At 73.6% G+C, this 54,539-nt stretch carries 37 protein-coding genes, 1 other RNA gene and 1 pseudogene; 17 read left to right on the top strand and 22 right to left on the bottom strand.

What is annotated here, in order from left to right; all coding sequences use genetic code 11:
- The coding region (locus ACZ6RT_RS01785; protein WP_470151859.1) for a transposase at window positions 1-341 on the top strand (341 nt) is incomplete at its 5' end.
- Between the two features lie 142 nt (window positions 342-483).
- On the opposite strand, the gene rnpB is transcribed toward ACZ6RT_RS01785, so the two are convergent.
- The 4 genes from rnpB to ACZ6RT_RS01765 form a co-directional block, all read right to left on the bottom strand.
- Window positions 484-878: RNase P RNA component class A (gene rnpB / locus ACZ6RT_RS01780), an RNA gene on the bottom strand.
- Window positions 879-1,030: 152 nt separating this feature from the next.
- The gene (locus ACZ6RT_RS01775; protein WP_470151873.1) at window positions 1,031-2,344 is read right to left on the bottom strand and encodes a bifunctional RNase H/acid phosphatase; all 1,314 of its coding nucleotides are present in this window, start codon (window positions 2,342-2,344) and stop codon (window positions 1,031-1,033) included.
- Window positions 2,345-2,352: 8 nt separating this feature from the next.
- Window positions 2,353-3,093, bottom strand: coding sequence for a zinc ribbon domain-containing protein (locus ACZ6RT_RS01770; RefSeq protein WP_399186822.1), 741 nt, complete (start codon window positions 3,091-3,093; stop codon window positions 2,353-2,355).
- Entirely contained in the window at window positions 3,090-3,926 is an 837-nt protein-coding gene (locus tag ACZ6RT_RS01765; RefSeq protein ID WP_470151856.1) for a Nif3-like dinuclear metal center hexameric protein, read from the bottom strand. The genes ACZ6RT_RS01770 and ACZ6RT_RS01765 overlap by 4 nt, the downstream gene beginning before the upstream one ends.
- A 78-nt stretch (window positions 3,927-4,004) precedes the next feature.
- On the opposite strand from ACZ6RT_RS01765, the gene ACZ6RT_RS01760 reads away from it, so the two are divergent.
- Entirely contained in the window at window positions 4,005-5,456 is a 1,452-nt protein-coding gene (locus ACZ6RT_RS01760) for a flavin-containing monooxygenase (RefSeq protein WP_470151854.1), read from the top strand.
- A 164-nt stretch (window positions 5,457-5,620) separates the two neighbouring features.
- A complete protein-coding gene (locus ACZ6RT_RS01755; RefSeq protein WP_470151852.1) occupies window positions 5,621-6,685 on the top strand; it encodes a dipeptidase in 1,065 nt (354 codons plus the stop codon).
- A gap of 97 nt (window positions 6,686-6,782) precedes the next feature.
- Here ACZ6RT_RS01755 and ACZ6RT_RS01750 read toward each other — a convergent pair whose 3' ends face one another.
- The 3 genes from ACZ6RT_RS01750 to ACZ6RT_RS01740 are packed head-to-tail and all read right to left on the bottom strand — an operon-like array spanning window position 6,783 to window position 10,472.
- Window positions 6,783-8,273 carry an AMP-binding protein gene (locus tag ACZ6RT_RS01750; RefSeq protein WP_470151851.1) on the bottom strand — a complete coding sequence of 497 codons (1,491 nt, stop codon included), beginning with the start codon at window positions 8,271-8,273 and terminating at the stop codon, window positions 6,783-6,785.
- Between the two features lie 8 nt (window positions 8,274-8,281).
- Window positions 8,282-9,262, bottom strand: a complete 981-nt coding sequence (locus ACZ6RT_RS01745; RefSeq protein ID WP_470151849.1) for an acyl-CoA dehydrogenase family protein — start codon at window positions 9,260-9,262, stop codon at window positions 8,282-8,284.
- Between the two features lie 31 nt (window positions 9,263-9,293).
- Complete coding sequence (locus ACZ6RT_RS01740; protein WP_470151847.1) at window positions 9,294-10,472, bottom strand: acyl-CoA dehydrogenase family protein; 1,179 nt, start codon at window positions 10,470-10,472, stop codon at window positions 9,294-9,296.
- A 408-nt stretch (window positions 10,473-10,880) separates the two neighbouring features.
- Here ACZ6RT_RS01740 and ACZ6RT_RS01735 point away from each other — a divergent pair, with 408 nt between their 5' ends.
- A complete protein-coding gene (locus ACZ6RT_RS01735; RefSeq protein ID WP_399186829.1) occupies window positions 10,881-11,483 on the top strand; it encodes a TetR/AcrR family transcriptional regulator in 603 nt (200 codons plus the stop codon).
- Here the strand turns inward: ACZ6RT_RS01735 and ACZ6RT_RS01730 are convergent.
- The 9 genes from ACZ6RT_RS01730 to ACZ6RT_RS01690 form a co-directional block, all read right to left on the bottom strand.
- Entirely contained in the window at window positions 11,428-12,360 is a 933-nt protein-coding gene (locus ACZ6RT_RS01730; protein ID WP_470151845.1) for a DMT family transporter, read from the bottom strand. The genes ACZ6RT_RS01735 and ACZ6RT_RS01730 overlap by 56 nt on opposite strands.
- A gap of 329 nt (window positions 12,361-12,689) precedes the next feature.
- On the bottom strand, window positions 12,690-15,884 hold the full coding sequence (locus ACZ6RT_RS01725; RefSeq protein ID WP_470151843.1) for an amino acid adenylation domain-containing protein: 3,195 nt from the start codon (window positions 15,882-15,884) through the stop codon (window positions 12,690-12,692).
- Window positions 15,881-17,953 carry a non-ribosomal peptide synthetase gene (locus tag ACZ6RT_RS01720; protein ID WP_470151841.1) on the bottom strand — a complete coding sequence of 691 codons (2,073 nt, stop codon included), beginning with the start codon at window positions 17,951-17,953 and terminating at the stop codon, window positions 15,881-15,883. Before ACZ6RT_RS01720 ends, ACZ6RT_RS01725 begins: the two co-directional genes overlap by 4 nt.
- A complete protein-coding gene (locus tag ACZ6RT_RS01715; RefSeq protein ID WP_470151840.1) occupies window positions 17,947-19,509 on the bottom strand; it encodes a condensation domain-containing protein in 1,563 nt (520 codons plus the stop codon). The genes ACZ6RT_RS01720 and ACZ6RT_RS01715 overlap by 7 nt, the downstream gene beginning before the upstream one ends.
- The gene (locus ACZ6RT_RS01710) at window positions 19,506-21,101 is read right to left on the bottom strand and encodes a condensation domain-containing protein (protein ID WP_470151838.1); all 1,596 of its coding nucleotides are present in this window, start codon (window positions 21,099-21,101) and stop codon (window positions 19,506-19,508) included. Before ACZ6RT_RS01710 ends, ACZ6RT_RS01715 begins: the two co-directional genes overlap by 4 nt.
- Window positions 21,098-22,717, bottom strand: a complete 1,620-nt coding sequence (locus ACZ6RT_RS01705; RefSeq protein ID WP_470151837.1) for a condensation domain-containing protein — start codon at window positions 22,715-22,717, stop codon at window positions 21,098-21,100. The genes ACZ6RT_RS01710 and ACZ6RT_RS01705 overlap by 4 nt, the downstream gene beginning before the upstream one ends.
- Window position 22,718: 1 nt before the next feature.
- Window positions 22,719-24,239: a class I adenylate-forming enzyme family protein gene (locus tag ACZ6RT_RS01700; RefSeq protein WP_470151836.1), complete on the bottom strand. Its 1,521-nt coding sequence runs from the start codon at window positions 24,237-24,239 to the stop codon at window positions 22,719-22,721.
- Between the two features lie 116 nt (window positions 24,240-24,355).
- Window positions 24,356-24,604 (bottom strand): acyl carrier protein, encoded by a 249-nt coding sequence (locus ACZ6RT_RS01695; protein WP_470151834.1) that lies wholly within the window; start codon window positions 24,602-24,604, stop codon window positions 24,356-24,358.
- Window positions 24,601-30,351, bottom strand: coding sequence for an MFS transporter (locus tag ACZ6RT_RS01690; protein WP_470151832.1), 5,751 nt, complete (start codon window positions 30,349-30,351; stop codon window positions 24,601-24,603). Before ACZ6RT_RS01690 ends, ACZ6RT_RS01695 begins: the two co-directional genes overlap by 4 nt.
- A gap of 506 nt (window positions 30,352-30,857) precedes the next feature.
- Here ACZ6RT_RS01690 and ACZ6RT_RS01685 point away from each other — a divergent pair.
- From ACZ6RT_RS01685 to ACZ6RT_RS01665, 5 genes are all read left to right on the top strand, one after another.
- Window positions 30,858-31,787, top strand: coding sequence for a thiamine pyrophosphate-dependent dehydrogenase E1 component subunit alpha (locus tag ACZ6RT_RS01685; protein ID WP_399186839.1), 930 nt, complete (start codon window positions 30,858-30,860; stop codon window positions 31,785-31,787).
- The gene (locus tag ACZ6RT_RS01680; RefSeq protein WP_470151830.1) at window positions 31,784-32,770 is read left to right on the top strand and encodes an alpha-ketoacid dehydrogenase subunit beta; all 987 of its coding nucleotides are present in this window, start codon (window positions 31,784-31,786) and stop codon (window positions 32,768-32,770) included. The genes ACZ6RT_RS01685 and ACZ6RT_RS01680 overlap by 4 nt, the downstream gene beginning before the upstream one ends.
- Window positions 32,767-34,029 carry a 2-oxo acid dehydrogenase subunit E2 gene (locus tag ACZ6RT_RS01675; protein ID WP_470151828.1) on the top strand — a complete coding sequence of 421 codons (1,263 nt, stop codon included), beginning with the start codon at window positions 32,767-32,769 and terminating at the stop codon, window positions 34,027-34,029. The genes ACZ6RT_RS01680 and ACZ6RT_RS01675 overlap by 4 nt, the downstream gene beginning before the upstream one ends.
- 76 nt (window positions 34,030-34,105) lie before the next feature.
- Window positions 34,106-34,678 (top strand): copper resistance CopC family protein, encoded by a 573-nt coding sequence (locus tag ACZ6RT_RS01670; RefSeq protein WP_470151826.1) that lies wholly within the window; start codon window positions 34,106-34,108, stop codon window positions 34,676-34,678.
- Window positions 34,675-35,709 carry a copper resistance D family protein gene (locus ACZ6RT_RS01665; protein ID WP_399186844.1) on the top strand — a complete coding sequence of 345 codons (1,035 nt, stop codon included), beginning with the start codon at window positions 34,675-34,677 and terminating at the stop codon, window positions 35,707-35,709. The genes ACZ6RT_RS01670 and ACZ6RT_RS01665 overlap by 4 nt, the downstream gene beginning before the upstream one ends.
- Here the strand turns inward: ACZ6RT_RS01665 and ACZ6RT_RS01660 are convergent.
- The gene (locus tag ACZ6RT_RS01660) at window positions 35,667-36,827 is read right to left on the bottom strand and encodes a hypothetical protein (RefSeq protein WP_399186845.1); all 1,161 of its coding nucleotides are present in this window, start codon (window positions 36,825-36,827) and stop codon (window positions 35,667-35,669) included. The genes ACZ6RT_RS01665 and ACZ6RT_RS01660 overlap by 43 nt on opposite strands.
- A 216-nt stretch (window positions 36,828-37,043) precedes the next feature.
- On the opposite strand from ACZ6RT_RS01660, the gene ACZ6RT_RS01655 reads away from it, so the two are divergent.
- The 3 genes from ACZ6RT_RS01655 to ACZ6RT_RS01645 all read left to right on the top strand — a co-directional run bounded on the left by ACZ6RT_RS01655 (window position 37,044) and on the right by ACZ6RT_RS01645 (window position 41,180).
- The gene (locus tag ACZ6RT_RS01655; protein ID WP_470151824.1) at window positions 37,044-39,824 is read left to right on the top strand and encodes an alpha/beta fold hydrolase; all 2,781 of its coding nucleotides are present in this window, start codon (window positions 37,044-37,046) and stop codon (window positions 39,822-39,824) included.
- Window positions 39,821-40,771 carry an ABC transporter permease gene (locus ACZ6RT_RS01650; protein WP_470151822.1) on the top strand — a complete coding sequence of 317 codons (951 nt, stop codon included), beginning with the start codon at window positions 39,821-39,823 and terminating at the stop codon, window positions 40,769-40,771. Before ACZ6RT_RS01655 ends, ACZ6RT_RS01650 begins: the two co-directional genes overlap by 4 nt.
- A 280-nt stretch (window positions 40,772-41,051) precedes the next feature.
- Window positions 41,052-41,180: a hypothetical protein gene (locus ACZ6RT_RS01645; protein WP_470151821.1), complete on the top strand. Its 129-nt coding sequence runs from the start codon at window positions 41,052-41,054 to the stop codon at window positions 41,178-41,180.
- A gap of 74 nt (window positions 41,181-41,254) precedes the next feature.
- Here ACZ6RT_RS01645 and ACZ6RT_RS01640 read toward each other — a convergent pair.
- Window positions 41,255-41,395: pseudogene (locus ACZ6RT_RS01640) on the bottom strand (TetR/AcrR family transcriptional regulator); the annotation flags it as partial.
- 231 nt (window positions 41,396-41,626) lie between these two features.
- On the opposite strand from ACZ6RT_RS01640, the gene ACZ6RT_RS01635 reads away from it, so the two are divergent.
- Window positions 41,627-43,690: a glycosyl hydrolase family 28-related protein gene (locus tag ACZ6RT_RS01635; RefSeq protein ID WP_470151819.1), complete on the top strand. Its 2,064-nt coding sequence runs from the start codon at window positions 41,627-41,629 to the stop codon at window positions 43,688-43,690.
- Between the two features lie 105 nt (window positions 43,691-43,795).
- Here ACZ6RT_RS01635 and ACZ6RT_RS01630 read toward each other — a convergent pair whose 3' ends face one another.
- Window positions 43,796-43,960 (bottom strand): hypothetical protein, encoded by a 165-nt coding sequence (locus ACZ6RT_RS01630; protein ID WP_344901816.1) that lies wholly within the window; start codon window positions 43,958-43,960, stop codon window positions 43,796-43,798.
- Between the two features lie 211 nt (window positions 43,961-44,171).
- On the opposite strand from ACZ6RT_RS01630, the gene ACZ6RT_RS01625 reads away from it, so the two are divergent.
- Entirely contained in the window at window positions 44,172-46,280 is a 2,109-nt protein-coding gene (locus ACZ6RT_RS01625; RefSeq protein ID WP_470151817.1) for an ATP-binding protein, read from the top strand.
- 43 nt (window positions 46,281-46,323) lie between these two features.
- Here ACZ6RT_RS01625 and ACZ6RT_RS01620 read toward each other — a convergent pair whose 3' ends face one another.
- Window positions 46,324-47,253: a 4-epi-cubebol synthase gene (locus tag ACZ6RT_RS01620; RefSeq protein ID WP_344901715.1), complete on the bottom strand. Its 930-nt coding sequence runs from the start codon at window positions 47,251-47,253 to the stop codon at window positions 46,324-46,326.
- Window positions 47,254-47,724: 471 nt separating this feature from the next.
- Here ACZ6RT_RS01620 and ACZ6RT_RS01615 point away from each other — a divergent pair, with 471 nt between their 5' ends.
- Window positions 47,725-48,633 (top strand): proteasome assembly chaperone family protein, encoded by a 909-nt coding sequence (locus ACZ6RT_RS01615; RefSeq protein ID WP_399186851.1) that lies wholly within the window; start codon window positions 47,725-47,727, stop codon window positions 48,631-48,633.
- A complete protein-coding gene (locus ACZ6RT_RS01610; RefSeq protein ID WP_470151815.1) occupies window positions 48,626-49,687 on the top strand; it encodes a Gfo/Idh/MocA family oxidoreductase in 1,062 nt (353 codons plus the stop codon). The genes ACZ6RT_RS01615 and ACZ6RT_RS01610 overlap by 8 nt, the downstream gene beginning before the upstream one ends.
- A 113-nt stretch (window positions 49,688-49,800) precedes the next feature.
- On the opposite strand, the gene ACZ6RT_RS01605 is transcribed toward ACZ6RT_RS01610, so the two are convergent.
- The gene (locus ACZ6RT_RS01605) at window positions 49,801-50,598 is read right to left on the bottom strand and encodes a tyrosine-protein phosphatase (protein ID WP_399186853.1); all 798 of its coding nucleotides are present in this window, start codon (window positions 50,596-50,598) and stop codon (window positions 49,801-49,803) included.
- 156 nt (window positions 50,599-50,754) lie between these two features.
- On the opposite strand from ACZ6RT_RS01605, the gene ACZ6RT_RS01600 reads away from it, so the two are divergent.
- The gene (locus ACZ6RT_RS01600; RefSeq protein WP_399186854.1) at window positions 50,755-51,627 is read left to right on the top strand and encodes a hypothetical protein; all 873 of its coding nucleotides are present in this window, start codon (window positions 50,755-50,757) and stop codon (window positions 51,625-51,627) included.
- 93 nt (window positions 51,628-51,720) lie between these two features.
- Here the strand turns inward: ACZ6RT_RS01600 and ACZ6RT_RS01595 are convergent, their stop codons facing one another.
- Complete coding sequence (locus ACZ6RT_RS01595; protein ID WP_399186855.1) at window positions 51,721-54,282, bottom strand: ATP-binding protein; 2,562 nt, start codon at window positions 54,280-54,282, stop codon at window positions 51,721-51,723.
- Between the last annotated feature and the right edge of the window lie 257 nt (window positions 54,283-54,539).

Below are 54,539 nucleotides of genomic sequence, written 5' to 3'. Positions count from 1 at the left end.
ATGAGTTCACCGAGGCTTGGGGCGGCAAGTACCCGGCGATCGTGAAGTTGTGGGAAGACGCCTGGGCCGAGTTCGTGCCCTTCCTCAACTTCGACACCGAGATCCGCCGGGTCATCTGCTCGACCAACGCGATCGAGTCGGTCAACGCCCGGATCCGCCGTGCGGTCAAGGCCCGCGGCCACTTCCCGAACGAGCAGGCCGCGCTCAAGTGCGTCTACATGGCGATCACGAGCCTGGACCCGACCGGCAAGGGCCGCAAACGCTGGATCACCCGCTGGAAGGCCGCCCTAAACGCCTTCGCCATCACCTTCGAAGGCCGCCTCACCCCGACCACCCGATAACCAATCAAAACCGAGATACACCGTTAACTAGACAGACCCCCTGCCGGAGCCGGACAAGACCACGATCCGGCTCCTCTCCTCTACCGAGTGGACCTCTACCTTGATCGATCACGACTTCACCGCAGGCCAGAGCAGGAAAGGGCGGACGAGTCGGCCTGTAGGCCGGGTTCTGTCCTTCACTCGCGTGAAGGGGCGACCATCCATCTAGGGCCGTCGTTGCCGGCGGCCTCAAGCGGTCTACCCGCGCGGCTCGGGCGGGCAGCCCTCGAACGTCGCGCGCGGGACGCTCCGGGGAGCGCCCCTTCTTGACCTTGCTCCGGGTGGGGTTTACCGAGCCGCCCACGTCACCGTGGGCGCTGGTGGTCTCTTACACCACCGTTTCACCCTTACCCCGTCTCGCGACGGGGCGGTCTGTTCTCTGTGGCACTTTCCCGCGGGTCACCCCGGGTCGGCGTTACCGACCACCCTGCCCTGTGGAGCCCGGACCTTCCTCGGCGAGCCTCCGAAGAGGCCCGACGCGGCCGCCCGGCCGGCTCGTCCGCCGTGATCCAAGCCTATCGGCTCCCACGTGGGCTCCAACCGGGCGGCAAGTGCTCTGCCCTGGAATAGGGGTCGAGCGGGACGGAACACGCGAGGACGGCGTGCCGCCCCGCGCCGGGGCCGAGGAAACAGGACCCGGGGCCGCCGGTTCAGCGCAGGTGCGAGGTGTCGTTGAAGGTCTTCACCACCGCCGGGCCGTCGGCGTAGTACTCGATCAGGGACAGGGCCGACAGGTCGAGGTGCATGCGGTACAGCGCGGCGAGGGGGGCCAGCAGCGCGAACCGCACCAGCATCTTGATCGGCGTGACGTGGGAGACGACGAGGACCGTCTTCCCCTCGTAGCGCTCGATCAGCAGGTCCCTGGTCGCCTCGACCCGCCGCGCCGCCACCCCGAAGCTCTCGCCACCCGGCGGCGCGGCGGACGGGTCCGCCAGCCAGGTGGCGAGCTCGTCGGGCCAGCGGCGCTGGATCTCGGTGAAGGTGTGGCCCTCCCAGTCGCCGAAGTCGGTCTCCCTGAGCCCTTCCTCGACGACGACGTCCAGGCCGGTCCTGGTCGCGACGGCCTCCGCGGTGGCGCGGGCCCGCTTGAGCGGGGAGCTGACGATCACTTGGAGGCCGTACGACTCCTTCGCCAGTTTCGCGGCTGCGGCCTCGGCCTGGGCCATGCCGTTGGGGGTGAGCTCGGGGTCGCCGAGCCCGGAGAACCTGCGCTCGACCGAGAACGGCGTCTCGCCGTGCCGGAGCAGGTACAGCGAGGTCGCGACGGAGGTGGGCGGGCGCCAGCCGGTGCCGGGGCTCGTCCCGGTGGCCTTCCGCGCCGCCTTGGCCGGCGGCTCGGCGGCCTCGGCGGCGGACCTGGCGTCGCCCGTCCCCGTACGGCCCGAGGTGTCGGGGTCCGGCGTGACAGTGTCGAAGAGGAGCAGGTCCTCGGCGGGCCCGCCACCGGTGAGGGTGGCGGAGGCGGCCCGGGCGGCGGGCGCGGCCGGGGCGACCGGCGTTCCCGCCACCGCGCCCGAGGCCCCCGAGGAGGCCGACAGCGCCCAGGGGCGTCCCTTGGCGGCGGCGTCCATGGCCTCGTTGGCCAGGCGGTCGGCGTCCTTGTTCTTCTCCCGGGGGATCCAGCGCCAGGTCACCTTGAGGCGCCTGGCCAGGGCCGCGGCCTCCAGGGCGAGCGGGCGCAGGCCCTCGTTCTTGATCTTCCAGCGGCCGGCCATCTGCTCGACGACCAGCTTGGAGTCCATCCGGACCTCGACCCTGGCACCGTCCCCGGCCAGGGAGAGGAGGGAGGCCAGGCCCGCGATGAGCCCCCGGTACTCGGCGACGTTGTTGGTCTGGGTACCGATCGCCTCGGCCGTCTCGACCAGGATCTGGCCGTCGGCGGCGTCCTTGACGACGGCCCCGTACCCCGCCGGTCCCGGGTTGCCCCGGGAGCCGCCGTCGGCCTCGATGACGTACGAGGTCACGGACGAGGTCACAGGCCGGACTCCGCGGTGCGGACCAGGATCCGGCGGCACTCCTCGCAGCGGATGACCTCCTCCTGCGAGGCGGCCCTGATGCGGTTGATCTCGGCGATGGACAGGCTCGTGCGGCAGCCCTGGCAGCGGGCCCCCTGGAGCATGGCGGCACCCACCCCGAACTGCTCGCGGAGCTTGCCGTAGAGGGTGAGCAGGTCGGCCGGGATGTCGCCGGCGACCTCCTCGCGCCTGGCCTGGAGCTCGCCCCTCTCCTTGTCGATCTCGGCGAACGCGGCGTCCCTGCGGTCCTCGGCGGTGCCGCGGGTGCCGGCGAGCTCGTCGCGCTCGGCCACGAGCCTGGCGACCTGCTCGTCGGCCGTCTCGCGGCGCTCCATGATCTCCAGGACGACCTCCTCGAGGTCGCTCTGCCTGCGGCTCAGGGAGGCGATCTCGGACTGGAGGCTGGCCAGGTCCTTGGGAGAGGAGACCTGGCCGGAGTCGAGGCGCTTCTGGTCGCGCGCGGCGCGGCTGCGGACCGAGTCGACGTCGGCCTCGGCCTTGGCCTGCTCGCGGGCGAGGTCCCCGGACTCGGTCTCGGCGGCGATCACCTGTGTCGCGATGCGGGCGATACGGGCGGAGAGCTCGTCGATCTGCGCCAGCTCCGGCAGGGTGCGGCGGCGGTGGGCCAGCCGGTCGAGGGCGGAGTCGAGTTCGGCCAGGTCAAGCAGACGCTTCTGGGCCGCAGGGGCTGCTTTCACGTGAAATCCTCGCACTTTGCTGTTGTGTTCCAGGCGTCCGTGACCGTCTCGGATACGCGCGTCTCAACATTAATCCCCCGGGCGGCCATCGCGGACGTGAGATGGCCCGCCGCGTCGGCGAGCCAGGGCCACTCGGTGGCCCAGTGGGCCGCGTCGATCAGCGCGGGGGCACCGGGGTCCTCGACGAACTCGCTCGCCGGGTGGTGGCGCAGGTCGGCGGTGAGGAACACGTCCACACCGGCGGCGCGGGCCGTGCCGAGCAGCGAGTCCCCGGCTCCCCCGCTGACCGCGACCCGCCGCACGGGGCGGGCGGGGTCCCCGGCGACCCGCAGGCCGCCGGCGGTGGCGGGGAGCCCGCGGGCGGCCTGCCGGGCGAACTCGGCGAGCGGTACGGGGGCGGGCAGCGAGCCGATCCGGCCCAGGCCGCGGCGGGGGTCGTCGTCGGCGGGCCTGAGCGGGACGAGCGGGCCGGTCAGGCCGACGGCGCGGGCCAGCGCGTCGGAGACCCCGGGGTCGGCGACGTCGGCGTTGGTGTGCGCGGCGAAGAGCGCGACGTCGTTCCTGATGAGCGTGTGGACCAGCCGTCCCTTGGGGGTGGTGGCCGCGACGCTGGTGGTGCCGCGCAGGTAGAGCGGGTGGTGGGTGACGATGAGGCCGGCGCCCCAGTCGAGGGCCTCCTCGGCGACGGCGACCGTCGGGTCGACCGCGAACAGGATCCGGCGCACCTCGGCGGCGGGGTCCCCGCAGACGAGCCCGACCGCGTCCCACGACTCCGCCCAGCGCGGGTCGTAGCGGGTCTCGAGCTCCGTGACGATCTCGGCAAGCGTAGGCACCTGCGCAGACTACCGGCCTATTCCCCGATCCCGGCCGAGCGCCTAATGTAAGTGGATGCTGACCCCCGGAGGGCACGCGTGAGCCCGAACATCGCGATCATCGGTGCCGGATTCGGCGGGCTGTGCATGGCCGTCCGGCTGGAGAAGGCCGGCATCCGTTCGTACACGATCTTCGAGAAAGGGCCGGACGTCGGGGGCACCTGGCGGGACAACACCTATCCGGGGGCGGGCTGCGACATCCCGTCGCACCTGTACTCCTTCTCGTTCGAGAAGTACTCCAGCTGGACGCGCCGCTATCCCGGACAGCCGGAGATCCTGGACTACCTGCGACGATGCGCCGACGCCCACGGCCTGCGCCCGCGCATCCGGCTGAACACCGAGGTCGTCTCGGCCACCTTCGACGAGCCGTCGGGCCGGTGGCGGGTGCGCACCACGAGCGGCGCCGGGGCCGGGGAGGAGGTGTTCGACGTGGTGGTGTCGGCCATGGGACAGCTCAACCGGCCCCACCTGCCCGACATCCCGGGAATGTCAGACTTCGCCGGGGCGGCCTTTCACTCGGCCCGCTGGGACCACTCCCAGGACCTGACGGGCCGCCGGGTGGCCGTGATCGGGAACGGCTCCTCGGCCGCGCAGTTCGTCCCGAAGGTGGCCGAGGTCGCCGCTCACCTGGACGTCTTCCAGCGGACCCCGAGCTGGGTCATCCCCAAACCGGACGCCGTCTTCGGTCCCCGTATGCGGACGGCCCTGCACCGCGTGCCGTTCCTGCAGCGTGCCTACCGCGAATGGGTGTACCGCTACGGCGAGCACACCCTGTACCCGGCCCTGGCCGGGGGGTGGAGCGCCGACCTGGTGCGCAGGCGCGCCCTGGATCACCTGCGCGCGCAGGTCCCGGACCCTGAACTGCGCGCCAGGCTGACCCCGGACTACCCGGTCGGCTGCAAACGGGTCGTCATCGACAGCGGGTTCTACCCCGCGCTGACCCGCCCCGACGTGCACGTCGTCACCGACCCGATCGTCCGGATCGTCCCGGAGGGCGTGCGGACCGTCGCCGGGCTCCGCGAGGCCGACGTGATCGTCTACGCGACCGGCTTCCGGACCACCGAGTTCCTGGCCCCGGTCCGGATCACCGGGCGCGGCGGGCGGGTGCTGGCAGAGGAGTGGAGGGAGGGCGCCGAGGCCTACCTCGGCATCGCCGTCCCGCGTTTCCCCAACCTGTTCCTGCTGTACGGGCCCAACACCAACCTGGGGCACAACTCGATCGTCTTCATGATCGAGTGCCAGGTCCGCTACATCATGGGGTGCCTGCCGCACCTGGCCGAGCGCGGGCCCATGGAGGTCAGGCCGGAGGCTATGGCCACCTGGCGGCGGAGCCTGGACCGGGCCATGAGCCGCATGGTCTGGCAGGCGGGCTGCAGGAGCTGGTACAAGAACGAGGCCGGCCGGGTGACCGGTAACTGGCCGGGGACGACGATGCTCTACCGCCGCCTCACCAGGGCCCCGCGCCCGGACGCCTTCCGCTTCGCCCGCTGACCCCCGGCCCCCGGCCCCCGACCCCCGACCCCCGACCCCACGGTCCGCCGGCCACCGGCCACCGGCCCGCCGATCCTCCGCCCCGGCCCGCCGGACGGCCGGGGACGCGGCGATGCCGGTAGCGTCGGGACGGACGAGAGCCGTCCACCCAGAAGGGCCCGCCCGTGTCCGCCGACCTGCACCTCGGCCCCCCGGCCGCCGACCTGCACCGCGACTCCGTGGTCGCCGACGCCCACAACGACCTGCTGATGGCCGTCACCGCCAGGCCGCCGCGGCGGTGGGCGTCGTTCTTCCGGGAGCGGTGGCTGCCCCAGCTCGTCGAGGGCGGGGTGAACCTGCAGGTGCTGCCCGTCTTCATCGACGACGCCTACCGGCCGGAGGGCGCGCTCCGGCAGACCCTGCGCATGATCGAGTGCGCCCACGTGCTGGCCGAGGCGAACGCCGACGCCGTACGGCTCTGCCTGGACGGGGCACAGGTCGACGAGGCGCTCGCCGAGGGCAGGATCGCCCTCGTCCTGGCGATGGAGAGCATGCCGGGGCTGAACTCCGCCGTCGAGCTGGTGCCGACGCTGCACCGGCTGGGCGTGCGCGTCGCCTCGATCGCGCACTGGGGACGCACGGCGTTGGCCGACGGCAGCGGGGAGGACGCCACCGGCAGCAGGCTCACCGCGGCGGGGGTGGAGACGCTGCGGGAGATGGAACGGCTCGGCATCGTCTTCGACGTCTCCCACCTGGGCGCGAGCGGGGTGGAGCACGTGCTGGAGCTGACGGCCCGGCCGGTGATGGCGACCCACTCGTCGGCCCGCGCGCTGCGCGACCACCACCGCAACCTCACCGACGAGCAGTTGCGCGGGGTGGCCGCGACCGGGGGCGTGGTGTGCGTGAACTTCCTGGCCGCCCTGCTGTCCGCCGATCCCGCCGAGTACACCCTGGACCGGCTGGTGGACCACATCGAGCACGTGGCGAGCGTCGCCGGGATCGACCACGTCGGCCTGGGGCCGGACTTCGTCCGCGAGGTCCTGCACGACGTGACCCCGCCGTGCTGCGAGAGCGACTACGACGTCGACCCCTACGCTGCCGTGCCGGGGCTGGCCGGCCCGAGCGGGCTGCCGCTGGTCACCGAGGCGCTGCTCAAGCACGGCTTCGCCGACGAGGAGGTCGTGAAGATCGTCGGCGGGAACGTGCACCGGTTCTTCCGCGCCGAGCTGGGCAGGCCCGGCGACCGGTGACGGGCCGTCACGGCCCGCGTGACCGGCCGGCTCCGGTCCGTTCCGGCCATCGTCGCCCACCCGGACCGAGGACCGCCGGGCCCGGCGGCGGGAGCGCCTAGCGGGCCAGGTACTCCTCCCTGACCCGGGAACGGGAGAGCTTCCCGGTCGGGGTCCGGGGCAGCTCGTCGCGGAACTCCACCACCCTGGGGTGCTTGAAGCGGGCGATGCGCGGGCCGAGGTGGTCGAGCAGGTCCTGCGGGTCGGGGGCGGAGCCGGGCACCGGCTGGACCAGCGCGACCACCCTGTGGCCCCACTCCTCGTCGGGCACGCCGATCACCGCGACGTCGGCGACCGAGGGGTGCTCCAGCAGCGCCGCCTCGATCTCGGCCGGGTAGATGTTGACCCCACCGGAGATGATCAGGTCGGTGCGCCGGTCGCAGAGGAACAGGAAGCCGTCGTCGTCCATGTAGCCGATGTCGCCCGGCGCGTACCAGGCGCCGCGCATGCTGGCGGCGGTCTTCGCCGGGTCCTTGCGGTACTCGAACCCGCCGGTGGCCGACCTGACGTGGATCATGCCCGGTTCCCCCGGGGGGAGCTCCTTCCCGTCGGCGTCGAGGATCCTCGCCTCGACGCCCGGGACGGGGCGGCCGACCGTGCCGGGGCGCTTCAACCAGTCGAGCGGCTTGACCGCGAAGGCGATGGAGGACTCGGTGGAGCCGTAGTACTCGTACAGGACCGGGCCCCACCGGTCCATGACGCCCTTCTTGACCGCGACCGGGCAGGCCGCGCCGGTGTGGACCACCTGCCGGAGCGAGGAGACGTCGTAGCGCTCCCTGATCTCCGCCGGGAGCTGCAGCATCCGGTGGAACATGGTCGGGACCATCAGGGCGTTGCTCACCCGGTGGCGGTCGACGAGCTCCAGGACGGTCTCCGGCTCGAACCTGGCGGCGATCACCACGGTGTGCCCGAGGTGCAGGGCGAACATGGTGTGCGCGCACGGCGCCGAGTGGTACATCGGCGAGGTCACCAGGTGGACCTCGTCTCCGGGCCGCAGGTCGCAGACCTCCCCCATGAACCAGGTGTAGAGCGGGACGGTCTCCTCGGGCTCCTTTCCGGACAGCGGGCGCTGCACGCCCTTGGGGAACCCGGTGGTGCCCGAGGTGTACCACATGACGGTGCCCGAGGTGCGGTCCGCCGGGGCGGTCCCCGGCTGCCCCTCGGCCAGGGCGGCGACGCCGTCCAGGGCGCCGTCGACCGGGAGGGCCGCGCCGCCGGCGGGGCCGGTCACCACGAGGCGGGCGTCGCAGTCGTCCAGGATGTAGCCGATCTCGGCGGGGGTGAGGTGCCAGTTGACCGGTACGTGGTACAGCCCGATCTGCCCGGTGGCCATCAGCAGGACCACCGCGTCGATGCCGTTGGGCAGCACCCCGGCGACCACGTCGCCCGTCGTGAGCCCGCGCGCCCGCAGTCCGTGCGAGACCCGGTTGACCAGGGCGAGCAGCTCGCCGTACGTCGTCACGGTGCCGTCGGTGTCGATCAGGGCGCGGCGTCCCGGGTCGGCCTCGGCGATCCGGTAGAAACCGGGCAGCCCGCTGATGTCGGCCATGCCCCTCCTCAGAGCTCCAGCAGCTCGGCGAGCCGGGCCCGGTGCGCGCGGGGCGGCCCCAGCAGCACCTCGTCGGCCTTGGCCCGCTTGTAGTACAGGTGCGCGTCGTGCTCCCAGGTGAACCCGATGCCGCCGTGCAGCAGCAGGTTGTCGCGGGCCACCTCGAAGCAGGCCCGGCCGGCGTAGGCCTGGGCGAGCGCGGCGGCCGAGGGCAGCTCGCCGGGCGCCTCGTCGGCGGCCCAGGCGGCGTACCGGACGATCGACTCGGCCTGTTCCAGCTTGCAGTGCATGTCGGCGAGCCTGTGCTTGACGCCCTGGTAGGAGCCGATGAGGCGGCCGAACGTCACCCGGAGTTTCGCGTAGCCGACGATGGCGTCCAGGCAGGCGCGCAGCACGCCGAGCTGCTCGGCGGCCACCGCGACCGCGAACAGATCCCTGGCGCGCGCCACGCCCTGCGGGGAGAAGGCGATCTCCTCGGCGCCGGTCAGGTCCACCCGGGCCTGCCTGCGGGTGATGTCCAGGGTGGTCAGCGGGGTACGGGTGCCGTCGCGCGCGGCCAGCACGCGGGGCCCGTCGAGCGCGAGCACCACGTCGGCCTCGGCGCCGTTGAGCGCGCGGTCGCCGTCGAGGACGACGGTCGCGACCGTGGTGCCCGCGGCGATGCCGGGCAGCAGTTCCTTCTCGCCGGTCTCGGTCAGCAGGATCGTGGCCAGTGTGCCCGCCAGGAAGGGGCCGGGCAGCAGCGCCGCGCCGGTCTCGGTCAGCACGACGGCCAGCTCGGCGTACCCGGCCCCGGCTCCGCCGTGCTCCTCGGGGACGACGAGGCCGGACAGGCCCAGCTCGCCGTTGAGCCTGCGGTAGACCTCGGGGTCGTGACCGGTCCCGGATTCGGCGGCCTGCCGGACCGCGGGCAGCGGTGAGGCCGAGGCGAGGAAGGAACGGACCGCGTCGCGCAGCTCCCGCTGCTCCTCGGTGAGCACGAGTCTCATGTGTTTCGCCCTTTCTGCACCGACCGGCGGGTCACCCGTTCACCGTGAGGTCCTTGAACGGCACGTTCTTGTCCAGACGCGGCTCGGGCGGCAGGCCGAGCACCCGGTCCCCGACGATGTTCCGCATGATCTCGTTGGTGCCGCCGCCGAGGGCCATCGCCGGGGCCAGGGAGAGCGCCTCGGCCAGGCCGCCGCCGCCCTCCTCGTAGGCGACGGCCTCGGGCCCGGCCAGCGAGGTGGCCAGGTCGGCCTGGAACATGGTCAGCTCGGCCAGCAGCAGCTTGGCGGCGCTGCCCCGGGCGCCGGGGAAGATCCCGGCCTTGGTCTCCTGGGAGAGCCGCTGGTTGAACAGGACGAGCGCGCGGGAGCGGACGTACAGCTCGACGAGCGCGTCCCTGACCACCGGGTCGGAGGTGTCGGCGGTGCGGCGCAGCGCGTCGAAGGCGACCGGGTTGTCCTTCTGTCCGCCCATGCCGACCCCGCTGGAGATCGACAGGCGCTCGTGCAGCAGGGTGGTGACGGCGCAGCTCCAGCCGTCGTTCACCTCGCCGACCAGGTTCTCCTCGGGGATGTGCACGTCGTCGAAGAAGATCTCGTTGAAGTGCGCGCGGCCCGTCATGTCCCGCAGCGGGCGGACGGTGACCCCGGGGGCGCGCATGTCCACGATGAACATCGTCAGGCCCTTGTGCTTGGGCACGTCCACGTCGGTGCGGGTGAGCAGCAGGCCGTGGGAGGCGTGCTGGGCGACGGAGGTCCACACCTTCTGCCCGGTGACCCGCCAGCCGTCCTCGACGCGGACGGCCCGGGTCTGCAGGGCGGCGACGTCGCTCCCGGCGCCGGGCTCGGAGAAGAGCTGGCACCAGATCTCCTCGCCGCGCAGCAGCGGCCGCAGGTGGCGGGCCTTCTGCTCGGGGGTGCCGAGGTCAACCAGGGTGGGGCCGCACATGCCGAGCCCGATGGAGAAGACGTAGGTCGGCAGCGTGAAGTCCTTGGCCTCCTCGGCGAAGGCCCGCTCCTCCGCCTGGGTCAGCCCCTGCCCGCCCCACTCGCGGGGCCAGGTGATCCCCGAGTAGCCCGCGTCGTACATGCGCGCCATGAAGTCCTTCGCGGCGGCGACGCCACCGGGGTCCGGGGCGGCCTCGACCTCGGCGTTCCCGGCGTTGGCCTCCAGCCAGGCCCTGGCCTCGCGCCGGTACTCCTGAAGATTCATGTCCGCTCCAATCAGTGCTCACTTACTCTAGCCAGCGCCGGATGGGTCGTACAGAGCAATGCTCTACTGAGGAGCTTGGGAGATCTTTATCCCTTTTTGACAGGAAATGCACTGAAACGCGGGCCGGGGGCGCCCGGGAGATCGCCCTCGCGCACGGCGGCACCCCGAAGCCGCAGGACCGCTCCGCGGGAGCGCGCTTCGTGCCGCGTCTCCCGCTCGCCCGCGAACAGGGGGACGATCCCCCCTGAGCCGGACGGGTCACGGCTCACGAAGGGTCCCGGCCGGGCCTCGGGGGCCGCGTCCCGCGTTCGCGGGGCCCGGACCAGGGGTACCCCTCACCTGGGGTCACACCCCCCTGACCTTCACCCCTATCCCGAACGGCCGGACTTGACCCGCTAGTGTTCCCTTGTGGCAAGGGGATTTGGGCGATTACGTCGTGAAGATCTGCTCCGGACCGCCTGTGATGTCATCGCGACCCAGGGGTTCGCTCACACCCGAACCGCTGACATAGCCCAGGCGGCCGGGGTGAGCCAGGCGCTGCTCTTCTACCATTTCGAGACCAAGGAGAAGCTGTTCGCCCAGACGTTCTCCTACGCCGCCCAGCTCGACCTGGACGCGCTCGCCGCGGTGGAGGAGGCGGGCGGCTCCCCCCTCGACCGGTTGCGGGCCCTGCTGAGGCTCTACTCCCCCATCGGCAAGTCCAAGTCGTGGGCCCTGTGGATCGACGCCTGGGCCGAGTCGATGCGCAACCCCGACCTGGAGGAGATGTCCCGCAGGATCGACCTGCGCTGGAGGCAGTCCCTGCGCGCGATCATCGAGGACGGTGTCAGGGCGGGGGTGTTCACCTGCGCCGACCCCGAGGGGGCGACCTGGCGGATCATCTCGCTGATCGACGGCCTGTCCACGCAGCTGACGGTGCATCGCCGGGTGCTGCCCCGGGCCCGCCTGACCGGGTTCATCCGGACGGCCGCGGCGGCGGAACTGGGTCTGTCACCCGACGAGCTGGACTGAGCGGCCCGCCGGGCAGCACGATCAGCAGCATGGCGAGGGCGATCAGCCCTCCCCCGAGGAAGACGCCCACGGTGAGCGGCTCGCCGTACAGCGCGATGGCCAGGGCGGTCACCCAGAGCGGCTGGGACGACAGGATCACCGCCGCGGACACCGGCGGGACGTGCACCTGGCCCCACGAGCGGGCCAGGAAGCCCAGCGCGCACGCCACGATCGACAGGTGGCCGAGGGCGGCCCAGTCGCCCGGGGTGGCGGGCAGGGTCAGGCCGTCCGGCGCGGCGAGGAGGCCCGTCATCACGGCGATGGTGCCGAGCTGGATCACCGTGACCGCGTAGGCGTTCCGCCGGGCGGCCGGGGAGTTGCCGAGCGCCAGCGTGTGGCCCGCGTACAGCACCGCCGACAGCAGGGTGACGAACAGCGCGGGCGGCGAGACGTGACCGCCCTCGGTGCCGCGCAGCACGGTGAAGACGGCCATCGCGGCCATCGCCAGCGCCGCCGCGGCCCAGACCCGCGCCGACGTCCTTGCCCCCAGCAGGACCAGCCCGAGGACCGGGGTGATCACCACGTACGAGCCGACCGTGAACCCGGAGACCGACGAGGGCAGGTCGTGCAGCGCGACCGCCTGGACCGTCTGGCCCAGGCCGAACAGCAGGCCGAGCAGGATGCCGGTCGGCCAGGTGCCCTCGGGCAGCCCACGCAGGTGCCCGGGACGGAGCGCGGCCAGCGCGAGCGCGGCGATGCCGTACCGCTCGGCGAGCAGGTCCGCGACGGGCACGCGGACGATGAGGTCCTTCATCAGCGGGAAGGCCGATCCCCAGGCGGCGCTGACGAAGATCAGGAGCATGATTCCCACGACGGGCCGGGGAGCTACCACTGCCATACCGGAAGGGTGACATCACCCAACGCGACGGTCCCGTCACCGAACGGATCGAGGATGGCCCGAATACAACGCTGAGTGAAGGACGCCACACCGGCACGCGGGACCTCATACCCTCGGAGACCTTTCCGTCTTATTGGATTCTTCGCACAATCAGGGCGAAAAATCCGACGGGGGTACGGCGCCGACAGCCGCTCCGGGCACCACCGCGATCCGGGCCGGGCATGACGAACACCGTGTGGAGGGTGACGGGCATGCGGGACGCCCCGGCCGGGAGGGCACGACCGGGTCCCCGGCCGACGAGGCCCGGCCGGGGACCCGGTCGTCGGGGTTCAGGAGTCGGCGAGCAGTTCCATGGCCTCCTCGTCGGACAGCGCCTCCAGTTCCTCGATCAGCAGCTCCTCCAGCGCCTCGGCGAGCCCGGCCACCGTGCTCCGGGCGAAGACCGTGCGGATCGGCACCTCGATCCCGGTGGCCCGCCTGATCCGGGCCGCCACCCGGGTCGCCAGCAGGGAGTGCCCGCCCAGCGCGAAGAAGTCGTCGAAGACGCCGACCGGACCCGCGCCGAGCAGCTCGTCCCAGATCCCGGCCACCAGCCTCTCGGCGTCCGTCCGCGGCTCGACGCGCCCCGCGGACGGGACCGGTGCGGCCGGTTCGGGGAGCGCGGCCCGGTCGACCTTGCCGCTCGTGGTGAGCGGCAGCGCGTCCAGCGTCACCCAGGAGGTGGGGACGAGCTGGTGCGGCAGCGACCGCTCCAGGTGGGCCCTGAGCTCTGCCGGGTCCGCGGTGCCGGTGACGTAGGCGACGAGCTCCTCGCCCCGGCCGGTCACGAAGGCCTGCCGTACCTCCGGGTGGGCGAGCAGGCGGCTCTCCACCTCCCCGGGTTCGATCCGGAAGCCTCTGATCTTCAGCTGCGCGTCGAACCGTCCAAGGAACTCCAGCCGCCCGTCGAGACGCCACCGCGCCCGGTCGCCGGTGCGGTAGCGGCGCGCTCCCGGCGCCCCGTAGGGGTCGGGGACGAACGCGCCCGCCGTCAGCGCGGGCCTGCCGAGGTAGCCCCGGGCCACCCCGGCCCCGCCGATGACCAGCTCCCCGGCCGCTCCGGGCGGCAGGGGCTCTCCCCGGCCGTCGAGCACGCGGACGGTGGTCTCGCCGATCGGCGTCCCGATCGGCGGGCGGCCGGCCACGTCCCCGGCCCCGAGGTCGGCGGCGGTGGCGATCACCGTCCCCTCGGTGGGGCCGTAGGTGTTGACCAGCCGGACGCGGTCGCCGAGCAGGCCGCGCCAGCGTTCCACCGCAGGTGCCGCGACCTGCTCGCCACCCAGGACGACCAGGCGCAGGGCGGGCGGCCAGGCCGTCTCCTCCGGTTCCTCGGTCAGCGAGTGCCAGTACGCGGTCGGCAGGTCGAGCACGGTGACGGTCCGGCCCGCGGGCGAGGACAGCAGGGCGGGCAGGGACGTCGCGCCGTCGGGGAGCAGGACGAGCCTGGCCCCCGCGGCCAGCGTGGGGAAGATCTCCTCGACGTGGGTGTCGAAGCCGAGCGAGGCGAACTGCACGACCTCGTCGGCCGGGGTCAGGCCGTAGTCCGCGCGCATCCAGCGCACCCGCGCCGCCACCGCGCCGTGCTCGACCAGCACCCCCTTGGGCACGCCGGTGGAGCCCGAGGTGGTGATGACGTACGCGGCGTCCGGCGGTCCGAGCGCGATCCGGCCCGCGTCACCGTCCCCGGTGACACGTGCCGTCCCGTTCCCGGTGAAGGCCGCGTCCCCGGTGGAGGCACCGCTCCCGGGGGAGGTCGCGTTTCCGGTGGAGGCACCGTTCCCGGCGGAGGGGGCGACGGCGACACGGCCCGGGGGCGCCTCGCGCAGGGTGATCAGGCAGGTGGCCGAGGCGTCCGCCATCGAGAAGGCCAGCCGCTCGTCCGGCACCTCGGGATCGAACGGCAGGTAGGCGGCCCCGGCCTGCCAGGTGGCGAGCAGCGCGACGATCGCCTCCACCGAGCGGGGCAGGCAGACGCCGACCACGTCGCCGCGCCGCACGCCGTGCTCACGCAGGACCCCGGCGAGCGCCCGCGCGCGGGCCAGCAGCTCGCCGTAGGTGACGCTCTCCCGGCCGCAGACCACGGCGATCGCCCCGGGGGCCCGCCGCGCCGCCTCGGCGATCATCCCGGGGACCGTGGCGGTGTCCGTGACGGTGTCCGGGGCGGACGGCGCCGCGTACCCGGCGGGCGGGACCGGTCCGGCCGGCAGCGTGCGGATGTCGGAGTGGTCGGCGTCGGTCCAGACCGGCAGCGCCGACAGCGGGGTGTCCGGGCGGGCCGCGACGGATCCGAGCAGGAGGGCGAACCTGGCGGCCAGGCGGCCGACCTCCTCCGTCCCGAACAGGCCGGTGTCGTGGCAGAAGGACAGCTCCAGGCCGTTCTCGTCGGACCACGCCTCCACCAGGAGGTCCACCTTGGCCTGCCGGAAACCCGCGTCGGCGTCGGTCACGGTCAGGTCGCCGAAGGGCCGTCGCGGACCGGCGTCCTGGGTGTGCAGGATGAGCATGGAGGGCAGCAGCGACTCGGCCGGGTGGCTGAGCTGCTCGAAGGGGACCGCGGGATTGCCCAGCGCCCCCAGGACCTCGCCGCGGGTACGGCCGATCAGCGCGGTGAACGGCGGATCGCTCGCCAGGTCGCCGCGCAGGATCAGCGTCTGGGAGACGTACCCGACCATCGGCTCCAGCTCGACCCGGTCACGGCCCGCCACGACGGTGCCGACCAGGACGTCGTCCTGCCCGGTGTGCCGCAGCAGCAGCGTCTGGTAGGCCGCGACCAGCACCGTGAACAGGGTGGTGCGGTGCTCGGCGGCCAGCGACTCCAGCCTGCGCGCCGTGGCCGCGGGCAACCGGACGCGTTGCGTCTCGCCGCGCCCGCTCCCCTGCCCCGCGCGCCGGAACGGCAGCTCCGACGCGGGCGGGGAGGCGAGCTTCTCACGCCAGTACGGCACGGCCCGCCCGGCCCTGCGCCGCTGCCAGCGGGCGTAGTCGCTCGCCTGCACGGGCAGCGGGCGCAGCCGGGGTTCGGTCCCGGACAGCCGGGCGGTGTAGCAGTCGGCCAGGTCGTCGAGGAGGACGTTGAGCGACCAGCCGTCCGCGACGATGTGGTGCATCGTGAGGCAGAGCACGTGCTCGCCCGCGTCGACCCGGATCACCGCGGCGCGCAGCGGCGGCCCGGCCTCCAGGTCGAACGGGGCGTTGACCCGCTCGGTCACCAGGCGTCCGGCGTCACCGCGGTCGCCGGCGTCCAGCCATTCGACCGCGGGCGGGTCGTTCTCCACCACGGCCCAGGGCACGCCCTCCTCCTCGGTGAACCGGGTGCGCGGGCTCTCGTGCCGGGACAGGACGTCAGCGAGCGCGAGCAGCAGCGCGGACCTGTCCAGCGGGCCCTCGAGCCTGCGGACCAGGTACACGTTGTAGGAGGCGTTGCCCGGGTCGAGACGCTGCAGGAGCCAGAGCCGCTCCTGCGCCGGGGACAGGGGCGCCTTCACGAGCCCGGCGCCAGTTCGTCGAAGATGGCGGCCAGCTCGTCGGCGTCGAGCCCGTCGAGCCGGTCGCGCAGCGCGGCGATCTCGGAGAGGTCCAGGTCGTCGTCGTCCAGGTCGTCCAGGCACCGGGCGAGCCCCGCGACGGTCGGGTTCTCGAAGAGGGCCACGATCGGCACGGCGGCCCCGAAGCGCGACTGGACCCTGGCGATGATCCGGGCCGCGGTCAGGGAGTGCCCGCCGAGCTCGAAGAAGTCGTCGTCGACCCCGATCGGCCGGTCCACCCCCAGCACCTCGGCCCACATCGTGGCGAGCTCGTCCTCGGCGGGGGTCGAGGGTGCCCGGTAGGGGGTCGCCGGCGACGCCGTCCAGTCGGGCGCGGGGAGCGCCGCGCGGTCGAGCTTGCCGTTGGGGGTGAGCGGCAGGGCGTCGAGCGTGACGAGGTGCGCGGGGACCATGTACTCGGGCAGGCTCGCGCGCAGCCGGTCGCGCAGCGTCTCCCACAGGTCCTCCGGCGCCGGTAGCCGCGCCGGGGTGGGCGCGGGGACCACGTACGCCACCAGCCTGGGCAGGCCGTCCGGCCCGTCGCAGACGCCCGCGGCGGCCCGGCGCACCCCCTCCACCGAGTGCATCACGGTCTCGATCTCCCCGAGCTCGACGCGGAACCCTCTGATCTTGACCTGCCGGTCCGCCCGGCCGAGGTACTCCAGGCGCCCGTCCGGGGCGTTCCGGACCAGGTCGCCGGTGGCGTACATGCGGGCCCCGGGACGGCCGGCGAAGGGGTCGGGCAGGAACCGGGCCGCGGTCGGGCCGGGCATGCCCCGGTAGCCGCGGGCCAGCCCGTCGCCGCCGATGTGCAGCTCGCCCGCCTCGCCGTCCGGCACCGGAAGGCCGCGCTCGTCGAGGACGTACAGGAACGTCCCGGCGATCGGCCCTCCCAGGCCGATCCCGGCCGGGGGCGGCTCGACGATCCCGGCCGTGGACCACACGGTCGTCTCGGTCGGCCCGTAGACGTTCCACAGGTCCGCGCCGGGCGCGAGGAGCGCGTCGGCGAGGTCGCGGGGCAGCGCCTCTCCCCCGCAGAGCCGCAGGCGGACCGTCTCCGGTACGCCCCCGGCCTCCAGCAGGATCCGCCACGTCGCCGGGGTGGCCTGCATGACCGTGATCCGCTCGGCGACCGCCAGCGCCCGCAGTGCCGGGCCGTCTGCGGCCTGCTCGGCGGAGGCCACCACGACCCGCGCCCCGCACGCCAGCGGCAGCAGCAGTTCCAGCACGGAGATGTCGAACGACAGGGTCGTGACGGCCAGCCAGCGGTCCTCTGGGAGGAGTCCCGGCCGGTCGGCGAACGACGCGAGCAGGTTCGCCACCGCCCGGCCGGGCACCTCGACGCCCTTGGGCCGCCCGGTGGAACCCGAGGTGTAGAGCACGTACGCCAGCCCGCTCCCGGCCGGGCCGGAGAGCCCGGGAACGGGAAGACCCGGCGCGGAAAGGCCGGGGGTGGCAGGGACGGCAGGGACGGCACCGGGCGCGGGCGTGCCGCCCGGCACCGGCGGGACCTCGCCACCGGCCGTGAGGGAGAGCACGTCGGGGACGCCGGCCAGCAGCCGCCGGTCCACGCCGGGCTGGGTCAGCACCAGGCCGATCCCGGCGTCCTCGCGCATCAGGGCCAGCCTGTCCTCGGGGAAGGCCGGGTCGAGGGGCACGTAGGCGCCGCCCGCGGCCCAGACCGCCAGGAGCGCGACGACCATCCCCGTGGTCCGTTCCATGCACAGCCCGACGGGTGTCTCCGGGCCCACCCCCCGCTCGCGCAGCACGGTGGCGAGGTCGCCGACCCGCCGGGACAGCTCCCGGTAGGTCAGCTCGCCCCCGGGGCCGCTGACGGCCACCGCGTCCGGTGCCGGGGCGGGTGAGCGGTGCGCGGATCCGGCCCGGGATCGTCCCGTCCCCGGCTCCCGCACGGATCCGGCGTCCCCGCCGGGTCCCGGCACCGGCTCCGGCGCCGGGGCCGGGGCCGGGGCCGCGTTCGGGGACGGGCCCAGGAACGGGTTCGGCGTCGTCGGCACGGTCGTCACCACGGTGTTGCACCTCTCAGGTCGGACAGCCGGAGATCCGGGTCGGCCCCGGCGCGCTCCACCACGCCGGTGAAGGACCGGGTCAGGCGCCGCGCGGTCTCGGCGGAGAACAGGTCACTGCTGTAGTCGAGGACGCCGCCGAGGCCCTCGGGCCCCCGCCAGGCGTCCACGGACACCTCGGCCTTGGTACGGCCGGCCGTGGGGACGGGACGGAACTCGGCCGACAGGTCGCCCATCGTGGTGTTCAGCAGGTGGCCCTTGGGCAGGTTGTGCAGGTTGAACATGGCCTGGTAGAGCGGCGGCCTGCCCAGGTCGCGGGGCAGGCGCAGCGCGCCGAGGATCCGCTCGAACGGCGTGCCGGCGTGCTGCAGCCCCCGGAAGAGCGCCAGCCGGGTGCGCTTGAGCAGCTCGCGGAAGGTGGGGTCGCCGGACAGGTCCGCGCGCATCACCATGGTGGTCGCGAAGTAGCCGATGAGCGGCTCGATCTCGGTGCGGTCCCGGCCCGCGACCGGCACGCCGACGCAGAAGTCGTCCTGCCCGCAGGCCCCGCCCAGGGTCACCTGGTAGGCGGCGAGCAGCGCGGTGAAGAGCGTGCAGCGCGCCGCCCTGGCGACCTCCTCCAGCCGGGTGATCGTCTCGTCGGGCACGAGCAGGCTCTCCTGCCCGCCGCGTCCGCTCCAGCGGGCCGGGCGGGGACGGTCCGGGGGAAGGTCGAGGGCGGGCACCCCGGCGAGCGTCCTGGTCCAGTACTCCAGGTGCGAGGCGTCCTCGTCGCTCTCGGCGCGGCGCCTGTCCTCCTCGGCGACCCACGGGTACTGGGTGGGAAGCTCCTCCAGCCGCGGCGGCCTGCCCTCCCGGTGGGCGGCGTAGCACTCGGTCACCTCGCGCATCAGCACGTCCAGCGACCAGCCGTCCACGACGATGTGGTGCAGGACGATGCAGAGCAGGACGTCGTCCTCGCCCAGCCGCAGCAGCGCGACCCGCAGCGGCGGGCCGTGCTCCAGGTCGAACGGCCGGTCGACGAACTCCACCACGGCGGGGTCGGGGTCGCCGGTGACGTCCACCGACTCCACCGGCACCGGCGCGGCGGGCACGACGACCTGGACGGGACGGTCCCCGTCCAGCCGGTAGCGGGTGCGCAGCACGTGGTGCCGCTCGACGACGCGGGTGAAGGCCGCGGCGATCGCGCCGGCGTCGACCGGTCCGCGCAGCCGCACGCACCAGGGGGTGTGGTACGTGGTGTCGGCCGGGTCGAACCTGCCGAGGAACCACAGGCGCTCCTGCCCGAACGACAGCGGCCAGACCTCACCCTCCCCGGCCGCGCCGTCGTCCGTGCCCGCGTCCCGGCCGGTCGTGTTCCCGGGGATCTCGGCCGCACTCCCGTGCGTGTTCCCGGCCGTGCCCCTGGGCGTGTCCCGGTCCGTCGTCCCCGCGGGGCCGTTCCCGCCCCGCTCGCGGATCTCCCGCAGCAGCGCCTCGCGCCGTTCGGGAGGCAGCCGCAGCAGCCGGTCGAGCAGCGCCGCGCGCGAGCCCGGCGGCGCCTGCTCCTCCGCGGTCACCGGCCACCTCCCGGTGTCGCGGGCACGGCGGCGCCCTGCCCGGCGAGCCGCCCGGCCTCCATCGGACCCGCGTCCACCGGGCCGACGCCCATCGGAACGGCGTCGATCGGAGCGGCGTCCATCGGGCTCGCGCCCATCGGAACGGCGTCCACCGGATCCGGGTGCTCCAGCGTCGCGGCGGGACGCTCCACCGGCGTGATGCCGCACAGCTCCGCGACCCCGTCCAGCGGGACGTCCCCGGCCACCGCGGCGACGAGCAGCGTCTCCATGCCGAGCAGCAGCGCCTGGGTCGTGGAGCGCGGCACGTAGGCCGTGTCGACCATCAGGTAGAGCTGGCAGACGTCGGTGGCGGGGCCGGTGGAGAACATGGCCGTGGCGTCCACCTGCGCCCAGGAGGCGACGTGGAAGACCCTGGTCCGCCCGGTGAGGGCGGCGATCGCGGCCGGATCGCCCGGCGGGTCCACCGCGGGCAGGTGCGGCCAGTCGGTGATGGTCCTGGCGTCGTTGAAGTAGGCCGACAGGTTGATCGGCCCGCCGCGCTCGCGGCCGACCTCCTCGCGCAGCGCCATCATCCGGTACGCGTCGTACTGGGCGTTCCGGTAGGCGGTCAGCGCCTGCCGGTGCCCGGCGCGGGTGGCGTCGGCGAACGTCCCGCCGGGCAGGTCGAGGACGAAGAGCCCGTCCTGCGCCGCGGTGCCCGCCATGCTCGCGACCCGGGGGTCGTGCCGGTTGGCCACGATGAGCTGCATGACCACCTGGCGGTGCCCGGTGAGCGCGCTCAGCAGCACCGCGCTCGCCGTGGTCAGCACGGTGGACGCGCTCACCGACCAGCGCGCCGCCAGCGTCTCGGTCGCGGCCGCCGCGGCGACCGACTCCATGCCGAGCCGGATGAACCGCGGTTCCTCCGGCTCGGCGGGGGGGAAGTCGAACATGGTCATGGGCACCCGCTCCAGCTGCGCGCGCCAGTGCCGCAGCGCCCGCTCGCCACGGGCCGCGCCCGCCCCCTCCTGCTCGAAGGCGGCCTGGTCCATCGGCTGCCACACCGGCCCCGGGGGCTCGGCCCCGGCCAGCAGGCTCCGCCAGTCGCGCGCCAGCACGTCCAGCGCGCCACCGTCCACGGCCAGGTGGCACAGGGCGAACGCGACCATCCTGGGGCGTCCGTCGACCGTCACCACGGCGCAGCGGAACGGCAGCTCGACGGCGTACTCGAACGCCCTGGCGGCCATCCCCGCGGCCAGTTCCCTGGCGGCGGCGAGCGGCTTGACGTTCGTGTCGAACACCTCGACGGTGAACCGGCCCCGGCCGGCCACGTGCTGCACCGGTCCCTCGGGCGTCTGCTCGAACGTCGTCCTCAGCGCCTCGTGCCGCTCGACGAGCGCGCGCAGGGCGGACAGGACGGCGTCGAGGTCGCGCCTGCCGTAGACCGGCAGCACCCAGGACATGTTGTAGAACGGGTCGTCGTCGTCCAGCCACCGGGTGAGCCGCCAGAAGGCCAGCTGACCCCAGGTGAACGGCGCGTCGCCGCCTCGCGCGCCCGTGAACTCCACCGTCTCGGAGGGCAGCGGCACCAGTCCGTCCGCCGTCGCCGTCATCGGGACCTGCCGATCTCCTCGACGACGCCCGCGACGGTCGGGGTGTCGATGAACACCTCGAAGGAGAGCTCGACGCCGAGTCGGTCCCGGACCCGGGCGATGATCTGGGTGATGGTCAGCGAGTGCCCGCCGAGGTCGAACAGGTCGTCCTCCGGGCCGACCTCGTCCGTCCCGAGCGCCTCGCACCAGATCTCCGTCACCACCCGCACGAGTTCCGCGTCCCCGGTGGCCGCCCCCTGCGTGGCGGGCGCGGCCACCGGGGACGCGACCGCGACGGAGCCCGCCGCCTCCGTGCCTCCCGTGGCTCCCGCGGCCTCCGCCGGGACCGCGCGGACGACCCGGGCGGGCAGGGGGAGCTCGTCGATCGGGGTGCCTGGACGGGCGGCGACGCCCTCCAGCAGCACGCGCAGGTCCTCGGCGACGCGCTCGCAGGCGGCGCGGCCGATGGCCTCGGGGTTGAACCGCAGGTGGGCCCGCATCCCGTCCGGGCCGTCGACGATCTGCAGGTGCAGGGTGTTGCGGACCGCGCCGTTGGAGGCCGACCAGTCGACCGAGGCGTCCAGGCCGTCGAAGGAGGGGTCGGCGCCCGAGCGTCCCCGGTAGCTGAGCGAGACCGGGGTGAGCGCGGCGCGCGGGCTGATCCCGCCCAGGGCCCTGGCCAGCGGGACCTCCCGGAAGCGGTAGATCGCCCGCACCTCCTCCCGCACCGACCGGGCGAACTCGGCGAACGTCCCCGCCGGGCGGGACACCACGGGCAGCTCGTTGACGAACGCGCCCACGTGCTCGCGCGTCTCCTCGGTCCTGGTGGACAGGTCCACGGCCACCGCGACCGTGGTGTTGCCGTACCCGTACAGCAGCGTGTGCAGGACGGCCAGCACCGTCTCGAAGCGGGTCAGGCCCAGCGGCCCGGCGATCGCGGCGACCTCGTCGCCGAGGTGCAGGTCCAGGGTGTCGCCGGGGGCGGCGCGCAGCGAGGGACGGGCCGGGCCGGGCAGCGCCACCTCCTGCTCGTCGTGCCAGCGCGGGCGCCAGAACTCCGCGGCCTCCTCCAGCGCGGCGGCCACCCGCTCCTGTTCGGCACGGGCCGCCTCCCCGTACGAGATCGGCAGGGGGGCCTGCGCGGACCCCGCGTGGGCGGCGGCGAGGTCGCGGAGCAGGACCTCCTTCGACATGCCGTCGAAGACGGCGTGGTGGGCGACGACCTGCAGCAGGTGACGGCCGGGGGCGAGCCTGAACAGGGTGAACCTGGACGGCGGGCCGGTCTCCAGGTCGAAGGGGCGGGCCACCTCGGCCTCGAGGGCCTGGTCGATCGCGGCCTCGTGGGCGGCCTCGCCGGAGGGCCCGGACAGGTCGGTGAACCGGATCGGCGGCGGCGCCTCGCCGGTGAGCAGCCGGATCTCGCCGTCCCGCTCCGCCAGGACCGCGGCGAGCACGGGGTGGCGCCCGACGACGGCCGCGCAGGCGGCGAGCATCGCGTCCACGTCGAGCGGGCCGTCGAACCGCACGGTCAGCGGCATCGCATAGGCCCGGCCGCCGGCACCCGTCCGCTCGGTGATCCACATCCCCTGCTGGGCGAAGGACGCCCTTTCCCATCCGTCTATCAGCGGCAGCGACATTTCAGGTGCCCTCCGTCCGGCCTGCCGCGGCGGCCTCGAACAGGCCCCGCAGCTCCCTTTTGATGACTTTTCCCGACTGGTTCCTGGGCAGGGCGTCGACCACGAGCACCCGGTCGGGAAGCTCGTGCCCGGCCAGGCGCTCCATCAGGAAGGCGCGCAGCTCCCCGGCGAACCCCCCGCCGGGACCCCCGGGACCCGACGGCTCCCCGTCCGGCCGCCCGGACCGGGTGGGGCGCAGCACCACCGCGGCGGCCACGACGGTGCCGAGCACCGGGTGCGGGACGCCGACCACCGCGGCCTCGGCGACGTCCTCGTGCTCGTGCAGCGCCGCCTCCACCTGGATCGTCGAGACCTTGAACGCGCCCGACTTGACCACGTCGCCCTCCCGGTCGACGAGGTGGAGGTAACCGCCGTCGTCCAGGTAGCCGAGGTCCCCCATCCGCACCCAGCCGTCACGGAACGTCTCGGTACCGGAGCGCTCGTCCCGGTAGTAGGAACGCGGCGCGGTGGGCGAGCGCAGCCACACCTCACCGGTCTCGCCCCTGGGCAGCGCGCGGCCCTGGGCGTCGGCGACGCGCAGCGCGGCTCCGGCCGCCGGTCTGCCCAGCGCCCCCGGCCGGGACGGATCGAAGATCATGATCGTCTGGGCGGGGGCCGCCTCGGTGGAGGTGTAGTAGTTGGTGATCGTCGCCTTGGGGAAGGCGGCGGCCAGCCGTACGGCCACGGCCGGTGGGAGGGCCGAGGCCGCCGAGCCGAGCAGCAGGACGCTCGACATGTCGTGCCGCTCGTGCAGGCCCGCGTTGAGGAACTCGATCGCCATGGCCGGGACCACGAACACGGTCCCCACGCCCCGCGACTCGATCAGCCTGGCGAAGCGGGCGGGGGTGAAGCGCGCCAGGGTGAGCATGGCCGGGCGGGCGTCCAGCGCGTTGATCAGCATCGTCTGGCCGGCGTTGGTGCCGATCGGGAAGGCGTGCAGCAGGTTGCGCGAGTGGCCGAACCTGCGCCGGTTCGGCCGGGTCTCGCAGCCGTACGCCAGGTTCGCGTGGCTGGCGCCCACCCCCTTGGGCAGGCCGGTGGTGCCGGAGGTGTAGAGGATCTGGGCCAGGTCGCCGGGTGAGACCCGGACGTCGGGCGGGGTGTCCGTGCCGTCCTCCAGGTCCGCGACGGCCGCGCTCCACCGGTCGCTCCCGCCGGGGGGGACCAGGCCGGTCCCGCACAGCACCGCCGAGGCCGAGCAGTGCTCCAGCATGTGCCGGACCTCGGCGGGGGCGAGCCGGTCGGAGACGGGCACGGCGACCGCCCCGGCCTTGAGGACCGCGCAGTAGGCGACCGAGAAGTCGGCCCAGTCCCGGCTGCCGAACAGCAGCCCGATCCGGTCGCCGTGCCGCACGCCCCGCTCCAGCAGGCCGTGCGCGACCGCGTCCGAGCGGCGTTCCCACTCGCCGAAGGTCATCTCCGGGCCGCCCTCGACGATGACCGCCGCCCGTTCCGGCTCCTGCGCGGCGCGCAGCCGGAGCATCCCGGGAACGGTCGCCGGGGCCGGGACGGGAGCCGGCCTCGCCGGGACCGGCGAGACCGTCGGGGTCGTCGGGGTCGTCGTCACGGTCGCGGGTGTCGGCGGGGTCGCCGGGGAGGTCACGGCGTCCTCTCGTTCACGTATCCGACCAGCAGCGGGAAGCTGTCCAGGTAGGCGGCCTCGCCGTCCAGGTCGAGGGTGACGTCGAACTCCTCCTCCACCGCGTCGATGAGCCGGAGCAGCCCCAGCGAGGTGACACCGAGCGCGGACAGCGAACCGTCCGAACCGAGGATCTCCTGAGCGGTCGGCCGCCCGTCGCAGGCGGTGGAGATCATGCCGGCGATCCTACGGGCCAGCGGGTCGGTCATGCTCTGACCTCTTCCGTTTCTTTTTCCGTACGGTTTCTGTTGCGGGCGCGGCTCTGCAGGGTCTCGAAACCGACCAGGTCGTCGGGGAGCGCGTCGGGGACGTCGACGTCGAAACGGGCCAGCACCCGCACCCGCATGGCGACCAGCGCGATGAGCGCGATGGCCAGCCCGAAGCACACGTACATGAAGCCGATGCCGCGTCCCTCACCGGTGCCGAGCACCAGGCCGACCGTGCCGGCCAGCGGCCCGCCGGGCGCCATCAGCGGCTCGAACACGGCGCTGCCGTACGGGGCCACCAGGCCGAAGCCGATCGGCAGGGTGGACCAGGCGACGAGCGTGTTGAGCGCGATGACCCGGCCGTGGAAGCGCTGCGGCACCTTGACCTGGATGATCGTGGCGTAGACGCCGTTGAGCATCGTCAGGCAGAACGACATCCCGAAGGCCCCGGCCCCGATCACGACGAGGTTCTGCTGCAGGCCGGTGAGCACGCAGAACACCGCGAGGGTGAGCGTGGCCAGCAGCACCCCGTACAGGCGGCGCCTGCGGGGGCCGCCCCAGACGGTCATGGTCAGGCCGCCGAGGAAGACGCCGAGCCCTCCGGCGAACGCGATCGCGCCGACGTCGTCGAGCGTGGCGAACGACAGCACCAGCGGCGAGACCATCAGGAAGAGCGGTGACAGGAAGACGTTCAGCACCGCGAAGAACACGAGCATGCCGCGGAAGCCGGTGTTGCCCCAGGAGTAGCGGATGCCGTTGGCCATCTCGGCCAGGACGCTCTCCCTGCGGCGCCACGGCATGGCCGACGGGAAGCGGACGAAGAGCAGGACCAGCGTGGCGACCGCGTAGCTGACCACGTCGATGATGAGGATGCCCTCCAGCCCGATGGTGGCCATCAGGCCCGTCGCGATCAGCGGCACGATGAGCTGGGCGGTGCCGGTGGCCATCTGGACCACCCCGTTGGCGTGCCCGAGGAACCGCTTGGGGACCAGCTGCGGGATCGCCGAGCCGTACGCGAACCGCTGGAAGGTGAGCGCGACCGACAGGCAGACCAGCAGCGGGTAGATGTGCCAGATCTGCAGGTTCCCGGTCCAGAGCAGCACGCCGAGCGCGAGCTGCGTGCTCCCGGCGGCGACGTCCCCGCAGAGCATGACCTTGCGCCGGTCGTAGCGGTCCACGATCGCCCCGGCGAGCGGCGCCACGAGCATGCCCGGCACCAGGCCGAGCACCGCGAAGAGCGCGAACCTCACCAGCGAGCCGGTGTTCAGGTAGATCCAGATCGGGATGGCGAACTCGGTCAGCGCCGATCCGGTGATCGAGACGAGCTGTCCGACCGAGACCAGCAGGAACCGCCGCATCCCGGGCGGGGGTCCCGTCGTCGCGGCGGGCCGGTCCGGCCCGGTCACGGACGCCCCTGAGCCCCCGGCGCCCCCGGAGTCCGGGGACGGGTCGGGGACCAGGGACAGCGCCCGGCCCGGGGACGATCCCGGGACCGGGGACGGCGCGGGGACGGGCGGCGGCCCGGAGACGCCCTGGAGCCACCAGGTGGAGTCCTCGGTGCGCTCCAGCGGCGCCGTCCGCCCGGAGGCGATGGCCAGGTGGGTGCCGGTGAGGATGTCGGCCAGCTCGCGGGCGCGGTACTTCACGAAGAAGTGCCCGGCCTCGTCGAGCACCACGCAGGCGGCGGTGCCGGACAGGTGCCGCCACTCGCGGTAGCGCTCCTGGTAGAACTCGGTCGCCGGGTCCCGCTCCCCCACCACCGAGATGATCGGCGCCTGGAACGGGCGGGTCTCCTCCTCGAACAGCCGGGTGAAGTAGCGCTCGGCGGTCCGGGTGCCGTTGCGGCGGTTCTCGATGATCAGCTTGAGCTGGTCGCGCTCGAACTCCTCGACGTCCAGACCGGCCGCGGCCAGGGCGTTGATCCTGCCCTGGTCGCTGGTCAGCCGGTCCATCAGGGTGCCGAGCCGGCCCAGGCCGCGGCCGGGACGGGCGAAGGGGAACACCCCGCCGAGGTAGATCGCGTCGACCGGGCGGCCGGCCTCCTCCAGGTGGCGGGCGATCTCGGTGACCAGCATGACGCCGAGCCCGCAGTGCCCGTACAGGACCAGCGATCCCTTGATCCCGGCGAGGATCTCGTCGGCGCACTCGCGGGCGACCTCGTCGAAGGGACGGGACCGCTCGCCGAGCTCGTGCCCGGGGACCGCGACCGAGTACAGCGCCCAGTCCGCGGGCAGCTCGTCGGCCAGCGGCTGGTAGACGACGGCGCTGCCGCCGCCGAACGGGACGCAGACCATGGTGGCCGAGGCCGTCCTGGCCGGGGTGAGCCGGTGCAGCAGCCCGGCCGTGCCCTCGTCGCCGCTCTCCAGCAACCGGGCCAGGTCCCTGACCGTGCGGTTCTTGAACAGCTCCAGCACGGTCGGCACCCGGCCGGGGACCTCCTTGCGCAACCGGGCGATCACCCGCATGGCGAGCAGCGAGTGGCCGCCCAGGTCGAAGAAGTCGTCGAGCGCGCCGACCCGTTCCACCTCCAGGACGTCCGCCCAGATCGCGGCGACCGTCTCCTCCAGCGGGGTCTCGGGCGGTACGGACCCGGCGGACGGCGCCTCGACGCCGGGGTCGGGCAGCCTGGACCTGTCGACCTTGCCGTGCGACTTCAGCGGCAGCTCGTCCAGCCAGAGGTAGCGGGCCGGGACCATGTAGTCGGGGAGCCGCTCCGCCAGCCAGGACCGCAGCTCCGCACCGCCGGGGACCGCACCGTCCGCGGCCGCGTCGCCGGTGACCGCGCCATCGGGGACGGCACCGTTCGGGGCCGTGCCGTTCGGGGCCGCGCCGTTCGGGGCCGCGCCGTTCGACGCCCGGCCACCCGCGGCCGGGGCGACCAGGTAGGCGACCAGCCGCCCGCCGCGCAGCTCCACGACCGCGTGCGCCACCCGGGGGTGCTCGGCGAGCACCGCCTCGATCTCGCCCGGCTCCACCCGGTAGCCACGGACCTTCAGTTGCAGGTCGCGGCGGCCGAGGAACTCCAGCTCCCCGCCGGGCAGCCACCGGCCGAGGTCCCCGGTCCGGTACATCCGGGTGCCGGGGGCGCCGTACGGGTCGGGCAGGAAGCGGTCGGCGGTGAGAGCGGGGCGGTCGAGGTACCCGCGGGCGAGCCGGTCGCCGCCGAGGAAGATCTCACCGGGCACACCGGCCGGGACCGGCCGCAGGTCGTCGTCGAGTACCCGTACCAGGGCGCCGGGCATGGGAGAGCCGATGGGCAGGACCGTTCCGGCCCCCACCGCGCCCCCGCCCGCGACCGCGTCACCGGGGACACCGGGGACACCGGAGACACCGTCGGGGGCGCCGGGGGCGCCGGGGGCGCCGGGGGCGCCGTCGGGGACGACGCTTCCCGGGACGACCCGGTAGGTGGTGACGCCGACGGTGGCCTCGGTGGGGCCGTAGTGGTTGACCACCCGGCACCGCCCGGTCGCCGCGAGCCCGGCCGCCCAGGCGCGGGGGGCGGCCTCGCCGCCGAGGATCAGCAGCCTGCGGGGGAGCAGTTCCTCGGGGGTGGCGTCGGCCAGCAGCGCCGCCAGGTGGGACGGCGTGATCTTGAGGTAGTCGAGGCCGTTCCGGCGGAAGTACGCGGCCAGCTCGGGCCCGGCCGTGCGGGAGGGGATCAGGTGCAGCGCGCCCCCGCTCATCAGGCAGAGGTAGAAGATCGTGACCCCGAAGTCGAACGCGAGGGACTGCAGCAACCCGTACACCCCGCCGGGTTCGATCTCCAGCCGCTCGCGCACCCCGGCGAGGTAGACCATCACCTGCCGGTGTTGCACGGCCACGCCCTTGGGCCGGCCGGTGGTCCCGGAGGTGTAGATGACGTAGGCCAGGTCGTCGGGGGTGACGCCGGGCGCGGGCTCCCCGTCGTGTCCGTCCGGGCCGTCCTCGTACTCCGCCCCGCGCCCGTCCGGGCCCCCGGCCAGGACCGCGGGCACGTCGCCCGGCACGCGGTCGCGCAGTTCCGGGGTGGTCACGACCGCCCTGGCGCCGGCGTCGGAGAGCACGTACGCGAGCCGCTCGGCCGGGTGCTCGGGGTCCAGCGGCAGGTAGGCGGCACCGGCCTTGAGCACGCCGAGCACCGCGACGGCCGTCTCGGCCGACTGCTCCAGCAGGACGGCCACCCGGTCGCCGACGCCCACGCCCCGGTTCCGCAGCAGGCGGGCGAGCCTGCCGGCCCGCAGTTCCAGCTCCGCGTAGGTCAGCGAGACCTCGCCGGCGACGACCGCGACGGCGTCCGGGACGAGCCGGGCGCGTTCGGTCACGGCCTCGTGCAGCAGACCCGGGCCCAGCGGCGTCACCGGGCCGGACTCGCCGAGCGCCAGCACCCGGCGGCGCTCGTCCGGCGGCAGGAACTCCAGCTCGGAGATCCGCGCGGCCGGGTCGGCGACGACGGACCTCAGCAGCTGCTCGAAGCAGGCCGCCATCCGCTCGACCGTGTCGGGGCGGAACAGCGCGGTGGCGTAGGTGAAGTGCCCGACCAGGCCCTCGGGGGTGTCGAACAGGTAGAGGGCAAGGTCGAAGCGGCTGGCCGTGACCGTGACCGGGAGCGGGGTCATGGTCAGCCCCGGGGTGTCCAGCGGCTTGGACCGGTAGTTCTGCAGGGCGAACATCACCTGGAACACCGGCGAGCGGCCGACGTCCCGCTCCACCCCCAGCTCCCCGACCAGCCGGTCGAAGGGGAGCTCCTGGTGGGCGTAGGCGTCCAGCGCCGTCTCCCTGACCCGCTCCAGCAGCCCGGCGAACGTGGGGTCGCCGGACAGGTCGGCGCGCATCGGCAGCGAGTTGACGAACACCCCGACCACGCGTTCCAGCTCGGGCAGGTCCCGGCCGGAGACGGGCGAGCCGACGGCGAAGTCACGCTGTCCCGAGTGGCGCCAGAGCAGCACCTCGAACGCGGCCAGCAGCGTCATGTACGGGGTGGCGCCGCAGGAGCGGCCGAGCGCGGTGATCGCCTCGGTGAGGGCGGGGTCCAGGCTCACGCCGCAGGCGGCGCCCCGCCAGCCCTGCTCGGCCGGCCGGGGGTGGTCGGTGGGCAGCTCCAGCGGGGCAAGCCCGTCCAGGCGCCGCCGCCAGTACGTGACGTCCTCCGCGTGCTCGCGCCCGCGCTGCCAGTGCGCGTAGTCGCCGTAGCGCACCCGCACCGCAGGCAGCCCCGCCTCGCGGTCCTCGCGGTAGGCGGCGTGCAGGGTGAGGAGTTCCTCCATGACGATGTCGCACGACCAGCCGTCGGTCACCGCGTGGTGCATGGTGAGCAGCAGCACGTGCTCGGCCGGGCCGCGCCGCACCAGGAGCGCCCGCAGCAGCGGGCCGGTGGCCAGGTCGAAGGGCCTGGCCGTCTCGGCGTCGATCTCGGCGGGGTCGTCGGTGATCCGCAGTTCGGTCGCGGGCGCGTCGTCCACGACGATCGCGGGGCCGCCGTCCTCGGTGGTGACCACCCGGGTGCGCAGGCTCTCGTGCCGCAGTGTCACCTCGGTCAGTGCGCGGCCGAGGGCCGCCTCGTCGATCTCCCCCTCCAGGGTCGCGGCGAAGGCCACGGTGTACGCGGCGGTGCCCGGGGCGTACTGCTCCAGGAACCACAGGCGCTCCTGTGCCGCCGAGAGCGGCGGCGCCGTGTCCGCCGGACGCGGCGGGATCGACGTCGCGACGACGCGACCGCCCAGACGCTGGGCGAGCAGTGCTTTCTTGGCCGGTGAGAGGCCGGTTCGCGTCACGACACCTCCGTGCTGGCGAGGAGGACCACCCGAGCCCCCTCGCGGTGGTTGAGAAGCAGGGCCGCCCGAGTGGGCGGTCCCATGGCGGCCGAGCGGATCGGCGCGTCCCAGAGGGGACGAACCGGTTCGATGGCGTGATGATCGGCGCGGATGTTCTCCGCCGCCGGGTGACGCTGGTGCGGCCGGGATGATTCCACCCGTCCGAGCGCGTCGTCCGCCGTGCGGGCACGGCGACGTGGGAACGCTCCCACGAAGGAGGCTAGGGATGACACGCCAAATTCGTCAAGGTTTCAGCATCGTTTTCGAGTCTAATAAAGCCGAATAAACCCCCTGTTAGAGCCTTTACGCAGATAAATCCGACTTTTTCGCTTTCCTGATTTTCTGTCATCTTCCCAGTCATTGACACACCGCCCCTGGCCTCCTACGCTCCCCGGTGGGAGCGCTCCCATGCCGTCCTTTCGCGCCCGGCCGAGCGTGGTCCCTGTCACCCGATGCCAGGAGCACACGTGGTCTCCACCGTTTCACCCCGTCATGACCTGCGGCGATCGCCGCTCGCACCGCCCCCGGAGGACCTGGAGCGCCTGCTGCTGATCCGGCACTTCGAGCTGACCCTGCTCAGGCTCTTCGAGACGGGCGAGCTCAGCGGCACCACCCACACGTGCCTGGGGCAGGAGTACATCCCGGTCGCCCTCGCGCCGCTGCTGCGCGAGGAGGACTTCGTGCTGAGCAACCACCGCGGCCACGGTCACTTCCTGGCCAGGTACGACGAGCCGGACGGGTTGCTCGCCGAGATCATGGGCCGCCAGGGCGCGCTCTGCGCCGGGGTGGGCGGCAGCCAGCACGTCTACCACCGGCGTTTCCTGTCCACCGGCGTCCAGGGTGAGAGCGTGCCGGTCGCGGTGGGCGTGGCGCTGAAGCTCGCCGGCACGGGCGCGCTGGCCTGCGTGTACGTCGGCGACGGCACCTGGGGCGAGGGGTCGGTCTACGAGGCGCTCAACATGGCCAGGCTCTGGCGGGTCCCCCTGCTGGTCGTCGTGGAGAACAACGGCATCGCCCAGTCCACGCCGACGTCGACGCAGATGGCCGGGAACGTCGCCGACCGCGCCGCCGCGTTCGACGTCCCGTACCACCGGGTGACCTCCACCGAGGTGGAGGAGATCCGCGCCGGGCTGGCCGCGCCGGTCGAGGCGGTCCGCTCACGGCCGGGACCGCTGGTCGTCGAGTTCGTCACCCACCGGATCGGCCCGCACAGCAAGGGCGACGACACCAGGAGCCCCGAGGAGATCGCCCTGGCCGCCGGCCACGACTGGTACACCCGCTACGCCCGCGCCTTCCCCGACACCTTCGCCCCGCTGGACGCCCGCGCCCGCGAGCGGGTCGGCCGGATCGCCGCCGAGGTCACGGCCCGCCCCCCGTCGGTGTGGGAGCGCGGGTGAGCAGGGTCTCCGAGCACCTCAACCGCGCCCTGCACGACCTGATGGAGGCCGACCCCCGGGTGCACCTGCTCGGCGAGGACGTCTCCGACCCCTACGGCGGGGCCTTCAAGGTCACCCGGGGGCTGTCCACCCGCTTCGGCCGGCGGGTGCGGTCCACCCCGCTCAGCGAGGGTGCGATCACCGGTGTCGGCGCGGGCCTGGCGCTGGCCGGGGACCGGGCGATCGTCGAGATCATGTTCGCCGACTTCGCCGCGCTCGCCTTCGACCAGCTGGTGAACTTCGCCGCCAAGTCCACCTCCATGTACGGCAGGCCCGTCCCGATCCCGCTGGTGGTGCGCTGCCCGTCGGGCGGCAACCGGGGGTACGGCCCCACCCACAGCCAGAGCCCGCAGAAGCACTTCATCGGCGTCCCGGGGCTGTCGCTGTTCGAGATGACGCCGTTCCACGACGCCGGTGAGCTGTTCGCCGAGATGTTCGCGCAGGAGCGGCCCTGCCTGTTCTTCGAGGACAAGGTCCTCTACACCCGGCGGATGTACACCGGCGGGACCGTGGACGACCTGTTCGGGTACGAGGTGCGCAACGGCGTCGCCCGGGTCTTCGTGGACGGGGTGACCGAGCCCGACTGCGTGCTCGTCACCCACGGCGGCATGACGCACCGGGCGCTGGAGGCGATGCGCGCCCTGCTCCTGGAGGACGACCTGGCCTGCGAGCTGCTGATCCCCGCCCGGCTCTACCCGCTGCCCGAGCTCGCCGGGCTGGAGCGGGCCCGGCACGTGTGCGTGGTCGAGGACGGCTCGGCGGGCGGCACCTGGGGCGCGGAGGTCGCGCGGGTGCTCTACCCCCGGCTCTGGCCGGCCCTGCGCCGCCCCATCGGCCTGGTCAACGCGGCCGACAGCGTCATCCCGGCCGCGCCCCACCTGGAGCGCGAGGTCCTCGTCCAGGCCGGCGACATCCGGAACGCGATCGTGGAGGCCCTGTCGTGACCGAGATCCGGGTGCCCAAGCTCAACAACAACGACGCCACGTACGTGCTGGTGGAGTGGGTGGCCAAGGACGGCCAGGAGGTACGGGCCGGAGAGGTGCTGGCCGAGCTGGAGACCTCCAAGGCGGTCGAGGAGCTGACCGCCGAGCAGGACGGGACGCTGCGGCACCTGCTGGCCGCGGGCGCCGAGTGCGCGCCGGGCCAGGTGATCGCCCTCCTCCCGGCCGACGGTACCGGCCTGGACGCGGACCTCGGGCCGGGTCTCGCGACGGACCTCGGAACGGACCCCGGGACGGGACTGGGGACGGGACTGGGGACGGGACTGGGCACGGCTCCCGGAGCGGACGTGACGGCCGGACGGCCCCCCTCGGGCCCGTCGAGTGAACAGAACGGGCACGCGGCTCCGGTCGCCGACCCGGGCGGACTCGTCATCACCGAGCCGGCCCGGCGGTTCATGGACGAGTCCGGCATCTCCATGGAGCGGGTGCGCGCCCTCGGCAGGAAGGTGATCCGCCGGGCCGACCTGGAACCGCTCCTCCCGTCCCCCTCCGGGACAGGGGAGTCCGGGAAAGCCGGGGAGGCCGGCCTGATCGAGCCGTCCAGGGCCCAGCGCCGGACGGCCGAGGTGGTCGAGCGGTCGCACCGGGAGATCCCGGCCTCGTTCACCGCGATGCGGGTGGACGTGACCGACGCGCTGCCGTTCACCCGCGCCGAGACCAAGCGGCTGCGCACCCTGATCGGCCTGCCGGAGCTGCTCGTCCAGGCGACCGGGCGGCTGCTGGAGGACTTCCCGGTCTTCTTCGCCACCCCCCTCGACGGCTACCGCGCCCGGCGCGCCACGACGGCGGAGGTGGGCGTGACCGTCGACGTCGGCAACGGCATGTACGTGCCGGTGGTGCGCGACGCCGGAAGGCGCCCGCTCGACGAGATCGCCCGCGACCTGACCCGGTTCCGCGCCACCGCGCTGAACGGGTCCTTCAGGGAGCGGGACCTGGTCGGCGGCAACATCATGGTGACCCTGCACACCGACGCCTCGGTGACCATGGCCGTCCCGATCGTCTTCCCCGGCCAGATCTGCGCGCTCTCGCTCACCGCTCCCCGCCCGGAGACGGTGCAGGCCCGCGACGGCTCCTTCGCCGTCCGCCGGGTGATCTCCCTCGGCCTCTCCTACGACCACCGCTACGTCAACGGCCGCGACGCCGCCGAGTTCCTCGGCGCGCTCAGGACGGCCCTGGAGAAGCCGGGCCCTGCGACCGCGTAGGACACCGGGACCACCGCGACGGCCGGGGATGGGACCATGGCATGGTCATGACGAACTCAACGGAAGGCCACGACCGGTGAGGCGGCTACTCACGGTCCTGCTCCTCGCGGTCACCGCGTCCCTCGGCGCGGTCACCCCGGCGCAGGCCCACAACGTGCTGATCGGCAGTGATCCCAAGGACGGGGCCGAGCTGGCGCGGGGCCCCGCGAAGATCACGCTCACCTTCGACCAGCCCGTCCGGCAGGGGTACGCGCGGATCAGCGTGACCGGCCCGGACGGCACCCGGTGGGAGCACGGCACGACCGTCGTCGACGGCGCGCGGGTCGGCATCGGGGTGAGGCCCCTCGGCCCTGCCGGGAGGTACGTGGTCGGCTACCGCATCCTCTCCGCCGACGGCCACCCCGTCTCCAGCGCGATCTCCTTCACCCTGACCGCGCCGGGACCGGGCGCCGCGGGCCCCGCCACCCCCGCCCCCGCGGCCTCCGCCGCCGTGCCGCAGGAACCCGGGCTGGGGGCCCAGGCCGCCGAGGCCGCGCAGAACGGCGGGGCCGGGATGGCCGTGCTGTGGATCGCCGGTTCCCTCGTGCTGCTGGGCGGGGCCACCGTGGTGGCGATGCGCCGTACCAGAGAGCAGGAGGGGGCCCGATGACCGTGACCGCCGAGCGGGTCCCGCCGGAGACCGCCGCGACCAGGAGGCTGCTGGCCGGCGGTCTGGTGTCGGGCGCCGTGGCGGCCGTGCTGGCCGCGACGGCGTTCACCGCCCAGGAGGCGGTGCCGGGCATCGCCATCCCCGGGCCGCTGGTGGAGTACGGCCTGCCGGTGCTGCGGGTGCTGCTGGACCTGGCCGCGGTGGCGGTGGTCGGGCTGAGCCTGCTGCCGAGACTCCTCGGGTTCGACGACCCGGAGCGGACCGAGCCGGTGATGCGCCGGGCGCGGCCGCTGGCCGTGACCTTCGCGTGGGCGTGGGCGCTGCTGGCGCTGGCCGTCATCGTGTTCCAGACGGCCGAGCTCAACCCCGGGACGCTGCCCACCCCGGGCATGATCGCCGCGTACGTCGACGGGGTCGGCGCCGGTCAGGGCATGCTCTTCAGCGCCGCCTGCGCCCTGGCGGCGGCCGCGGTCGGGCTGCTGGCCGTCCGCTACGGGGAGAAGGTCCCGGCCGAGCTGCGGATCGTGGTCGCCTTCTTCGGCCTGCTGCCGATCCCGGTGACCGGCCACGCGGTCGACTCGGCCTGGCACGACCCCATCATGATCTCGATGGAGCTGCACGTGATGGGCTCGGCGGCGTGGACCGGCGGGCTGGTCGCGGTCGTCGCCCTGGTCGCCTCGGACCGCGGGCTGCTGGCGCGCGTGCTGCCGGCGTTCTCCCGGCTGGCGACCCTGGCGCTGGTGGTGGTGAGCCTGTCCGGGGTGGTCAACGGCCTGGCCACGATGGCCCTCACCCCGGGGGTGGAGCTGCCCGGGGCGCTGCTGAGCGGCGAGTACGGGCCGCTGCTGGTGGCCAAGGCCGTCTGCGTGGCGCTGCTGATCCCGCTCGCCGCCCGCATCCGCTTCCACCTGATGCCGCACGTCGCCCGGGGACGGGCGACGGCGGTCGTCGGGTGGGCGGCGGCCGAGCTGATCGTGATGGGGGTGGCCTACGGGGTCGCGGTGGCGCTGACCACGGCCTCCCTGGCCTGAGCGTGCAGGACGTGGCGGTCGAACGACCATTCGGCCGCCAGCCAGAGCACCGCGAGCCCGGCGCCGCCGATCAGCATGGTCGTGGGGGGCACCAGCGGCGGTGACATGAACATCGCGTTCTGGAAGCGCAGTGCCTGGTCGAGGAGGAGGACCGCGCCCGCGGAGCCGGCCAGTGCCCTGACCACGGGCATCCTGATCAGGAACGCCAGGTCGACGGCGAGCGCGGCGGCGATCAGGAAGACCGGCACGGCCGAGCGCGGGAAGTCGGCGACGGCCAGCAGGGGCCAGATCAGCGTGCGGAAGGCGACGTAGACGCCGACGACGGCGGTGGCCGAGAACATCCGGCCGATCATCGCGCGGGCGTAGACGGCCACCAGCACCGCGGCCATCGCGGCGTAGAGGGGGTAGAGCGCGTCGGGCACGGGCAGCGTGAAGTGCAGCGCCACCGCCCTGTCGTCCACGGGCAGGCCGATCTGGTCGGCGGCGAACTTGATCAGGATCGGTTCCGCGTCCGGCTCGCCCCGGTCCCACGCGGCCAGGCCGTACACGCCGTACTCCTGGTGCTGTTCGGGGAACCAGACGTTCTCGAAGAGGAACACGAAGAGCCCGCCGAGGACGAGCGTGCGCATCCGTCCGGGGACCGCCCGGACGAACCAGCCCCGGATGACGCCGCAGATCATGAAGAGCGTGCCGATGTAGAGCATCAGGTGGGACGGGCTCCACGAGGTGATGTCGAGCCCGTTGACCCGGTGGTTGATCAGGTCCAGCGGCACGGCCAGCAGGAAGATCCCGGTACCCCAGGCGATCAGGCGCTGCGCGAGCCGGTCGACGCCGTAGCCGGTGTAGATGTGGATGATCGTGAGCGCGAGCGCGATGGCGGTCCCGACGCTGTTGAGCAGGTGCGGCGGGGCCAGGTCGTCGCGGAGCCACTTGAAGTGCCAGGAGACGTCCCAGGAGGCGCCGAGGACCTTGAACGAGAAGGCCACCAGCCATCCGAGGTAGAGGAGCCTGAACAGATCCTCCGGGGTCTGTCTGCCCGCGCTCCCCCGTGTCCAGTACGGCAGGGCCCATTCGATGACGGGGGTCGCTCTTCTTCGTAGGCTCTCTACTGGCTTCACGCGCGAAATGATGCCGCCCCTGCGCCTCGCTCCGCAATCGGGGACAACCCTGAGACATCGGGGCGACCGCGCCTGTTCGCCCACGTCGCCACCCACGTCGCCGCCCGCGGCGGACGGCCGGCGCGGGCGTCCGGTGCCGCGCCGCCGCGCTGACCGGCGGACTTCCTCCTGAGAACGGTCTCAGGAGAAGTCCGCGGGGGTCAGTAGGCTCACGTCATGAAACGTGGGGGAAGGCGGGCCGTCTGGGTCGCGGCGGTCACGGTGCTGGTGATCGGCGTCGTGGCCTGGCTGGTGTGGCCGTCCGCGCCGCAGGTGCGGGCGCTGAACCAGATGATCACCGTGGTGGACGGGCCGCGCGACGATCAGCGCGTCACGCTGGACACGAGCTTCTTCCCCCCGGCCGGGGGCGGCCGGGCTCCGGTGGTGCTGCTCGCGCACGGCTTCGGCGGCAGCAAGCAGAGCACCAGGCAGTCCGCCGTACGGCTGGCGCAGGACGGGTACGCGGTGCTGACCTGGTCGGCCCGGGGCTTCGGGCGCTCGTCCGGGCAGATCGCGCTGAACTCCCCCGACTACGAGGTCAAGGACGTGCGCCAGCTCGTCGACTGGGTCGCCAGGCGTCCCGAGGTGCGGCTGGACGCGGCGGGCGACCCCCGCGTGGGCATCGCGGGCGGCTCCTACGGCGGTGCCATCGCGCTGATGGCCGCCGCCCACGACCCGAGGATCGACGCGATCGTCCCGCAGATCACCTGGTACGACCTGGCCGACGCGTTCTTCCCGAACGCCACCGGTCAGGGCCCCGAGAGCGGGGTGTTCAAGCGCATGTGGGCCGGGCTGTTCTTCAGCCGGGGCGGTTCCGCCGCGGGTCCGGGCGGCCTGGCCGCCCTCGGCGGCGCGAACGCGGGCGCGGGCGCCGACACGGACGACGCCGACGACTCCGACGGCGCCGACGGCGCGGAGGGGCCGCAGGGGGCGGGCGAGCGGGCCGGCGCCGGTGACGCCGCGCGCCCGGGGGCGGTCCGCCCGCCCACCCCGCAGGAGGTCCGGTGCGGCCGGTTCCTGCCGGAGATCTGTGAGATGTACCAGCGGATCGCCGAGAGCGGCCGGGCGACGACCGAGGCGGTGCAGACGCTCCGCAGGTCCAGCCCGGTCTCGGTGACCGGGAGGATCAGGATCCCGACGCTGCTGCTCCAGGGGCGGCGCGACTCGCTGTTCACCCTGGGCCAGGCCGACGCCAACGCCAGGGCCGTCGCCGCCACCGGCGCCCCGGTGGAGGTCGCCTGGTTCGACGGCGGGCACGACGGCGGGAACGGCGAGGCCGACTGGCTGCACGACAGGACGCTCCGCTGGTTCGACCGCCACCTGAAGAGGACCGGCGGGGAGGGTGCGGGCGAGGCCTTCACGGTGACCCGCGACGGCGGGCGCGACCCCGGCACCCGCCGTCCGGTCCAGTTGCACGCCGTCGCCGCCACCTATCCGGGGCTGTCGGGCAGCGGCCGGGTCTCGGTGCCGCTCAGCGGCCCCGACCAGCCGGTGGCCAACCCTCCGGGCGGCTCCCCGGCCTCGATCTCCGCGGTCCCCGGCCTCGGGGGCCTCGGTGGTGCCGGTGGTCTCGGCGGCGCGGTGAACCTCTCGGCCGACATGGCCGGGCAGAGCGCGGTCTTCGACTCCGCCCCGCTGACCGCCCCGCTCCAGGTCACCGGCAGCTCGACGGTACGGGTCCGGGTGACCTCCCCGTCCGGCTCCCCCGGGGCGGGCGCGGCCGGGTCCACCGAGCGGGCGGAGAACACCGCAGACGCCGGGGACGCCGGGGACGCCGGGAACGGGGCGGACACGACCGGCGGGGCGGGGTCCGAGGTGACGCTGTTCGCCAAGCTGTACGACGTCGCGGGCGCCGCCCAGGCGCCGATCCTGCCCGAGGGGCTGGCCGCCCCGGTGCGGATCACGCTCGGCGCGGACGGCTCCGGCGAGGCCACGGTGGCGCTGCCGGCCATCGACCACGGGTTCGACGTCGGGCACCGGCTGAGGGTCGCGTTCACCACCACCGACCTGGGGTACAGCACCTCCGCCGTCCCTGCCGTCCACACGGTGGGCCTGGCCTCCCCGGCGGTGACCGTGCCCACCCACGCCGCCCTGCGCACCCCCTCCACCGGGCCCGCCTGGTGGATCTGGGCGCTGCCGCTGGTCGCCCTGGTCGCCGCGACGCTCCTGCTGCTGGCCGGGCGCCGCCGCGCCGTCGACGAGCACGACCCGGAGCTGGCCTCGGTGCCGCTGCGGATCAGCGGCCTGACCAAGGCGTACCGCAACGGCGAGCTCGCGGTGAACGACCTGTCGTTCACCGTCGAGCAGGGCCAGGTGCTCGGCCTGCTCGGCCCCAACGGCGCGGGCAAGACCACCACCCTGCGCATGCTGATGGGCCTGATCAGGCCGGACGGCGGCGAGGTGCGGATCTTCGGCCACCGGGTGGTGCCCGGTGCCCCGGTGCTGTCGCGGCTCGGCTCGTTCGTCGAAGGGCCGGGGTTCCTGCCGCACCTGTCCGGCCGCGACAACCTGGAGCTGTACTGGAAGGCCACCGGCAGGCCGGCCGAGGACGCCCGTCTCGCCGAGGCGCTGGAGATCGCCGGGCTCGGCAAGGCGCTGGACCGCGCGGTCCGCACCTACTCCCAGGGCATGCGCCAGCGCCTGGCCATCGCCCAGGCCATGCTGGGCCTGCCCGACCTGCTCGTCCTGGACGAGCCCACCAACGGCCTGGACCCGCCCCAGATCCGGGAGATGCGCGAGGTGCTGATCCGCTACGCCGCGCAGGGCCGTACCGTCATCGTCTCCAGCCACCTGCTCGCCGAGGTGGAGCAGACGTGCAGCCACGTGGTGGTCATGCATCGCGGGCGGCTCGTCACGGCCGGGACGGTGAGCGAGCTGCTGAGCAGCCGCGCACCGGTCAACGGTTCGGGCACCCGCCTGGAGGACGTCTTCCTGGACCTGATCGGAGAGAAGGCATGAGCGACGTCTCCCCCGCACCCGTCCCGTCCGGCACCCCGGTGGGCACCCCGGTGGGCACCCCGGTGGGCACCGCGCCCGCCGCCGTGCCCGCTCCCGCCTCGTCCGGCGCGGCGCGCGGGTACGCGCCGGGGCGGACGCTGCCGCTCGGCGTGGAGATCGTCCGCCAGCTCAAGCGGCGCCGCACGCTGGTGATGTTCGGCCTGCTGCTCGCGCTGCCGTGGATCCTGGTGATCGCGTTCACGTTCGGCGCCGGGTCCGGCCAGCCCAGCGCCACGCTGCGCATCTCCGACCTGGCCACCGAGGGCGGGCTCAACTTCGCGGCGTTCGCCCTGTCGGTGTCGGCGACCTTCCTGCTGGTGGTCGCGGTGGCGCTGTTCTGCGGCGACACCGTGGCCGTCGAGGCGAGCTGGTCGTCGCTGCGCTACCTGCTGGCCGCCCCGATCCCGCGCGACCGGCTGCTGCGCCAGAAGCTGATCGTCGCGCTGGGCTACTCGGCGGCGGCGGTGATCTGCGTGCCGGCCATGGCGCTGCTGGCCGGCACCCTGGCCTTCGGCTGGAACGACGTCCGGGTGCCCGGGACCGGTGAGACGATCGCCGCCCTGGACATGCTCCCCCGGTTCGGAGTGGTGGTGGCCTACGCCATGGTCAGCCAGCTCGTGGTCGCCTCCCTGGCCTTCCTGCTCTCGGTCGGCACCGACGCCCCGCTGGGCGCGGTCGGCGGGGCGGTCGGTCTGGTGATCGTCAGCAACATCCTGCAGGCGGTCGAGGAGCTCGGCGTGCTGCGGGAGTTCCTGCCGACGTTCTGGAACACCGCGTGGCTGGACGCCCTGGCCCCGCAGCCCCAGTACGACGGCATGCTCAAGGGGGTCGCAGTGTCGGTCACCTACTCGGTCATCCTGATCGCCTTCGCCTTCCGCCGCTTCCGCGCCAAGGACGTGGTCTCCTAGCGGTCCCCCGTCAGGCCGGCCAGTTGCGCAGGGCGGCCTCGGCCACCGCCTGGAGCTCGTCGCGGCCGACACCGCTCGCGGCCTGCACGGCGATGCCGAACGCCAGGGTGGTGACGTGGCGGGCCGGCAGCCCCGGATCGTCCCCGGGGGCAGGTCGCCCTCGTCGACGGCCCGCCGGAACCGCTCCCGTATGCGGGAGTGGCCGTCGTTACGCCAGCCGACGAGCAGGTCGCGGACCTCGCGACCGGAGTCACCGGCCGCCAGGGCGCCCTGGACGCCCATGCATCCGCGGGGATGGGCCGGGCGGGTGGTGGTCCGGACGGTGCCGGCCAGGATCGCGGTGGCGACGCCGAGGGCGGTCGGCCCCTCCAGGGCCTGGGCCAGGTACGCGCTCGGGCCTTCGGTGTAGCGCTCCAGGGCCTTGCGGAACAGCTCCTCCTTGTTGCCGAAGGCCGCGTACATGCTGGTGGTGGAGATGCCCATCGCCTCCGTGAGGCCGGCCAGGCCGGCCCCCTCGTAGCCACGCTCCCAGAAGACCAGCAGGGCGCGCTCCAGGGTCTCGTCGGCGTCGAATCCTCGCGGCCGGCCGACGGGCCGCTCTTTCTCGTCTCCACCACCCGGCACCACGGCCGCGTTCCCGCGGGCCGTTCTCCCCGACAGCACCAGCGCAAGAAGATGGATAAGCAACGCAGAGATGTAGCAACGTTACGAAATTATTTCACAGATCTCTTGTGGAACGGTCGAGGCGGGTTCTACTGTCACCTCACCCTCATGGCGTCCGCCCCCCGAGCGCCCTCAGGTGTACCGCCCCCCGAGAGAAACGAGCGTCCGATGTCGCGCAGCATCACAGGAGCCATGGCGAGGTGGTCCGGCAGGTCGGCGCGGAGAGCGGCGGTGGCGGTCACGACGCTGACCGTCACCGTCGCCGGGCTCGGCGTCGCGCCCGCGGGGCCCGCCCTCGCCGACCGGGTCGCGGACGGCACGGGCGGCACGGCCCGCGCCGCCGCCCCCGTCGTCACGCGCGCCGCCCTGGACCCGGCGCTCGTCGCGGGTCGGGGCGCCGACGTCCGCTTCGCCGAGCAGGAGGCCGAGAACGCCGTCACGAACGGCACCGTCATCGGCCCGGACCGGACCGCGTACACCCTGCCCTCGGAGGCGTCCGGGCGCAGGGCGGTCAGGCTGACGCCGGGACAGCACGTGGAGTTCACGCTGCCGGCCGCGGCCAACGCGATCACGGTGCGCTACAGCATCCCGGACGCGCCGGGCGGCGGCGGCATCACCGCGCCGCTCGACGTCACGGTCAACGGTGGCGGCAAAAGGGCGATGACCCTCACCTCCGAGTACGCCTGGCTGTACAACCAGTATCCGTTCACGAACGACCCGGACGCCGACCTGCTCCACCCCGACTGGTGGATCACCGAGTGCGGCTGCGTGCCGTCGGCCACGACACCGGCCCCGGTCATCACCAAGCCGTTCCGCCCGACCCACTTCTACGACGAGCAGCGCCTGCTGCTCGGCCGCACCTACCGCGCGGGCGACCGGGTGCGGCTGACCGTCCCGGCCGGGAGCAGGGCCGCGTGGACGGTCGTGGACCTGCTCGACTCCGAGCTCGTCGGCGCGCCGCGCGTCCGGCTCGTCGCGGCGAACGTGCTGGCGTTCGGGGCCGACCCGTTCGGCCGGCGCGACTCCGCCGGCGCGTTCGACAAGGCGATCGCCTTCGCCAAGCGCAAGAACCTCAAGGTGTACGTCCCCCCGGGCGTCTACCGGGTGAACCGCCACATCATCGTCGACGACGTGACGATCGAGGGCGCCGGGAGCTGGTACACGATCATCAAGGGCGAGCAGGTCACGCTCCCCTCCCCGGCCCCCGACGGCTCGGTGCACACCGGCGTCGGCTTCTACGGCAAGGACGCCGCCGACGGCGGCAGCAGGAACGTCCACCTGTCCGGCTTCGCGATCGAGGGCGACGTCCGCGAGCGCATCGACACCGACCAGGTGAACGGGATCGGCGGGGCGCTGAGCGACTCGACCGTCGACGGCCTGTACATCCGGCACACCAAGGTCGGCATGTGGTTCGACGGGCCGATGACGAACCTGAGGATCACGAACAACGTGATCGTCGACCAGATCGCCGACGCCCTCAACTTCCACGGCGGCGTCACGAACTCGGTCGTGTCGAACAACGTCATCCGCAACACCGGTGACGACGGCCTGGCCATGTGGTCGGAGAAGATCGCCAACACCGGCAACACGTTCGACCGCAACACCGTGCAGACGCCGACCCTCGCCAACGGCATCGCCGTCTACGGCGGCACCGACAACACCGTCTCGAACAACCTGGTGGCCGACCCGGTCCGCGAGGGCAGCGCGCTGCACGTCGGGTCCCGCTTCGGCGCCGAGGCGTTCGCCGGGAAGCTGTCGATCAGGGACAACACCACGGTCCGGTCCGGCACGTTCGAGCTGAACTGGAAGATCGGCCTGGGGGCCATCTGGTTCTACGCCCTCGACAGGAGCATCGACGCGGACGTCCGGGTGACCGGGAACCACTTCCTGGACAACACCTACAACGCGATCATGCTGGTCAGCGACTGGGGCGTGAAGGACCTGTACTCGATCACGAACGTCCACTTCAAGGACACCAGGGTGGACGGTACGGGCACCTCGGTGGTCAGCGCCCGGGTGAAGGGGTCGGCCACCTTCGAGAACGTGGACGCCCGCAACGTCGGCGCGGTCGGCGTCAACAACTGCGGGGCGTTCGGCTTCCCGCCCACCGGCTCGGAGTTCTCGCTGACCGACCTCGGCGGCAACGACGGGGGTGGCGCGACCGGGCCCTGGCTCGCCCCCTGGCTGCTGCCGAACACCATCACCTGCGACGACCGCCCGCCGGTGGTGGCGCCGCCGGCGCCGTCCCCGTGGTGATCGGCCGTCCCGGGTCGTCCCGGGCCTGATCCGTCCCCGGAGTCGTCTCCGGCCGGTGCCCGCGCGGGAACGGATCCCGCGCGGGCACCGGCAGGGGCGGGCCCGTCACCAGTGGGGCGGGCGGTCCTCGATCAGGCGGGCGTCGTCGTCGGCCTCGCGCCACTCGCTCCAGCCGAGGTCGGTGTCGTCGACGGTCTGGTCGGGCAGGATCGGCAGGCCGTCGTCGGCGAGGTCGACGGGCCGCAGGTCATCGGGTTCAGGCACTGTCACAGGCCCCATGCTAGCCACCCGGGCGGGCGCCGTTCCCTCCGCAGGGCGAAACTCCGCGCCCTCCGCTCCGCCGTCCGATCCTCTGCCCGAGGGGTCCCCTCTCGCGGCGGGATGCCCCGGAACGCCCCTCCGGGCCCGGTGACGCCGGGGACAGCCGGGAAACCAGGCGGTACGATGCGGGAGCAGGTTTCAGCTACCCCCGTGAGGCGCCATGACAACGCCAGCAGGATGGCGGCGAGACGGCAATCTCCCCAACGAGCTGACCAGCTTCGTGGGGCGTACCAGGTTGCTCACCACACTCCGGCAGCGGCTGGGCGAGCACCGCCTGGTCACCGTGACCGGCATCGGGGGCGTCGGCAAGTCCCGCACCGCCCTGCGGATCGCGCACGAGATGCGGACCCGTTTCAAGGACGGCGTCTGGTTCGCCGACCTGGCCCGCCTGCAGGACTCCGGCATGGTCCGCCACACGATCACCTCGGCCCTCGGCATCGCCGACCAGTCCGCCCGCTCGGCCGACGAGACGCTGATCGAGTGGCTGGGCGACCGCGAGCTCCTGCTGATCATCGACACCTGCGAGCACCTGGTCGACGCGTGCGCCGCGCTCTTCGAGGACCTGCTCGCCGGCGCCCCGGGGCTGACCATCCTGGCGACCAGCCGCCAGTCGCTCAACGCCAGGGGCGAGCACACGGTCTCCATCCCGCCGCTGGCCGTCCCCGGCGACTCCCCCGGCGAGGACGTCTTCACCAACGAGGCGGTGCAGCTGTTCGTCGCGCGGGCGAGCGCGGTGGTGCCCACCTTCATGCTGGACGAGAACAACGTCGGGCCGGTGGCCGAGCTCTGCCGCCGTCTCGACGGCATCCCGCTCGCCATCGAGCTGGCCGCGGTCCGGATGCGCGCGCTGTCGGTGGAGCAGATCCTCGGCCTGCTGGCCGACCGGTTCAGCCTGCTCGCGGGCGCCAGCCGCACGGCGCTGCCCAGGCACCAGACGCTGCGGGCCGCGATCGGGTGGAGCCACGAGCTGTGCGAGCCCGCCGAGCGGCTGCTGTGGGCGCGGCTGTCGGTCTTCGCCGGGGACTTCGAGCTCGACGCCGCCCGCTACGTCTGCTCCGGGGACAACCTCCCCTCCGAGGACATCATGGATCTCATCTCCAGCCTGGTGGAGAAGTCGATCCTGCTCAGCGACGGCACGCCGTCCGGGCACCGCTACCGGCTGATCGACACCCTGCGCCAGTACGGCGAGGAGTGGCTGGACAAGCTCGGTGAGAGCGCCACGATCAGGACCAGGCACCGCGACTACTACCTGCAGCTGGCCAAGCGGAGCGAGGAGGCGTGGTCGGGCGCCCGCCAGGTCTACTGGTACGTCAGGATGCGCCACGAGCACGACAACATCCGCGTCGCGCTCGACCACTGCCTGCGCACCCCCGGCGAGGTGCAGTCCGGGCTCAAGCTGCTGTCCTCGCTGTGGTTCATGTGGGTGGCCTGCGGCCTGGCCCGCGAGGGGCGGCTGTACCTGGAGAAGACCCTGGAGCTGGCGACCGAGCCGACCCCCGACCGGTGCAAGGCCCTGTGGGTGCTGTCCTACATCCACAGCGCGCAGGGCAACATCGGCGGCGCCATCGAGGCGGCGGAGCAGTGCAGTTCCGACGCGGTCAGGGTGGGCGACTCCGGCGCGGTCATCCTGGCCACCAAGATGCTCGGCACGGCCGCGTTCCTGCAGAACGACCTGCAGAAGGCGAGCGCGCTGCTGGGGGTGGCGATCGAGTTCCACAAGAGCGGGCGTGAGCTCAACCCGGGCCTGCTGCCCTCGATCGTCGAGCTGTCCATGGTGCTGCTCATCCAGAACGAGCCCGCCGAGGCCGAGGTGCTGCTGCGCGACTGCATCGCGGTCTGCACCCAGCGCGGCGAGCTGTGGCTGCGCTCGTACGCCATCTACGCGCTCGCCAGCGTGTACCAGGCGATGGGCCGGTCGGCCGAGGCCATGTCGAACGCCCGCGAGGCGCTCCGCCTCAAGCGCTACTTCCACGACGTGCTCGGCATCGGCCTGGCGATCGAGGTGGTGGCCAAGCAGGCGCTGGAGGAGGGCCAGCCCGAGCTCGCCTCCCGGCTGATGGGCGGCGGCCAGGCCAACTGGCGGACCTTCGGGATGCCGCAGATGAGCTCGCCGTTCTTCAACGTCGAGCACGAGCGCTGCGTCAAGGAGTGCAAGCGCCTCCTCGGCGACGAGGCCCAGGAGGAGGCCTTCGCCCAGGGCAAGAAGCTGAACCTGGAGGAGCTGATCATCCTCGCTCTCGGCGACCACGAGGACGACCGGCCGCTGTAGGGCCCGGCCGCCGGTGTCCCGGAGCGGGTCCACCGGCGGCGGGTCAGCCGGCCCCGGGCCGGTCGGCGGGGGTCTCCGCCCGTTCCCAGGCGGTCGTGTAGCGGGAGCTGGTGAGCGAGTAGTCGACGCTGCCGCTGACCCAGAACTCCAGGCCGCGCACGTACGCGAGCACCGCCTCGGAACCGAGCGCCTCCAGGGAGGGGCGCAGCTCCACCATCTCGGCGATGGCCCGGTTGCGCATGGCGCCGATCGCCTCCATGGCGTGCTGCCGGGAGTGGCCCCGGTGCGTGGCCAGCACGTTCACCAGGTTGTTGCGGGCGTTGGCGCCGTCGCTCTCCTTGGCGTACGAGATGAGGTCGTTGTCCCAGACGACGACGTCGTTGGCGTTGTCGGTGATCGCCTTGACCGCGGGGTGGCGCCACTCGTCCGGGGAGAGGCGACGGCCGCTGGCGACGTCGATGAGGGCGAAGACGGTGAGCATGGCGCCGGTGCGCCGCCGCATGAACAGGTAGTCGCCCGGCGGGGGCACCACGTCGGCCTCGCGGTTGGCGGCCTCCCACACCTGGGCGAAGAGGTAGTCCTTGGTGACGGCCCTCCAGCGGTCGAGCTGGTCGGGGTCGCCGTACCTGGCGATCCTGGTCTTGATCTCCAGCAGCGCCCTGGCGAAGGCGTCCTCGACCTCGGCGTCCTCGTCCAGGTCGTCGAGGACGGCGAGGAAGCGGGGAAGGAGGCGGCTCATCTCGGCCGCGCCGCGGTTCTCCTCGCAGAAGGCGTCGTCGAAGGCGAACAGCCACACGCACCAGTCGGTCACCAGGCGGAGCGTGTGGTGTTCGGCGTAGGGATACGTACGCGCTCCGAGCCAGCCGTATTTCGCCTGCCGGTAGCGCTCGACGGTCTCGCTGTCACGCACCAGGCCCGTCTCCACGAGCCAGTCGAGGGTCTCGGTGTTGACCCTCTCGACGTGCGGGTTCACCTCGCTGGGGAAGGGACAGGGAAGGGGAGGAATGCGAAGAGGTAGGCCGGACCTACGCGTAGTAGTAGTTCCCACTCCCCCAGAATGGCCGAACAACGGCTGATTTCCTATAGGTCACCGATCAGGTGGATATCCGATTCACCCATATAGCGACCGCCCTATTCTGGGAATACGTGCCGACCGGACGTCCGGGTCGCGCCCGTCGCGGAGGCGGACCGAGGCGGACCGAGGCGGTCGGGGCAGGCCGGAGGGGTCCGGAGGCGGCCCTGAGGCGGGCCGGGCCGGAACGCGCCCCGGCCCGTCCGGTCCCCGCGGAGCGGACGGACGGTCGCGGACCCCTTACGCCCGGGTCAGGCTGCGTGCGATCCATTGTGCCCCGGTAGGGTTCCCAGTGATCGACGAAGGCTCGCGGAATTCGGCGGACCCCCGGCGGGTTGAGCTGAAGAGAAGACCGACGAAAGGCTGGAAACGGTGTCCGACCCGACGGATCTCTACCGGCTCAGCGGTGACGTCCCTGAGCTGACCGATCCGGTGCTGCTCTACCACTTCGACGGGTTCGTGGACGCTGGTGGTGCCGGACGGCTCGCCATCGCCCACCTGCTCGACGAGCTGGAGCACCGGGTCGTGGCGACGTTCGACGTGGACCGCCTGCTGGACTACCGCTCCCGGCGTCCCGTGATGACCTTCGACACCGACCGCTGGGTGGCCGTGGAGAGCCCCGAGCTCGTGGTGCACCTGCTCCACGACACCACGAGCACGCCGTTCCTGGTGCTCACCGGCCCCGAGCCGGACCGCGAGTGGGAGCTGTTCGCCGCCGCGATGGAGACGCTGGCCGCCCGGCTGGGCGTCGGCAGGCTGGTGACCACCCACGGCATCCCGATGGCCGTCCCGCACACCCGCCCGCTGGGCGTCACCGGCCACGCCAGCCGTCCCGAGCTCGTCGCCGGCCAGACCAGCGCCTTCGGCAGGGTCCAGGTGCCGGGCAGCGCGGCCGCGCTGGTGGAGTTCAGGCTCGGCGCCAAGGGCTACGACGCCCTCGGGTACGCCGTGCACGTCCCGCACTACCTGGCCCAGGCCGAGTACCCCACGGCCGCGCTGGCCGCCCTGGACGCGGTGACCAGGGGGACCGGCCTGGTGTTCCCGCTGGAGGGGCTGCGCGAGGCCGCGGAGAAGACCGACGCCGAGATCGCCGAGCAGATCCAGGCCTCCCAGGAGCTGTCCACCGCGATCACCGGCCTCGAGCAGCAGTACGACGCGTTCGCCGCCGGTGCCGAGCGGGAGAGCCTGATGGCCGAGAGCTCGGAGATGCCCACCGGGGAGGAGCTCGCCGCCCAGTTCGAGGCGTTCCTGGCCGAACGCGACGAGCAGCGTGGTGACTGACCTTCGGGTCGCCCTGATCGGGTACGGGGTGGCCGGGGCGTTCTTCCACGCCCCGCTGATCTCCGCCACCCCCGGCCTGCGGCTCTCCGCGGTGGTCACCCGTGACCCCGCGCGGGCCGCCGAGGTGACCGCGAGGTACGGCGCCCGGGCGGTCGCGGACACCGGCGCGCTCTGGGACGGATCCGCCGACGCCGCCGCCGACGCCGTCGATCTGGTCGTGATCGCCTCCCCCAACCGCACGCACGTCCCGCTGGCACGAGCCGCGCTCGGCGCGGGCCTGCCGGTCGTGGTGGACAAGCCGCTGGCCGCGACCGCCGGCCAGGCCCGCGACCTGGCGGCGCTGGCGCGGGAGCGCGGCCTGATGCTGACGGTCTTCCAGAACCGGCGCTGGGACGGTGACTTCCTGACGCTCGGACGGCTGGTCCGGGCGGGCGAGCTGGGCGAGGTGACCCGGCTGGAGTCGCGCTTCGAGCGGTGGCGGCCCGTGCCCAAGGGCGGCTGGCGCGAGACCGGCGGCGCCGAGGAGATCCCCGGGCTGCTCTACGATCTCGGCAGCCATCTGGTCGACCAGGCCCTGTGCCTGCTCGGCCCGGTCGTCGACGTCTACGCCGAGTGCGACGTCCGGCGGGAGGGCGTGAGCGCCGACGACGACACGTTCGTCGCCCTGTCCCACGAGGGCGGGGCCCGCTCCCACCTGTGGGCCGGAGCGCTGGTGCCGCGGCTCGGCCCCCGTTTCCGGGTGCTGGGGACCCGGGCGGGCTACCTGAAGTACGGCCTGGACGTGCAGGAGGAGCAGCTGCGGGCCGGGCTGACCCCGGCCTCGCCGGGCTTCGGCGAGGAGCCCGAGGAGCGCTGGGGCACCCTCGGCGCCGGTGACGACGGCCGTGCCGTGCCCACCGAGCCGGGCGGCTACGCCGGTTTCTACCCGGCCGTGCTGGCCTGCCTGCGCGACGGCGCCCCGCCGCCGGTCGAGCCGGAGGAGGTCGTCCGGGCCCTGGCCGTCCTGGAGGCCGCCCGGCTCTCGGCCGCCGAACGCCGGGTCGTCACCCTGTGAGACCGGCCGCCGCACGTCCGCTGCGGCCGGAGACCCGGTGCCCCGGGGCCTTGCGGGCCCTCCCGGAACCGGCCGCCGCCTGACGACGGCCGGCCGCGTGAAGGCCCCCGGGGTCAGTCGCGCAGGCGGGCGCGCAGCAGCCGGGAGTCGGACTCGGTCCAGCCCTGCGAGGCGAGCCAGCTCAACGGCCCCCCGAAGCGCTCGTCCATCACGCGCAGGAACTGCTCCATGTACTCGGCCCTGGGCCGGTGGTCGTCGGCCGGCCGGGTGTCGAGGTCGGCGCGGTAGGTCTCGCTGGCGCGCAGCCGGACGAGGATGTCCTCCAGGCGGTCGCCCGTGGCGACGTAGTCCTCGACGATCGCCTCCCGGGTGGCCCCGGCGACCTCCAGCGCCAGGGCGCTGAGCACGCCGGTGCGGTCCTTGCCCGCGGCGCAGTGCACGATCACGGCGCCGTCGTCGCGGGCCATGGCCCGCAGCGCCGCCAGCACCGAGTCGGGACGGTCGCGGACGTAGCCGTAGTAGTAGCCGGTCACCCGCAGCTCGGCCGTGCGCTCGTCGTCCCGCTCGGTCCAGGGCAGCACCTTGTCGGCCTCGATGGTGTCGGCCTCGACGTCGGTGTACCGGCCGCCCTCGGCGAAGAGCGTGAGGTGGTGGATGCTCACCTCGGGCACGGCGGTGAGCGGCCCCGGGCCCTCCAGGCGCACCTCCGGCCCGGAGCGCAGGTCGACGACGTGGCGGAGCTCGCGCTCGCCGACGAGCACGCGCACGTCCCGCTCGGTCAGTCCCTGGAGGTTGTCGGCCCGGTAGATCCGGCCGAAGCGTGTGGTGCCACCGTCCACGGTGGCGAGCCCACCCAGGTCACGGACGTTGACGGCACCTTCGAGTTCGATCCAACGCGTGAAGTCTCTCATCGCTCCCGAGTTTATACGCCGCTTTACGTACGGGCCGTTAACAGGAGGCGGTTGCTTCCGTAATTACCGTCATATTTGAACGTTGCCGACAAATGCGTCTTAACTCATATGAGGCCCGAGGACGGGGCCGGCCGTGCTTCGCCGCGAGGAGGTCGCGTGAGCCCGAGGAGACGTCCCCCTCACCTTCTGATCGATCCCTCCCTGCCGCCCGCCGTCGCGTCGGTGCTGCGCGCCGACCCGCAGGCGCTGCGCGCGGCCCGGAGGGGGCAGGCTCCCCCGCCCAAGCTGCCCAGCGCCTCCAGGGTGTGCGCGACCCTGCTGTTCCTGCTGTTCCTGATGGGGCTGAGCCTCACCGCGGGCCTCGTGGTCGTCAGCGTCGTGATCTTCCTGTCCTCGATGTCCCGGCTGAGCGGCGACGTCAGGGGCCACCGGGCGTGGCGCCGCTTTCGCACGGCCGTGCGCCACCGCGACCGGTTCATCCTGCCCGAGGAGCTCGACACCGACTGCGGCGACCTGCTCCGCCGCACGCAGGACGCCACCGAGACGGTGCTCGACTCCGAGGTCAACCGGGCGAACCTGCTCGACACGATCGACAACGCGGTGACGCTGCCCGATCAGACCTGGCAGATCGCCTCGAAGCTGAAGCGGCTCTCGGAGTTGAAAGCCGACCACCGGCGGCTGGTGCCCGACCCGCTCCCGCCCGAGATCGCCGGGGCCTTCGCCCCCTACGCCGCGGCCCTGGAGACCGCCGAGCGCTCGCTGGACGCGCGGATCCGCGTGCTGGAGGAGTACGCCGGGCAGGTCCGCAGGGCCGACGACGTCTACCGCGCCCACCGGCGGCTCCAGGAGCTCGCCGAGCAGGCCCCGCGCTACGAGGCGCTGGTCGCCGAGACCACCGAGGACGCGCTCGCCGCCCCCGGGCTCGGCCGGCTGACCGAGCAGGCGCGGCAGGTGGAGAGGCTCTTCCAGGAGAGCATCGACGAGGCCCGCCTGACCGCCCGCCACCTGCTGCCGGCCGCCGGTCCCTGACCCCGCGCGGCACCCCCGAGCGGCACCCCGCGCGGCATCCCGCCCGGCACCCCGCGCGGCTGGCCGGCACGCCCCGGACCGGCACGGCGGGGCTCAGCCTCCCGCGCGGCGCAGCAGTTCCAGGGTGCGGTCCATGCCGGACCGGTTGCCCAGGCTGCGGTAGATGTCCTGTGCCCGCCGCAGGACGTCCACCGCGGCCCGGTCGTCCCCCGCCTCCAGGTGCGCCTCCCCCAGATAGCGCAGGCTCCTGGCCATCCACCAGCGGTCGCCCAGCTCCTCGAAGGCGCGCACGGCCCGCCCGAGACAGGTACGCGCCTCACGCGTACGGCCCAGCCTGCCCAGGGCGCGCCCGGCCGACAGCTCGGTCCTGGCGACCCCCCACGTGTCGCCGAGCGCGACCAGGATCTCGTCGGCCCGGCGCACGTAGGTGAGCTCGCGCAGCGCGTTGGCCGGGTCGCCGACCTCGCCGGCCGCGCGCAGGCACCGGGCCTCCTCCCACAGCTCGCCGCGGAGCCGGAACATCTCCGCGGCCCGGTCGAGACTGAAACCGGCCCTGGCGAAGTCTTCCCCGGCGGCGCGGTCGTCACCGGCGGCGCGCAGCGCCCTGGCCGTCGCGCCGAGCACCTCGCCGTAGGCGCGCAGCGTCTGCGCCTCGGAGTAGCGGTTGCGGTCGCGCTCGAACACCCGCAGCGCGTCCTCCAGCAGTTCTCGCGCCTCGGCGGGCCTGCGCTGGGCCAGCCGGAGCTCGGCGAGGTTGCGCCGGGTCCTGGCCGCCCACCACCGGTCGTCCTCGTCGGTGAAGACGGTGATCGCGTCGATCAGGTGGCCCTGTCCGCGGTCGAGGTTGCCGTCGTTGAACAGCGTCATGCCGACCGCGCGCATCGCCCGCGCCGCCCACCAGGACTCGCCGAGCCCCTCGAAGATCTCCAGCGCCCGCTCGGCGTCCCGCAGGGCGCCGCGGTGATCGCCCTGCCCGCCCGCCACCGCAGCCCGGTCCAGCAGCGCGATGGCCAGGGCCCGCGGGTCGCCCGTCCGCTCCGCGGCCTCGCACAGGATCTCGGCGACCGCCCGCCAGTCCGACCAGTAGGCGCGCAGCGAGTGGCACAGCGAGCAGAAGGCCCTGCCCAGGCCCCAGGCCAGCTCCCACATCTCCATGCTCCTGGCCTGGCCGATGACCGCGACCAGGGTCAGGCGCTCGGCGTTGAGCCAGTCGGCCGCCGAGACCTCGGCCCGCGTCACCGGCTCCGGTCCCGGGTCCTGCCCGGCGGGCCTGGCGCGCCCCCAGTCCTGGGGCCAGCGCGCCACGGCCGCGGCCTCGGCCCGGCGGCGGTAGCCGGACAGGACCCGCTCGATGGCGGCCCGGCGGCGGGCCTCGTCGTCGGCGAGCGCCGGCTCGCGGGCGAAGATCTTCACCAGGTCGTGCAGCCGGTAGCGCATCACCCCGGACAGGTCGGTTCCCGAGCACTCGGCGAGCTGGGCGTCGATGAGCGCCTCCAGCTGGTCGGCCCCCTCCACCTCGGAGGTGGCCAGCAGCTCACCGGCCACCCAGCCGGGCACGTCCGGGGCGGCGACCAGGCTGAGCAGGCGCAGCAGGCGGCGCTGCAGGCCGGTGCAGTCGTCGTAGCTGAGCTGCAGGGAGGCGCGCACACTCTTGTCGAGGCTGCGGGCGATCTCCAGCTGGTCCAGCCGCCTGCGCTCGTCCAGCAACCGGTCGGCGAGCCGGCGCAGGGTCCAGTTCTCCCTGGTGGCCAGGCGGCCGCCGCAGATGCCGATGGCCAGCGGCAGGTGGTCGCACATCCGTACGATCTCCCGGGCCGCCTCCGGGTCGGCGGCGACCCGGTCGTTCCCGGCCAGCCTGGCCAGCAGTTCCACGCCCTGTGCCTCGTCGAACACCGACAGCTGCTTGTCGTAGGTGTTGAGCAGGAAGAGCGGCTGCCGGGAGGTGACCATGACCGCGCAGCCGGGCTCGGCCGGGATCAGGGACTTGACCTGGTCGCCGTCGCGGGCGTTGTCCAGGCAGATCAGGATGCGCCTGCCCTTGGTCCAGGTCAGCCAGAGGGTGCGCAGCTCGGCCAGGCCACCGGGGTCGGTGGTGAGCCGCACGCCGAGCGCGCGCAGGAAACCGATCAGCACCTCGGCGGGGTCGACCGGGGCCTCCACCTGGCCGCGCAGGTCGGCGTACAGGCGGCCGTCGGGGAAGTCGTCGGCGACCTCGTGGCCGAACCTGGCGATGAGCGCGGACTTGCCCACCCCGCCCCTGCCGTACACCGAGACGACCAAGGGGGCGGCGTGGGCGCGGTCGCGGGAGCGGCGGCGCGCGGTGAAGACCTCGCGCAGCTCGGCCAGCGACGCGGTGCGGCCGGTGAAGTGCGCGGGGACCGGCGGCCACTGGTCGGGCGGGCGCCACACCGTCCCGGCCGAGGCGCCCCGCTCCTCGGGACGGCTGCCGGCCGTCGCCCAGGTGAGCAGGCCGACGAGCAGGCCGGCGACCGCGGTGACGCCGACCTTGGCCTGCAGGGGAAGCTCCCACACGTCCAGCGAGGTGGCCAGGATGCTGGCCATGGCGGCGGCCAGCCCGGCCGCAGCGGGCGCGGCGAGCCGTATCCGGCGTCCCGGCCGCCGGGCGGGCGACCGCAGGTCAGGCTGATCAGGCACGTTCGGCGCCCCGGTCATCCACACCCCTCGTACGAGGACCACGGCACGCCCGCGACCCCCCGCGCCGACCGGCATGTCCTTCGATTCCTGGAAATTGAATCAGACGTCCGGCCCGCGGCGCCGGGGGGGGGGGGGGGGGGGGGGGGGGGGGGGGGGGGGGGGGGGGGGGGGGGGAGGGGGGGGGGGGGGGGGGGGGGGGGGGGGGGGGGGGGGGGTGGGGGAGGTGGGGGGTTGGGCGAGGGGGTGCGGAGCGGCGT

Source organism: Streptosporangium sp. NPDC050148 (assembly GCF_055586505.1).
This window is presented reverse-complemented; position numbering and strand designations above follow the sequence as displayed.

Excerpts from the sequence above, each read along its gene's own strand:
- ACZ6RT_RS01740 (WP_470151847.1), bottom strand. The coding sequence starts at position 10,472 with ATGAATCTTCAGGAGTACCGGCGCGAGGCCAGGGCCTGGCTGGAGGCC.
- ACZ6RT_RS01730 (WP_470151845.1), bottom strand. The coding sequence starts at position 12,360 with ATGGCAGTGGTAGCTCCCCGGCCCGTCGTGGGAATCATGCTCCTGATC.
- ACZ6RT_RS01695 (WP_470151834.1), bottom strand. The coding sequence starts at position 24,604 with ATGACCGACCCGCTGGCCCGTAGGATCGCCGGCATGATCTCCACCGCC.
- ACZ6RT_RS01645 (WP_470151821.1), top strand. The coding sequence starts at position 41,052 with ATGCATCCGCGGGGATGGGCCGGGCGGGTGGTGGTCCGGACGGTGCCG.
- ACZ6RT_RS01705 (WP_470151837.1), bottom strand. The coding sequence starts at position 22,717 with ATGTCGCTGCCGCTGATAGACGGATGGGAAAGGGCGTCCTTCGCCCAG.
- ACZ6RT_RS01650 (WP_470151822.1), top strand. The coding sequence starts at position 39,821 with ATGAGCGACGTCTCCCCCGCACCCGTCCCGTCCGGCACCCCGGTGGGC.
- ACZ6RT_RS01655 (WP_470151824.1), top strand. The coding sequence starts at position 37,044 with ATGAAACGTGGGGGAAGGCGGGCCGTCTGGGTCGCGGCGGTCACGGTG.
- ACZ6RT_RS01745 (WP_470151849.1), bottom strand. The coding sequence starts at position 9,262 with ATGAGACTCGTGCTCACCGAGGAGCAGCGGGAGCTGCGCGACGCGGTC.
- ACZ6RT_RS01750 (WP_470151851.1), bottom strand. The coding sequence starts at position 8,273 with ATGGCCGACATCAGCGGGCTGCCCGGTTTCTACCGGATCGCCGAGGCC.
- ACZ6RT_RS01625 (WP_470151817.1), top strand. The coding sequence starts at position 44,172 with ATGACAACGCCAGCAGGATGGCGGCGAGACGGCAATCTCCCCAACGAG.
- ACZ6RT_RS01635 (WP_470151819.1), top strand. The coding sequence starts at position 41,627 with ATGGCGAGGTGGTCCGGCAGGTCGGCGCGGAGAGCGGCGGTGGCGGTC.
- ACZ6RT_RS01710 (WP_470151838.1), bottom strand. The coding sequence starts at position 21,101 with ATGACGGCGACGGCGGACGGACTGGTGCCGCTGCCCTCCGAGACGGTG.
- ACZ6RT_RS01605 (WP_399186853.1), bottom strand. The coding sequence starts at position 50,598 with ATGAGAGACTTCACGCGTTGGATCGAACTCGAAGGTGCCGTCAACGTC.
- ACZ6RT_RS01665 (WP_399186844.1), top strand. The coding sequence starts at position 34,675 with ATGACCGTGACCGCCGAGCGGGTCCCGCCGGAGACCGCCGCGACCAGG.
- ACZ6RT_RS01700 (WP_470151836.1), bottom strand. The coding sequence starts at position 24,239 with ATGCTCCGGCTGCGCGCCGCGCAGGAGCCGGAACGGGCGGCGGTCATC.